The organism is Arcobacter pernae (genome assembly GCF_049472135.1).
In the GTDB taxonomy this organism is placed as follows: Bacteria; Campylobacterota; Campylobacteria; order Campylobacterales; family Arcobacteraceae; genus Arcobacter_B.
On record NZ_JBMOVV010000002.1, the window covers coordinates 173,014 to 230,684 of the forward strand.

Below are 57,671 nucleotides of genomic sequence, written 5' to 3' on the forward strand. Positions count from 1 at the left end.
CAGACTATTAGATGAATCAGAAGTAAGAAATCAAATAATTACACCGTTAAATAAAGAACAATTATTTTTCTCTAATGCACTATTAAATCATTTTTATAATGTATTAATTGTAGAAGCAAAAGCTGGTTCTGGAAAAACTCTATTAGCTTTAAGTGCTGCATTAAAACTTGTAAGACAAAAAAACTATCAAAGAATAATATACATAAGAAACTCAGTTGAATCATTGGATAAAGGTGAAGATGTAGGTTATTTACCTGGATTAGAAGAAAAATTCAAAATATATAATCACCCACTAATGGATAGTTTAGATTATATTATTAGAAGTGATTACAAAAAAAAGAAATCAAAGAAAAACACTGAAAATATTCCAGAACTTGATGAAAGTGAAGTAACAGCAAGAATAGAGCAGATGATTACAAATTATAGTATTGAAACTATGTGGGTAGGGGAAATGAGAGGTAGAACACTTTCTAATGCCTTTGTAATTATTGATGAAGCACAAAACATGTCTAATAAAACAATGCAAATGGTTTTATCAAGAATTGATAATTCATGTAAAGTTGTTGTGCTTGGTTCTAATAAACAAATAGATAACTTCTATGTTAATAAATATACTAACTCATTAACAACTCTATTAAAAGCTACAAGGCACGAAAACAATCTAGTTAATACATTTGCTATAAAATTAGAAAAAGTCCTTAGAGGGCCAATTACTGAATGGGCAGAGCAGATATTCTCAAATAGATAAAACTTGTAAAGTAAAGTGTAATAAATATCGTAAATTTATATGCTTTACTTTGATTCAGCAAATACAAATATTTTCAATTTTTCATACTAGTATTTATCTTTTTTAACTAAATACAATACGAATATTTATACTTTTTAAAATACATCTTAAAGCACTTAAAATAGTATGTTACTTATTGTTAATTGCTTCTTTTAGAAGATTTATATATTAAAATAAAAAATTAAGCACTTAATAATTTGTGTTATAATACATACTATAATATGTATAGGAGTTATAATGAACTTATTACAATACACATCAAAAGAGATGTTTTCATCAACTGAGCTTATCAGAAAAAGTAAAATGGTGTTTGATAAATTATCAGATGAAGAGATTGAAAAAGCTGTAATATTAAGAGATGGCAAACCAAGTTTTATTCTACTTGATTTTGATAAATATGAATCAATAATTGAAGAGTACCAATCTCTAATAGAAGAGAATAAAAAACTAAAACAACAAAAAAAAGCTAATGCAGAAACTAATAGTTCAGCTGAAATAAAAAGTATAAAAAAGAAAAAAGAAGATGAAATAAGTAGTGATGAGCTAGAAGAAGCCTTAGCTCAAATAGAACAATTGGATCTAGACTTAGACAAGAAAGAAGAGTCTAATAGAAAACAAGAAGCTTTAAAAGACTTTTGGGAATAGGGTATGCAAGAAATTGATGTATTAATTATTGGCTCTGGTGCTGCTGGTTTAAGTGCTGCATTAAAAGCAAAAGAGAATGGGCTTAATGTAGTTGTATTAAGTAAAACACTCCCAACACATTCTCAAACAGTACAAGCTCAAGGTGGAATAAATGCCGTTTTATATGAAGATGATGATACTATAGAACAACATATTGAAGATACATATTTAAGTTCTTATAAACTAGCAAAAAGAGATAATATTGAACTTATGTGTAAAAATGCTAAAGAAACGATTCTTTGGTTAGATTCAATAGGAGTTCCATTTAATAGAAATGAAAATAAACAAATAGCACAAAGAAAATTTGGTGGAACTAAGAAAATTAGAACTTGTTATAGTAGTGACTATACAGGTTTAAAAATCCTTCATGCTCTTTATGATCAATGTATCGATAAGGGAATAAAGTTCTATACTGAACATCAAGCACTTGAATTAATAGTTAAAGAAAACCACTGTTATGGGTGTATAGCATATGATATAGTTGATGGTAAAGTTAAAGAATTTTTATCAAAAACTACTATACTTGCAACAGGTGGATATGCAGGAATATATAAAAACTACACAACAAATTCGTTATCTACAACAGCAGATGGAATTAGTTTAGCCTTTAAAGCTGGAGCAAAATTATCTAATATTGAGTTTGTACAATTTCATCCAACAACGCTTATAGATACAAATATACTTATAAGTGAAAGTGCCAGAGGTGAGGGTGGATATTTACTTGATAAAAATAAAAAAAGATTTATAGATGAACTGTCTAGAAGAGATGAAGTAGCAAGAGAAATATATAAAAGAATTAAAAGAAATGAAGAAGTATATCTTGATTTAAGACATATTGATAAAGAAATTCTACATGAATTAATACCACAAGAAATAAAACTTGCATATGAATTTTCAAATATTAATCTTGAAGAAGAACTGCTTCCTATTACTCCTGCAGCTCATTACAGTATGGGTGGAATTAAAACAGATATTAATGCTAAAACATCTATAGAAAATCTTTTTGCTTGTGGAGAGTGTGCCCAAAGTGATATTCATGGAGCAAATAGATTAGGGGGAAATTCTTTATTAGAAATTGTTAGTTTTGGTAAGATTGCAGGAGAGCAAGCTAATAATACTATCAATAATATGGATATAAAATCAATAAATATTGAAGATAATATAAACAAAATAAATGAAGATATTAATAGTTTATTATCAAGAGATAAATCAACTTTAAATGTATATAACTTAAAAGATACCCTAGGAAATCTTCTATTTAGAAAAGCTGGTTTATTTAGAAATGAAGAAGATTTATTGTCTTTAAATGAAGATATTAAGTTAATTGAATCAACTTTAAATGAAGTTTCTATAGAAGATAAATCAAGAGTTTATAATAAAAATCTTGTTGAATATTTTGAATTCTCAAACTCATTATTAATTGGAAAAGCTATAGCTTTATCAGCATTAGAAAGAAAAGAGAGTAGAGGTTCTCACTTTAGAGAAGACTTTAATGAATTAAAAAAAGAGTTTGAAAAAAATTCTATATTAACATTAGAGAATAATCAAATCATTTGTATATTTGAGGATTTAAAATGAAACTAAAAATTAGTAGATTAAAAAGTAAAACTTCAGAACTAAACGTAGATGAGTTTGAAGTTAAAGAAACAAATTTACTTAAAGCACTTGAAGAGATAAAAAAGAATAAAGACTCAAGTTTAAGCTATAGATGTGGATGTAAAAGTGGAGTTTGCGGTTCTTGTACAGTTAGAGTTAATGGGGTAGAGAAACTTGCATGTAAAACAACTATTAATGACTCAGATTTAATTGAACCACTAAAAAATTCTAAAGTAATTAAAGATTTGGTTGTCGATGTTTCACATGAAACATTACTAATAAAAAAGACTCAAGCTGCAATGAAAGTAGGGTTAAACAAAGAAGTAAATCAAAAGGATATCTTAAAAATCGATATTCAAAGTAATTGTATATTATGCCAGGCTTGTTATAGTTCTTGTCCCGTTTATGATGTAAATAAAGAGTTTATAGGACCTTATGCTTTAACTAAAGCATATAGATATGAAGTAGATAACAGAAATGATAATCCAAACATAATAAGCAATGTACAAACAAATGGTATTTGGGACTGTACTTTATGTAGTGCTTGTACTTTTGTTTGCCCTCAAGGAATAGATCCTAAAATGGATATTATGCAATTACAAAACATTTCTGCGCAAAAAGGATATTCAAATCCTTATTTAAACAGTTTTGACAATAATATGGGATTTGATAGTAATGACTTTGGATTTAATCCAAATGGAGGTTTTTAGTTGAGAATTAAGAGCAGTAACTGCTCTTAATTTTTTTATTATAAATTGTCTTTTAAATATAAATAGTCAGACATCTTAGTCCATTCTCTAGCTTTTTTCATATAAGCATCTTGAGAATCTAATACCTCTTTTAATAAAGGACTTTTAGCTGACATTTCATCTCTTAACTCTTTGTTTGCTTTTTTCATAGCATCCATAATCTCTTTTGGAAAAGTTTTAACTTTGATATTTGGTTGTTCTACTTTCATTTTAGCCCAAGCATTTGCATTCATATCATAGTTTTGAATATACATATCATATGCACTAACTCTAATAGCTGTAGTTAAAATAAGTTGTAAATCTTTTGGTAATTTTTCGAACTTTTTCTTATTTACGATAACTTGTAATTCAGATGCTGGTTCATGCCAACCTGTGTAGTAGTAAGGAGCAATTTTATGAAATCCCATTTTAATATCCATTGATGGTCCAACCCACTCTAAAGCATCAATTGTATTTCTATCTAATGCAGTATATAACTCACCTGGTGCTATATTTGTAACTTGAATACCTAATTTTGCTAATACTTCACCTGCAAAACCTGGAATTCTCATTTTAAGACCTTGTAAATCTTCTAAAGTATTAATCTCTTTTCTAAAGAATCCACCCATTTGTACACCAGTGTTTCCACCAGGAAATGACAAGATATTATGTTTTGCATAAACCTTTTGCATTAATTCTAAACCACCACCATAGTAGAACCATGCATATTGTTCAGGTGCTGTTAATCCAAAAGGCATTGAAGTAAATGGTAAAGTATTGATATCTTTACCTTTCCAGTAGTATGATGCTGTATGACCCATATCATATTGACCACCTTTAACCATATCAAGAACACCTAAAGGTGCTTTATGTTTGTTTGCTGAATCAATTTTAATTATAAGTCTACCATTAGACATCTCTTTTGCTAGAGTAGAGATACTTTCTGCTGTATCAATTAATGGAGTAGCAGCTTTACCCCATGTAGTTGCCATCTTTAATTTATATGTTTTTTCTTTTGCCTGTGCAGACATTGACATTGCGATTAGTATAACTGAAGTTACACCTAACTTACCTATTAATTTTTTCATAAATACTCCTAAATATAAAATTTGTGAGGAATTATATATTTATAGCAGTATCATTTAGCTTATGTATATAAATTAAACATTTAAAATACAATCATCAATATTATAAGTTTTATTCCAATTAATTGTTTTAAACTCTGGTTCATCAAAAAACTCTTTTACATATCCAAAGCATAAGTATCCAATAAATTTATACTCATCTTTATTAACACCAAGAATTTTATTTACTTTTTTAGGCTTTAAAATAGATACCCATCCCATTCCAATATTTAAAGCTCTTGCAGTAAGCCACATATTTAAAATAGCACATACAACAGAGTATTCTCCTGTTCTTTTCATATAAGTTTGACCTAATACATTTGATTTAGGCTTTTTATAATATACAGCTATATTGATATTAGATTCTTTTATACCTTCAAGTTTTAATGAATTATATAAAGGTCTATCTTTAAATCTTGATTTACTTTTATCAAAAGAGTTTTTAAAATGATTATAGACTTTATCTCTTTTTTCATCATCTACTATGACAAATCTCCAAGGTTGTGAGTATCCAACAGATGGAGCATGCATAGCAGCTTTTAAAATCTTATTTAATTTCTTTTGGGATATTTTTTTTGAAGTAAAACTATTGCCTCTTACATCTCGTCTTGAGGCAATAATCTTTTCAAGAGCATCTAGCTCTTTTTTAGTAAATTTCATTAAACTGTAAAATCGTGTAAGTCTTTAAATAAAAAGGCTTCAACAATTTCATCAATACTTTTTTGAGTTGGAGCTATAAGAGCAATAATTCCTTCATCCATAAAAGGCCATACATACTCTTGATCGTTTATAACTACAACAGCATCTATCCACTCTAAAATATCTTCTCTTCTATCATAAAACTCAACATCACTAATCTTTCCTTCATCTAATCGAATAAAAGCCCAAGACTTATTCTCTTCCATAGATGCGATAGTACATTCATGTCTACTTTTATTGTTAACAGGTATTAATACTGTCATACTATCCTCTTTTAATTCTTTTGTAATTGTTTTCACAATAGATGGATTTTACTGTTTTTTCTCTTAAGATAAAAACTCTTTTTTATACCATAAAGAGAAAACAAATAAAGAGTAAAGATGCTGTTTAAATTTTCTTTGTTTAGATAGCTCATAAATATGCTTTACATACTCAACATTAAAAAGGTTTGTTTGTTCATTAACATAAAGTATAGTCTCTAAAATAGATTTACCATACTCTTGATTTAACCACTCATTAAAAGGAGAATTAAAACCTTTCTTAGTTCTATTTATAATTTGCTCAGGTATATACTTTGAAGCAATTTTCTTTAATAGATATTTATTTGTATTTCCAACTTTAATGTTTGAATCAACACTAAACATATAGTTTACTAAATTAAAATCCAAAAATGGCGTTCTAACCTCTAAAGAGTTTCTCATAGATATTCTATCAACTTTAGAAAGTAAACCTTCTCCTAGCCAAATTTTTAAGTCAATATAACTCATCCAATCAACTGGATCTTTTTTTGCTTTTTCATTTTTGAAAGTTGGAACTTTTTTAAAAAGTCTCTTTTTTTGAATATCTGTATAAATTTCTCCAAAAGAGTTATAAAGATTTTGTTTTTTAACTATCCTTCTTAAATACTCACTCTCTTTAGTATTATTTTGCAAGGCACCAATAATATCATCTAAAAACTCATTTTGCTCATTTGATAATGTTTTTTCAAAACTATAATATTTTAAAAACTTAGCATAATTATCATAACCTAAAAAAATCTCATCGCTTCCTTCTCCTGATAAAACAGTTTTTATTCCACTTTGATGAATCTTTTTAGTTAATATATTTAAAGGAATTGCAGCTGAATCACCATGTGGTTCTTCTAAAGCTTCTAAACTATCTTCGAAGTGTTCTATAAAATCTTTTTTAGATATTTCAACTGGATTGTGATTTGAGCCAATATGATCAGCTGTAATCTTTGCATAATCTAATTCACAATAGTTTTTGTACTCATTGTAACCAACAGAAAAAGTATTTATCTTTTTTCCAGAGATTTTTGTATAAAGTGCAGATACTAGCGAGCTATCGATTCCACCACTTAAAAGTGAAGCAACTTCTACATCAGATGTTAGTCTTGATTCAATAGAGTTAAATAAAAGCTCTTCAATCTTCTCTAATGCCTCATTTTCATCTTTTACAGCTTTATAAGTGTTAATCTTATAGAAACGCTTCTTTTTAAGCTCACAAGCTTTATTTGGCTCATAAACCATATATGTTGCAGCATCTAGTTTAAAAATGTCTTGAAAGAAAGTATCCTCACCAAAAGAGACAAAATATTGCATATATTTTGAAAGAGCTACTTTATTTAGTTTTGGTTTAGAATCAAGTAGATTTACCACAGACTTAATAGAAGAAGAAAAAATAAACTTATTATTTTTGAAGTAATAAAAGAATGGTTTTTTCCCATATCTATCCCTAGCACAAAAATATCTGTTCTTTTTTATATCATATAAAGTAAAAGCAAACATACCATTTAGCTTATTTAAAAAATCAAACTCATATTTTTGATACAGTCTTATTAAAACTTCACTATCGCTTTTTGTTTTACACTCTAATTGCTCATCTAGTATAAGTTGTTTATAGTTATAAATCTCACCATTAAAAACTAAAACAATATCATCAAAAACCATTGGTTGATTTGCTTCTTGGTCTAAATCAATTATTGCAAGTCTTGTATGACCAAACTCTTTATCTTCAATTTTTATTGAGTTTTGATAATCTGGTCCTCTGTTGTTTAACATCTTCAAAGAAGATGCAAAGTTTTCACTTACAAAATTTGTTCCTAAAATTCCACACATATTACAATCCAAAAAAACTATTTATAATTAAAATATAAAAGTACATTAAAAGCACAAAAAATAAAGAGCTAACTAAAACAGAAAAAGTTGTATCAATTGGTTTACAATTATATAAAGCCGATAAATTTACATTATTTACAGCAAGAGGTACAATTAGTTCTAAAAATATTATTGCTGAAACAAAAGGGTCAAGATTAAATAATAAAATAACATATAAACCAATTATAGGTAATAAGATATGCTTAAATAGTGTAATATTAAGTGATAATTTCCAATTTGCTGTTTTTATTCTAACTTGTGACATAAAAATACCAAAGATTACAAGTTGCATAACTATTGCAGCATAAGCACCCATTGTAAAGACTTTATCAAAGTTATCACTTAGAGTAAAACCAAAATAGTTAAATGCAAGAGCAGCAATTGCAAACCACATTGCAGGTATTTTAAATATCTCTTTTAAAGCATCAGTAAATTTAAACTTATCTCCTGCAAAGAAATAAACAGAAAATATATAAATAAAAAATATATTAGCAATATTTAAAATAGAAGTGTAAGGTACACTAGATTCACCAAATAAAGCAATTCCCAAAGGAATACCAAGATTTCCAGTATTACCAACTAATGAAGAAGCCATAAATATAGATTTATCTTGATAATCTTTTCTAAAAACTTTTAAAGAATAAAAATATGCTATAGCTAAAGTTATAAATACTGCAATAAAATAAATAAGAGGTGAGATAATAAACTCATCATTAATAGGAGCTCTTGTTAATCCCCAAAAAATAAGTATTGGTTGTAAAAAATACAAATTAAGTATTACAAAACTTCTTTCGTTTACTTCATTTTTAAAGACTCTTTTATATGTAAATCCAATAAGAATAAAGATGTAAATAGTTGCGACAGAGACTAATGCTTCGATAATGTATCCTAAATTAATTTTTCGAATTTTATCATAATGTAATATAATCTTAGCTATATTTTCTAAATGTATGAAAATTTAAAAAATAAAACTGTTTTATATATTGAAGATGACCAATTTATCAGAGAACAAACATCATCATTATTAGAAGTTGTATTTCAAAAAGTATTCACAGCCCAAAATGGAGAAGAGGGTCTAACTTTATACAATGAAAATTCAAATAATATTGATGCAATTGTAACTGATATTAATATGCCGATTTTAACTGGTATTCAAATGTGTCAGGAATTAAGAAGTTGTTCTAATTTTAATACACCAATTATTGGAGTATCTGCTTATTCAGATGATGATAATATGTTAAATGACTCTAAAGATTTGTTTACACTTTATCTTAGAAAACCAATAGAAATAAAAGATTTAATTAATTCTATAGAAGAGGTTATTATAGGATAAGATTATCCCATAATACCTTTTATCATAAAGAAGATTGCCGCACTTAACATAGCAGCAGCAGGAACAGTAATAATCCATGCAGCTATAATCTTCTTAACTGCATCTCTTTTTACATATTTAGTACTTTTAGCTTCTTTAACGTCTTTTTTCTCTTGTTTAACAATCTCTTGTTTTTCATCTATACCTTTGTATAGTTCTACAATTCTTACATAATCAGCTTTAGATTTCTTTTCAATAGTCTCTAACTCTTCTAACTCTTTAGTCATAGAGTCTAACTCTTTTTTGTGTTTTTTGAACTTTTTTCTTATTTGTTGTAATGCTCTTGATTCATTAGAATCTAAATACTCTCTTAAGAAACCAACACCAAATACACCACCAACAGCAATATGTGTTGAAGAAACAGGTAATCCTAATTGAGAAGCAATAATTACAGTAATAGCAGCCGCCATAGCAATAGAAAAGGCTCTCATTTGATCTAGTTCAGTAATCTCAGAACCAACTGTTTTAATAAGTTTTGGTCCAAATAATGCAAGACCAACAGCAATACCAAGAGCACCTACTGCCATAACCCATAAAGGAATATCAACTTTAGAGTTAATTCCATTACTCATAATTGCATCATTAATAGCAGCTAATGGTCCAATTGCATTTGCAACATCATTTGCACCGTGTGCGAAAGAAAGAAGTGCTGCTGCAAAAATTAGAGGAATTGTAAATAAAGAGTTTACACTATCTCTATCATTAGCTAATTTATCAGAAGCCTTAATTACTAAAGGTTTTATTACAAAGTAAACTACAACTGCAATAACTAATCCAATAATTGACGCAGTAATAAAATCTAATTTGATAAGTTTTTTAATACCTTTTAAAATTAAATAAGTAGAGAAAGCCCATGTCATAATAGCTACTAAATAAGGTACAACAGTTTTAGCTGCACTTATCATATCTTTTTTAAAGACTATCTTGGTTTTTATTATATACAAGAATCCTGCGGCAATCAAACCACCTAATACAGGAGAAATAACCCAAGAAGCAGCAATTTTTCCCATAGTTCCCCAAGAAACAATAGCAAAACCAGCAGCAGCAATACCAGCACCCATTACACCACCAACAATAGAGTGAGTAGTTGAAACAGGAGCTCCAACTGATGTAGCAAAGTTAAGCCATAAAGCAGCAGATAATAATGCAGCCGTCATAGCCCAAATAAATATCTGAGGATCAGAAATTAAAGCAGGATCAATAATCCCTTTTTTGATAGTTTTAACAACATCACCACCAGCAATAAATGCACCAGCAGCTTCAAAGATTGCAGCAATTACAATCGCCCACATTAATGTAAGTGCCTTTGAACCAACAGCAGGTCCAACATTATTTGCAACATCATTTGCACCAATATTCATTGCCATATAAGCACCAAATACTGCACCAATAATTAAGAATGTATTATTAGGTACATCACCATGTGAAGCATATGACCAAAGAAAAACTACTAGCATAAATAGCAGTGCTAGTGAGATTTTTGCAAAACTAGGTAGCGATTTTTCAGCTGCCTTATCAAATGAATTGATTGTCTTTATATCCAAGAGTAACCCTTTTTTGTAACCATTTTGTAGCTTAAGTTAATTATTATTTTAATAGATAATTCCTTACTTATCATTTAAGAAAACTTAAAGTTATTATGACTAAAATACCTAAATTAGAACATATCTCTATATTATATTCTTACTTTTTTTTAAAATTTCTTCAAAAATCTTATTTTTATTTGTTACATTATATTTGACAAAATAAATTTTTTTATATATAATAGTCATAAATTATAGAGAAAATACATAAATAACAAAGGAGATTACATGAAAGTAACAATTCTTTCTAAAAACGATCTACCAAATATTGAGAAGATTCAAAATGAATTCAACATCTTTAGAGTTGTAAAAGTAAAAACAAGAGAAAAGCTTGATATGATTGAGTTTTTTAATAAAGATGGGGTATTTAGAGGATTTGGTAAAGATACAAAAGCAGCTTACAAAAAAGCTAAGAAAGCTTTAAAAAATTATTATAATCAATAAAAGAAGAGATTAATCTCTTCTTCTATTTCTGCTTCCGCTTCCGCCTCTGCTAGGTCTGTTGTTTGATCTAGAGTCTCTTCTTCTATTATTAGAATCCCCTCCATCTCTTGAACTTCTGTTTCCACCTCTTGAGTTTCTGTTTCCACCTCTTGAGTTTCTGTTTCCACCTCTTGAGTTTCTATTTCCTCTTCTATCAGAACCACCATTGTTTTTCATTCTTTCAATTAATCTTTCGATATCATTTTCAGATTTACCAATGTTATTGTTACCTTTAACATAAGTTGATGCTGAAATCATTGAAGCTAATTTAAACGCAATAGTTGAAATATCAAACTCTTCTTTTAAATCTTCAACAAGTTGTAAAGCATGATCTTTTACATCTTGGTTTTTAATTTTTTCTTTTAAGTCCGTTACTTTCTTTTCTTTTACAGAAGAGATATTAGGAACTTGTTTTCCTTCAAGTTTTGAACCTGTAGTCTTTTCAATTTTTTGAAGCATTCTAAACTCATGTGGAGTTACAATAGAAACAGCAACTCCTTCTTTACCAGCTCTACCAGTTCTTCCGATTCTGTGTACATAAGACTCTGAATCAAATGGTAAATGATAATTAAATACGTGAGTTACATCACTAACATCTAAACCTCTAGCAGCAACATCTGTTGCAATTAAAATCTCTAATTTAGATGATTTAAAAGCTTTAATAGCTTCTTCTCTTTGTCTTTGCTCCATGTCACCATGAAGACCTTTAGCCATATATCCTTGAGAAATTAAGAATGTAGATAATCTATCAACTTCTTTCTTTGTTCTACAAAAGATTATTGATTTTTCAGGGTTTTTAAAATCATATAGTCTGATTAAAGCATCATCTCTTTCATGCTCATCAACTACATAATATGTTTGAGTAATTTTAGAGTTAGTTACTTCTTTTTTTGTAATTGTAATAAACTCTGGCTCAACTAAAATCGTTTTTGCTAGATTTTTAATTGCAGTTGGCATTGTTGCTGAGAAAAGAACTGTTTGTCTTGAAGCTGGCATAAAAGTAAAAATCTCTTTAATGTCATCTAAGAATCCCATATCTAACATCTCATCAGCTTCATCTAAAACTACATGAGATGGTTTAATATCAATTTTCTTGTCTCTTAATAAATCTAAAAATCTACCTGGTGTCGCAATAATTACACTTGCATTTGCAATGTGTTTTAATTGTCTTGTATATGATTGTCCACCATAAACAGTTGCTGTATTAATACCTAAAAATTTTCCAAACCTAAAAATTTCATCAGAAACTTGCATTGCAAGTTCTCTTGTTGGAACTATTATAACTGCTTCAACCGAACCATCACACTTCATCATATTTAATATTGGAAGACCAAAAGCTGCAGTTTTTCCAGTACCAGTTTGAGCTTGTCCTACAATATCCTTACCGTCTAAAACTACAGGAATTGCTTTTTCTTGAATAGGACTTGGCTCTTGAAATCCAGCACTGTCTATCGCCTTTTGTAAATCTTCTTTAAAATTAAATTCGTTAAATGTCATTCGTTACCTTAGTATAATTTGTAAAATTGATACACAGGTTTATATAATTGTCTTCTCAATAAATTTAACATAAACATTTGTACTAATGTGTTGTTTTTTGTGAGGAGGTGAGTTTATTAAAATATTCTTTTTTCTTTAAAAGAATTAATAGGTATATAAAATGTGTATAATTTAGCCGGATTATATCTAATTTTATATAAATTTAAGCTTTAGAAAAAAAATAGGCCAAAAGCCTATTTTTTATAAGTCTTCTAGACCTTTGTAACCTTCAAGGTATTTAGTGTCATAGTTGTTTGAGATAAAGTCTTCATTTTCCATCATTTTTTGGTGGAAAGGAATAGTTGTTTTAATTCCTTCTACTTCGAACTCATTTAAAGCTCTTTTCATAATGTTAATAGCTTTATTTCTATCTCTTCCCCAAACGATTAGTTTACCAATCATTGAGTCATAGTATGGTGGTACTACATAACCAGCATATACATGAGAGTCAACTCTTACATTTCTTCCACCAGGAACAAACCATTGTTTTACTTTTCCTGGACAAGGTAAGAATGAGTTTGGATCTTCAGCAGTAATTCTAACCTCAATTGCATGACCTCTGAATTTGATTTTTTCTTGAGGAGGTAACTCTTCACCTTCTGCAACTTTAATCATTAATTCAATAATATCAATTCCTGATACCATTTCTGATACAGGGTGTTCAACTTGAAGTCTAGTATTCATTTCCATGAAGTAAACATTTTGTTTGTCATCTGCTAAGAATTCAAATGTTCCTGCACCTTCATAGTTTAAGTATTTAGTAGCTTTTACTGCAACATCATGTAAATGTTTTCTTGTTTCATCATTTAATAAAATTGCTGGTGATTCTTCAATAACTTTTTGATGTCTTCTTTGTAAAGAACAATCTCTCTCACCAATGTGAATAGCATTACCATGAGAATCTCCAACAACTTGAACCTCAATATGTCTTGGGTTGTTAATAAATCTCTCAAGGTACATAGTACCATCACCAAATGCAGCTAATGCTTCAGAAGATGCAGCCATGAATAATTGGTCGAACTCAGACTCATCATTAATAAGTCTCATTCCTCTACCACCACCACCTGCAGCAGCTTTTGCCATAATTGGGTAACCAATCTCAGCAGCAATTCTTCTTCCATCTTCAACAGTATGAACAGCACCATCAGAACCAGGAACAACAGGAACACCTGCTCTTACCATCTCTTCTTTAGCTTTTGATTTATCAGCCATTTTTTCCATTACTTCAACAGAAGGACCAATAAATTTAATATTGTGAAGTCTACAGATTTCTACAAAGTCTTGATTTTCAGATAAGAAACCATAACCTGGGAAAATTGCATCACAACCTGTCATTTCAGCAGCTGTAATAATTGCTGGAATATTTAAGTATGAATCAGATGATTTAGCTCCACCAATACATACAGCTTCATCTGCATGCTTTAAGTATGAAGCATTTTTATCTCCAGCAGAGTAAACAGCAACAGACTTTTTACCCATCTCTCTAATAGTTCTAATAGCTCTTTGAACTATTTCACCTCTATTAGCGATTAATATTTTTTTAATTTCTGCCATAATTAGCTCTTATTATAATTTTTCAACAACAAAAATTGGCATGTCGTATTCTACAGGGTCACCATTACCTACTAAGATATCAACGATTTTACAATCGTACTCAGCTTCAACCTCATTCATAATTTTCATAGCTTCTAAGATACATAAAGTTTGACCTTTTTTAACAGTATCTCCAACTTTAACAAATGCTGGTGCTTCAGGAGATGGAGAAGCGTAGTAAGTTCCTACCATTGGTGATTTAATAGTTTCACCTGCAACTGCTGCAGCTGGTGTTTCAGAAGCAACTGGTGCTTGTGCAATAGCTGGTGCAGAAGCTTGTGCAACTGGTGCTGCTTGTACATAAGCTGGTTCATTTGAAGTAACAATAGTACCTGATTCAAAACCTTTTTGCATAGCAATTTCGAATTCACCTTCTTTTACTTTAAGTTTGTTAAGTTCACTCTTATCAAATACTCTTATTAATTCTTTTATTTCTTTAAAATCCATAATCAGCCTTTTTAATTCGTCAAATTTTTTAGATATATTATCAAAAATTAGATTATAAGTATATTTTTAACATATAATAAAAGCTTCCTTTAAGGAAAAAACTAGATTTTTTTCTAAATTTTATATTATTCAATTAAATTTGCTATAATTTCAAAAAATTCTATAGGAATAAAATGCTAAATGATCAAACATTTATAAATATAGCCCATGAAATTGCAAGTGCATCTAAATGTGTATCTAAGCAAGTTGGTGCAGTTATAGTTAAAGATGGAAGAATTCTATCAACTGGATACAATGGTACTCCTGCTGGTTACACAAACTGTAGTGAACACTGGAAGGGTGAATATACAAAAGATCATCATGATTGGTCTAAAACATATGAAATACATGCTGAAATGAATGCTATTATTTGGGCAGCAAGAAAAGGTATTTCAATTGAAGGTGCTACTATTTATGTAACTTTAGAGCCTTGTAGTGAATGTTCTAAAAACTTAATAGCAGCTGGAATAACAAGAATTGTTTATGATAGAGCATATGAACACACAAATTCAGAAGTTGTATCAAAATTTATAAAAGATAATAATGTAGTAATACAGAGGTTACAGAAAAATTAGTTTAAATAAAAAGTATAAAGTAGGAAGCAAATACAATAGCTCATTTTACAATCCTGTAATAAAAAGGTATGGAATAAGTCATCAAGCTGTTCACTGGCAATCAAAATATACTCAATATAAAAGATTTGAGATATTAACATCATTTATTATAGATGATATAAAACAAAGTAGTCTAGTTGATGCAGGTTGTGGTTTTGCAGAGTTTTATTTATATCTGAAAAAAAACTCTCTTACTCCAAAAGAGTACATAGGACTTGATATGGAAGAAGAGATGATAAATCTTGCAAAAAAAAGAACACCAAATTTAAATCTAAAAATCTCAAATATCTTACAAGACACCTTAGAAATCAAAGATTATTATATATGTAGTGGTGCTTTAAACATATTAACACAAGAAGAAACACTAATTTTTATAAGTAAATGTTTTAATAATTCAAAAAAAGGTTTTGTTTTTAATTTTTTAAAACAAGACACTTTAAATAGTGTACACTACAGCGATATACTGGAGTTTTGTAAAACACTACCATGTGAAATCAAAGTACAAAATGGTTACTTAGATAATGACATAAGTGTGTACTTAAAGAAATCACTTGACTAATTAGTTAAGTAAATCCAAAAATATCATACATATTTCATACGCAAAGTATAGAATTAGTTTATAACAACAAAGGAGTATGTATGAAAGTTGGTCTATTTATTCCATGTTTTATGAATGAACTTTACCCAGACATTTGTAAAGCAACATATAAAATATTAAAAAAACAAGGTTTAGAGATTGATTATCCAATGAGTCAAACTTGCTGTGGTCAACCTATGGCAAACTCTGGATGTTCAAAAAGTATTGAAACATTAGCAAAGCAATTTGTTAAGAACTTTAAAGAGTATGACTATATTGTAGCTCCTAGTGGTTCATGTGTTTCAATGGTAAAAGAACACTATGCACCATTTTTCAATAATGATTCAGATTACAATAAAGTGAAAGCTTCAATATATGAAGTATGTGAATTTTTACATGATGTAATAGGTGTTGAAAATCTTAATGTTGATGTATCATTCCCACATAAAGTTGGTCTTCATAACTCTTGTCATGGACATAGAGTACTAAAACTTGGAACAGCAAGTGAACTAAATGTTCCATATAACTCAAAACTAGAAAATATTTTAAATACTGTTAAAGATATTGAACTAGTAGAATTAAAAAGAAAAGATGAGTGTTGTGGATTTGGTGGAACATTTAGTGTTGCAGAAGAAGATGTTTCAGTTGCCATGGGTAAAGATAGAATCAAAGATCATCTAGACTCTGATGCAAAAGTAATGACAGGTGCAGATATGTCATGTCTTATGCATATGGATGGATTAATAAATAGAAACAACTATCCAATTAAAGTAATGCATATTACACAAATCTTAGCAGGAGAAGAACTATGAGTACACATCCAGAGAATGCGAAAAAGTTTGTAGCTAATGATGAAAGAATGCATTGGCATGATGAGGCTTTATGGTTTGTAAGAGCAAAAAGAGACTTAGCTTCTAAATCAATTCCTGAATGGGAAAAATTAAGAGAGTATGCAAGTCAAATCAAAACTCATACAATGGCTAACTTAGACAAATATCTTTTAGAGTTTGAAAAAAATGCTAATGCAAAAGGTATTACAGTTCACTGGGCATCTGATGCACAAGAGCACAATGAAATTGCATATAGACTTCTAAAAGAAAAAGGTGTAAAAAAGTTAGTAAAATCTAAATCAATGCTTACAGAAGAGTGTCACTTAAACCCTTTCTTAGAGCAAAGAGGGATTGAAGTAATTGATACAGATTTAGGTGAGAGAATTGTTCAATTAAGAAATGAACCACCTTCACATATTGTACTTCCTGCAATTCACTTAAAGAAAATGGATGTATCTGATACTTTCCATGAAAAATTAGGTACTGAAAAAGGAAATGATGATCCAACTTATCTAACAAGAGCAGCAAGAGCAAGTTTAAGAGAAGATTTCTTAACAGCAGATGCTGGTATGACAGGTGTAAACTTTGCAGTTGCAAATACAGGTGGTGTTGTTGTTTGTACAAATGAAGGAAATGCTGATATGGGTTCTTCAGTTCCTAAATTCCATATTGCTTCTATGGGAATGGAAAAAATCATTCCAAGACTTGAAGATTTATCTGTATTTACAAGACTGCTTGCAAGAAGTGCAACAGGGCAACCTATTACTTCTTATACTTCACACTTCCATGGTCCTGTTGAAGGTGGAGAAATGCATATTATTATTGTTGACAATAAAAGAAGTGAATTTTTAAGTTCAACAAAATATAAAAAAGCATTAAATTGTATTAGATGTGGTGCATGTATGAATACATGTCCTGTTTACAGAAGAAGTGGAGGGCACTCGTATGAGTATACAATTCCTGGACCTATTGGTTCTGTTTTAGGTTCGGTTAAAGAGCCAGAAAAACACAATAGTTTACCATTTGCTTGTACTTTATGTGGTTCATGTTCTCATGTTTGTCCTGCTAAAATCGACTTAGATTCTCAACTTTATGCTAGAAGACAAGATTTAAGCGAAATGAACTTAATTGATCCAAAGAAAAAAATGGCAATGAAAGTTACAGCATGGCTAATGAGTAAACCAACACTATTTAATTTAGCAGGAAAAGTTGCAAGAAAAGTAGTTCCAAAACTTCCTAACTCAATTTTATATAACAAATCAAATGTTTGGGGAAGACAAAGAGACTTACCAAAAATGCCAGAGAAAAGCTTTAAAGAGATGTTTGAACAAGGAGAATTAGATGACTAGTAAAGAAAAAATTCTAAGTAGTATTAGAAAAAACAATGTAGTTGAAAATGTTGAACTTCCAAACTCATATGAAAACTTTGGTATTACTTTTGAAGATAAATTTGAAAAGTTCTCAACAATGATTGAATCAGTTGGAGGTAAAGCTTTACTAATTGATAAAGCTGATTTAGAAAAAACAATAAAAGAACTTTATCCTGATGAAAAAATCATTGCTTCAAATGTAGAAGGATTCTCTTTAAAAAACTTTGAGCCAAATGATGAAGAAGATGCACATAACTTAAGAGATATAGATTTAGCAGTTGTAAGAGGAAACTTTGCAATTGCAGAAAATGGTGCTGTTTGGATGAAAAATGAGAATAATAGACATAGATGTTTATACTTTATTGCTCAAAATATTGTTACTGTTTTAGATGAAAAAGAGATTTTAAATAATATGCATGAAGCATATGACAAAATTAGTTTTGAACAGGCTGGTTATGGAGTGTTTATCTCTGGTCCATCAAAAACAGCTGATATTGAACAATCATTAGTAATTGGAGCACATGGACCAAAGTCAGGATATGTAATTTTTACAAAATCTTGATATAATGGCTAAATAGAAGGGTTTTTAATGATTAAATTTATACTATTTAGCTTACTAATAATAAATTTCTTATATGCAAATAATTCAAAAGAAGTGTTATTACTTCACTCATATCACAAAGGATATATTTGGAGTGATGACATTTCTAAAACTATTGAAAAAAAGCTTGATAAACACAATAATATTGAACTAACTACTGTTTATATGGATACAAAACATATCGCTGATCCAATATATTTAGATAAATTAGCAGCTTTATATAAAGAGCAATTTAAAACAAGAAATTTTGACTTAATTATTGCAAGTGATAATAATGCTTTTGATTTTGTAATAAGGTATCATAACTATCTTTTTAAAGAATTACCTGTACTTTTTTGTGGAATAAACAACTTTGATCAAGCCTTACTTGATGAAAACAATATGAAAAAATATATGACAGGTGTTGTTGAACAAGTAGATTTAGAAAAAAACTTTAAATTAATAAAAGATTTACATCCAAATATCAATAAACTTCTAATTATAAATGATAGATCGAAAACAGGTTTAGCTGTAAAAAGAGACCTAAGAAATATCATAAAAAAGTACAAAAAAGAGTTTAAAATTGAGTATGTAGATAAAATGGAAATCAAAACTCTAAAAGACAAAGTTTCAAAACTTGGAGAAAATGATGTCATTTTATTTGTACTTCTTTTTAAAGATACAACTGGGAAATACTTCACTTATAAACAAAGTTTTTTAGAGATAAAAGCTGCTAGTAATGTACCTATTTATGGTCTTTGGGACTTTTATTTAAACTATGGAATAGTTGGTGGGTTATTAACATCTGCTGTTGCACAAGGTGAATCAGTAGCAAAAATGGCAATGGATGTTTTAAATGGTAAAAATATAAAGGACATCCCTGTAATTGATAAATCACCAAATAGATATATGTTTGATTTCAATGAACTAAATAGATTTAATATTGACGTTGACAATCACTTAGATGATTATATTTTAATAAATGAACCAAATGCTGTTTATAGAAAATTTATAAAGTTTATAGTTTTAGCAATAGTTGTTATTATGGTACTTAGTATTATTGTTGTTATTTTAAGAGCAAATATTAAAAGAAGAAAAAAACTTGAACTTGCTTTATCAAACCAACTTGAATTTGATAAAGTTTTACTTGATACTATTCCTAATCCAATCTATTATAAAAATGTTGAAGGTAAATTTTTAGGATGTAATTTAAGTTTTGCAAACCTTGTAAACAAAGATAGAAATGAGATTATTGGGAAAAGTGCTTTTGATTTTTTCCCATATGAAGTTGCACTAAAAAATACAAATATCGACCAAGAACTAATGCAAACATTTAGTACTAGTACTTCAGAGTTTACATTTTATACACCATCAAGTCATATGAAGCACATAATTTTAAATAAAGCTGTTTATAAAAACATTGATGGAAGTGTTGGTGGAATCGTATGTATTATGGATGATATTACAGAAAGAGTACAACAAAAACAATTTTTAATTCAACAAAGTAAATTAGCTGAAATGGGTGATATGGTTGCAGCAATTGCTCATCAATGGAATGAGCCTCTAATAGAATTATCTGCACAAGTTCAAGATATTCAGACTTCTTATTTATTAAATGAATTAAAAGATGTTGATGTAAAAGATTTTGTAAATGACTCAATGGTTCAAATCAAATATATGTCAAAAACATTAAGTGACTTTAGAAACTTCCTAAAACCTTCTACAAAGAAGAAACTATTCTCAATTTCAAAAGCCTTAAATGAAATAAATGAGATTATTGGGAAACAAATCTTTTACTCAAATATCAATATGAAGTTCAACTATAAAAATGAGAATGAAGAGCTTTTAATTTATGGTTATGAAAACGAATTTAAACAAGTTTTATTAAATTTAATTAATAATGCAAAAAATAAAATTCTTGAAAGAAACAATGACCACAACAATAAAGGTAATATTGATATTAATATACAAAGAGATAAAAATTATAATATAATAGAAATATGTGATGATGGTGGAGCTATTGAAGATAAAATCATAAACTCTATTTTCCAACCTTACTTTACAACAAAAAAAGATGGTACGGGAATAGGTCTTTATATGGCAAAGGTAATTATTGAAGATAAAATGAGAGGTTCAATTACAGTAAGAAACGATCATGAAAATGTAATCTTTACTATAAAACTTCCTCACAAAAAGGTTTGAAAATGAAAATTTTACTTTTAGAAGATAATAAAAAATTAAATGAAACAATAAAAAAAAGATTAAAGCTAAAAGGTTATTCAGTAGAGGCTTATACAGATGGTGCTGAAGTTTATGAAAAAATCACAGATGGATACAGCTGTTTTATTTTGGATATTAATGTTCCAAATGTAGATGGGATTAAAATTCTTAAAAAAATTAGAGAGTTTTATGAAACTATACCTGTGATTATAATATCTGCAAGTGTTGAACTTGATGTAATAAAAGAGTCTTATGACTTTGGATGTAATGATTATTTAAAGAAACCTTTCTTTATTGATGAGTTAGAGATTAAAATTGAGAAGTTATGTAACATTCAAGATGAATACTTACATTTTGACAAAGATTGTTATTTTGATTATAAATCATCAACAGTTGTAATTGATGGGGAAGATTATAGACTAACAAAAAAAGAAAGACTACTAATGAATCTTTTTTTAACTAAAAAAAATCAGGTTTTGTCATATGAAAGTATTGAAAATTATGTATGGGAAGGAAGCTTCGCTTCTTTAGAATCTATAAGAAGTTTAATAAGAAGACTAAGAAAAGTTCTCCAAAGAGATTATATTCAAACAGTTGTAGATACGGGATATATCTTTAAAACTGAGACTAACTAAAGTCTCAATGAAGCATTCATTTTAGAGTATAAATCTTCATACTCTTTTTTTGAAAGCTTTTCTTTATAAGATAGAAAAAGAAGTTCTAAACTTTCATCTTCTTCTCTAAAAGGCACTTGATAGTGTTTAAACTCATTTACTACAAAATCTAACTTTTCATAAAACTTCAATCTTTTTTTACTAACTTCATCATTTAAAAGCTCTATTTCTAAAACTACCTTACTATTCTTTTCTAAAAAATCTTTTAAAATCTTTGAACCATAAGACTTACCTCTTTGATTAATATCAATGGCAAAATGCTCGATAAATACATACCTATCAAAAACCCAATAAAAAAGTATTGCCACTAATTTATTCTCATCAAAATATCCTAAAGTTTTGTAATTTATATTTTTTTCTATACATTTTTGTTCTTTTAAAATTCTCTTCTCATTTTGAGGAAAAGAGTAATCATAAAGAGCCCAAGCCTCATCAAAAAAAGCACTATTTTTTAAATTTTTACTAACTAAAAGCATTAAAAATCCTAATTTCATTTATACTAAATGTGAAGTTTATCAAAAGATTCTTAGTTTATAATTTAAAGAATTATATAAACACAAAATAAAAATTTTTCTACTGAATTCTACATAAAAATTACATTTTGACAGCAAAAATATCATATCATTATCATTTCTAAAGGTTAGAATTTAGACATAACAAATCAAAGGAGAGAATGATGATGTTAAAAAAGACAACAAAACTACTTTTAACTTCTGCATTAATTGCAGGTTTAAGTACAGCTGCTGTAGCAAAAGAAAAAGTTTATAAATGGAAACTTGCAACTACTTGGGGTTCAACATTAACACCATTTATTGATGCGCCACAAAACATGGCAAAAATGGTTGAAGAAATGTCTGACGGTAGACTACAAATTAGAGTTGATGCTTCAAATAAACATAAAGCAGCTCTAGGTATCTTAGATATGGTAAAAGGTGGTCAATATGATATGGGTCACTCTGCATCATACTACTGGAAAGGTAAAGATATCAATACAATGCCATTTAGTACAATGCCATTTGGTATGACTACACCTGAGCAATATGCATGGTTCTACCACGGTGGTGGAATGGAACTTATGAAAAAAGTTTACAAAAAACACAATGTATTATCTTTCCCTGGTGGATCAACTGGAAACCAAATGGGTGGATGGTTTAGAAAAGAAATTAATACTGTTGAAGACTTAAAAGGTCTTAAAATGAGAATTCCTGGATTTGCTGGTGAAGTAATGGCAAAATTAGGATTAACAGTTACTAATATCGCTCCAGGTGAATTATATACATCACTTGAAAGAGGTACTTTAGATGCATTAGAGTGGGTTGGACCTGGAATGGATATCAAAATGGGATTCAACAAAATTGCACCTTACTACTATACAGGATGGCATGAGCCAGGATTAGATTTACAATACCTTGTAAATGAAAGAAAATTCAAGAAGTTACCAAAAGATTTACAAGAAATCTTAATTACAGCTATGAGAGTTTCTGCTTATGATATGTATATTCAAAACTACCACATGAGTTCTGAAGCTTGGGCAAAAATTGAAAAAGATTTCCCTAACATCAAAATCAAAACTTTCCCTAAAGAAGTTATGGATGCTATGAAGAAAGCAAATGCTGAACTTAGAGCAGAAAAAACTAAAGATAACCCATTATTAAAAGAGATTTTAGATTCTCAAGAAGCTTACCAAAAGAAAGCTAGAGAGTGGACTAAAATGTCTGATTACTTATACTTAAAAGACAACTTATAAGATATATGTTATAACTCCTCTTTATGAGGGGTTATATTCTTCAAAATGAACTTAATTAATGGGTAATGTAAATATATATGGGAAGCTTATATTTATATGACCTATTCATGAATCAAAAGGATTTTTATGCTGTTAAAACTAGAAAAAGCATTTGATAAATTTGCTGATACTATAGGATATATTACTGCATTTACAATGGTGCTAATGATATTAAATGTATTCTATGATGTAATTATGAGATACTTTTTTAATACAGGAAGTATTGCTATGCAAGAGATGGAGTGGCACCTATTCTCTGTAATTATTCTTCTAGGTATTGCTTATACATTAAAAGAAGATGGCCATGTAAGAGTTGACTTAATCTATGATAGATTAACTGATAAGAAAAAAGCAATCATTAATATGGTTGGTGTAGTTACATTTATTTTACCAATTGCTTTACTAATTGGACTTGGTTCTATTGATTATGTAATTGAATCTTATACATCAAATGAACAAAGTGGTGATCCAGGTGGATTAACAAATAGATGGATTGTAAAATCACTTATTCCTTTATCATTTGCCTTATTAATTATCACATCTATTGGATTCTTTATTAAGAACCTAAATATTTATAAAGGTTTACACCAATTCAATGAAAGTGGTTTAAAAAGTGAAATTGATCACTTAAGACAAGATATTCAAGACCACAAACACAATATCGAAGAAGGAGATAAAAAATGATTGGTATTATAATGTTCTTTACTGCATTGTTTATGCTTCTTCTTGGATTTCCAGTAGCATTTACATTTGCAGCTGTTTCTGTAATATTCGGACTTATTGCAGGTATTTATGAAGTTATGTCTTACGCTGATGAGGGTGCAGAATTTATGCCATTAATTCTTGATGGTTTAGATGAAGGTATTGCAATGTTCGACTTTATGCCATTTAGAATTATGTCTATTATGCAAAACACAATTTTAATGGCTGTTCCTATGTTCATCTTCATGGGTATTGTTCTTCAAAAAACAGGTCTTGCTGAGAGATTACTAGAATCAATGGGATTCTTATTTGGAGAGCTTAGAGGTGGAGTTGCTATTTCAACTGTATTAGTTGGTGCATTACTTGCAGCTTCTACTGGTGTTGTTGGGGCTTCAGTTGTTGCAATGGGTGTTATTTCACTTCCTGTAATGATGAAATACAAATATAATGTTCCACTTGCCTGTGGTACTATTTGTGCATCTGGAACACTAGGTCAAATTATTCCTCCTTCAATTGTATTAATTATCTTAGGAGATGTATTCCAAGTTCCTGTTGGTGATTTATTTAAAGCTGCTGTATGGCCAGGTTTAGCATTAGTTGGTGCTTATATCCTATATATTTTAGTTATGGCATTTATAAATAAAGACATGGCACCTGCAATTCCAGCTGATCCTGCAAGAGGTTCAAAAGGTAAACAAGTTGTTAGAGCTTTAATTGATATTATTCCATCATTAACACTAATTTTATTAGTACTTGGTTCAATTTTTGCAGGTGTTGCAACACCAACTGAATCTGCAGCTGTTGGATGTTTAGGTGCAATTGGATTATCATTACTTTACAGAACATTTACAGTAGGTATGGTAAAAGAGGCTTCTTTAGAGTCTGTAAAAATTACATCTATGGTATTTGGTATCCTAATTGGTGCAACTGCATTCTCAATGGTATTCTCTTACACAGGTGGAGAAGAGATTGTTGAACACTTTATGTTAAGTTTACCAGGTGATGAGAAATGGGGATTCATTATCTTTACAATGATTGCAATCTTAATCTTAGGATTCTTTATTGATTTCGTTGAGATTTCATATATTATTGTTCCTATTTTAGTTCCAATTGCAATGAACTTAGATATTAACCCTGTTTGGTTTGCAATCTTAATTGCGATGAACTTACAAACATCATTCTTAACACCGCCATTTGGATTCTCGTTGTTCTACTTAAAAGGTGTTGCACCAGCAACAGTTAGAACAATTCAAATCTATAAAGGTGTTATTCCATTTATTTTAATACAAATAGTTGTATTACTATTAGTTGCATTCTATCCAGAGTTCTTTGGTATAAATCCAAATAACTAGGGCTTTAATTAAAAGTAAAAGGTTAACTCCTTTTACTTTTTTAAATAGGAGTTAACCTATGAAAAAAGAGTTAAAAAAACTAATCTCAAATATCATCTTAAAAGTAAGTGATAAAATGTTTGGATTTATTGATGATCCACAACAAAGAATCTATACAGTACCTCGCCTTGAATAATAGCTATCCTTTTTATTAAAAAAAACTATATAATACAAAACTACTAAAGGATACAAAATGTTAGAAGGTAAATACCAAGATTTTTATAACAAAATTAGCTTAGAAATTAAACAAGAGAATATTTTTACAGATAAGTTACATACATTAGCGTATGGAACAGACGCATCTTTTTATAGGTTAATTCCTAAAATTGTAATCAAAACTGATAATGCAGATGAAGTTCATAAAATTGTTACTTTAGCAAGTGATATGAATTTAAGTGTAACATTCAGAGCAGCAGGAACTTCTCTTTCTGGTCAAGCAATTTCTGATTCTATTTTAATCATTACATCAAGAAAATTCTCAGATTTTAAAATTGCTGATGATAAAAGTACTATCTCACTTCAACCAGCATTAACAGGTGCACAAACAAATAATCTATTAGCACCATATGGTAAAAAAATTGGTCCTGATCCAGCTTCTATTAATGCAGCTATGATTGGTGGTATTGCAGCAAATAATGCTTCTGGTATGTGTTGTGGTATTTCTCAAAACTCTTATAAAACACTAAAATCTATGAAATTAATTTTTGCTGATGGAGCAAGACTTGATACAGCTTGTAGTGAAAGCAAAGATGCCTTTAGAAAATCTCATGGAGAGTTTTTATCTGCACTTAAAGATATTGCAAATGAAACTAAAGCAGATGAAAAACTAACAGCTTTAATAAATAAAAAATTTAAAATAAAAAATACATGTGGATACTCTATAAATTCACTTGTTGATTTTGATGATGAGTTTGAAATTTTACAACACTTAATCATTGGTAGTGAAGGGACTTTAGCTTTTATAGAAGAAATTACTTACTATACAGTTGAAGACTTAAAAGATAAAGCAAGTGCTTTAATTTACTTCAAAGATGTAAAAGAAGCATGTAATGCAGTTACTAAACTAAAACTTGCAAGAGAAGCTAAAACTATTGTTGTTGATGCCGTTGAACTAATGGATAGAGCAGGTCTAGCTTCTATTGAAAATGACCCTGCAATGCCAGAATTCATAAAAGATTTTGATAAAGATGTAACTGCTTTATTAATTGAAACAAGAGCTATAAATGATAAAGAGCTTGATATTCAAATTTCTCAACTTGAAGAGTTACTTGAAGAGTTTGAAGTTGTAAGAGATATTTACTTCACGAAAGATATTGAAGAGTATACACTTTACTGGAAAATAAGAAAAGGTTTATTTCCTGCTGTAGGAGCTGTAAGAAAAGTAGGAACAACAGTTATTATTGAAGATGTTGCTTATCCTATTGAGTGTTTGGCAGAAGCTACTTTAGAGCTTCAAGCACTATTTAAAAAGCATGGGTATAAAGAAGCATTAATCTTTGGACATGCACTAGAGGGGAACTTCCACTTTGTATTTACTCAAGATTTCTCAGATGAAAGAGAAGTTAAAAGATATGATGAGTTTATGAATGATGTAGTTGATTCTGTTGCAGTTAAATACCAAGGTAGTTTAAAAGCTGAACATGGTACTGGTAGAAATATGGCTGCATTTATTGAAGTAGAGTGGGGTAAAACTGCTTATTCGATGATGAAAAGAATCAAAGAATTATTTGACCCTAAAGGTTTATTAAACCCTGGTGTTATTATCAATGATGATGCTCAAGCACACCTTAAAAACCTAAAAGCAATGCCTGCAACAAATGAGATTGTTGATAAATGTATTGAGTGTGGTTTCTGTGAACCTACATGTCCATCAAATGATTTAACTTTAACTCCAAGACAAAGAATAGTAATAAATAGAGAAATATCTGCTCTTGAAAGAGAAGGTAAGTTTGAAGAGGCAAAAGAGTATAAAGATTTATATCAATATGATGGAATTGAAACATGTGCAACATGTAGTTTATGTTCAACAGCATGTCCTGTTAAAATTGATACAGGAAGTTTAACAAAACACTTAAGAGCTGAGCAAAATAGTGCAAGAGCAAATGGAGTTGCTAACTTTGTAGCTAATAATTTCTCTACTACACTTACTGGAATGAAAGTTGGACTTCATGGTGCAAATCTAATACACAAACTTGTAGGAACTGCGAGTATGGAAAGTATTACAGATACTATTCGAGACTGGACAAAAGGTAAAAGTGCGAAATGGTCTACATCAATGCCAAAAGCAATTACAATTGATACAAAATTTGAACAAAAATCAAGAGATAAAAAAGTGGTTTATTTCCCTTCTTGTATAAATAGAACAATGGGTAGAAGTTCTGTATCAAAAGAAAAGAAAGAGCTATTTGATGTAACTGTTGAGCTACTTCAAAAAGCACAATATGAAATCATTTTCCCAGAAGACTTAGGTAATTTATGTTGTGGTATGCCATTTAGTTCAAAAGGCTTTAATGATGCGTCTAAACAAAAATCACAACAATTAGAAAAAGCCTTATTAAAAGCAAGTAAAGATGGAGAGTACCCAGTTCTTTGTGATACAAGTCCATGTACTAAAAAAATGATGGAAAGCTTTGATAGTAATCTTGATATTTATGAACCAATTGAATTTGCTTTAGAGTTCTTAACAAATGATTTAGAATTTACACCTATTGATGAGCCTATTACAATTCATACCACTTGTAGTTCAAGAAAAATGGGATTAGAAACAAAATTTAAAAAACTTGCAACTTTATGTTCTACAGAAGTAATTATTCCTGCTGATGTACAATGTTGTGGATTTGCAGGAGATAGAGGGTTTAATTTCCCTGAACTTAATAAATCTGCATTAAGAAACTTAAAAACACAAACAGCAGGTGCTAAAATGGCATTTTCTACTTCTAAAACTTGTGAGATTGGTTTAAGTGATGAGTCAGGATTAGACTATAATTCAATCTTTTACCTAATAAACAAAGTAACAACTGCTAAAAATTTATAATCTTTTTTTAGTCAAAACAGATATTTACCATTTTTTTGGTAAAATGTCTGTTTTATTAAAAAGGATTTTTGATGTATAAACTTTTATTATCCCTTCTAGTGGGCTATTCGCTTAGTTTTGCTGGTATCATAAATGGTATTGCAATCACAGTAAACGGTGAGCCTATAACTCTATATGACATTGATAAAACAATGGTTCAAAAGAATCTATCAAAAAATCAAGCTGTAAACTCGCTGATTGATGAACTATTATTTGAACAACTTGTAAAAAAGCATAATATCTCTGCTGATGTATTTGATGTAAATAATTATATTGAAAAATTAGCTGCTTCAAATGGTATGGATGTTTACTCTTTTAAATCAATTGTAAGACAACAATATAGTGATTACGAAGTTTTTGAAGAAGAAGCTAAAAAAGCTGTAATTAGACAAAAACTAATAGAAAAACTAGTTAAAGGTCAATTAAAAATTGCAAATGAAGAAGATTTAAAAATCTACTATGATAACAATCAAGCGCAATTTACAACTGCAAAAACAATAGAAGTTATTCAATATTCATCAAAAAATAGAAATGCTTTAATTAGTACTATTAAAAATCCTTTACTAGTATCAAAAGAGGTAGTAAGAAACTCAATTAGTTTAGAGAGTTCAAAACTTAACCCTCAAATGCAATTTCTTTTAGATAAAACTAAAACAAAAAGCTTTACACCAATCTTTACAGCAAATAGAGCTTATAACACTTTATATGTTGCACAGAAAAAAGGTACAACAGTTTTAGATTTTGAAGTTGTAAAAGGTAAAATCTTTAATGATATTATGAAAATCAGAGAAAAAAAATATTTAAAAGACTATTTTGAAAAAGAAAGATTAACAGCAAATATTAAAATAGTAAGATAAAACAGGAAAAAATAAAAAGGATAAAAACTTATGTCAGATATGTTTGAAGTAATTATTGGTTTAGAAGTACACGCTCAGTTAAATACAAAAAGTAAACTATTTTGTTCATGTGCAACAAGTTTTGGAGAAGAACCAAATACTAATGTATGTCCAACATGTTTAGGATTACCAGGGGCTTTACCTGTACTAAATAAAGAAGCAGTTCATAAAGCTATTATGTTAGGTACTGCTTTAAAATCACAAATAAATAAAAAATCTATTTTCAATAGAAAAAATTACTTCTATCCAGATTTACCAAATGGATACCAAATCTCACAATTTGAAGTTCCTGTAGTTGGACTTGGTGAATTAGTTATTGATTTTGAAGATGGTACAAGTAAAAAAATTGGTGTTACAAGAGCTCACTTAGAGAATGATGCAGGTAAAAGTATTCATGCAGGTAATTCATCTCAAGTTGACTTAAACAGAGCAGGAACACCACTTTTAGAAATCGTATCAGAACCTGATATGAGAAGTGCTGAAGAAGCTATTTTATATCTTAAAAAACTTCACTCAATTGTAAGATACTTAGGTATTAGTGACGCAAATATGCAAGAAGGTTCATTTAGAGCAGATGTTAACGTATCTATTAGACCAAAAGGTGATGATAAGCTATACACAAGATGTGAAATCAAAAATATGAACTCATTTAAATTCATCGAAAAAGCAATCAAATATGAAGTAAACAGACATATTGAAGCTTGGGAAGATGGTGTACATGATACAGAAATCGTTCAAGAAACAAGACTATTTGACCCAGAAAAAGGTGAAACTAGATCTATGAGAGGGAAAGAAGATGCTGCTGATTACAGATACTTCCCAGACCCAGATTTATTACCTGTAATTATTACAGATGAAATGATGGAAAAATATTCTGAGATTCCAGAACTTCCAGATGAGAAAAAAGCTAGATTTGTTAACGAATTTGGTATCAAAGAGTATGATGCATCTGTTATTACAGCAAACTTAGAGACTGCAAACTTCTTTGATGAGATGATGAATGAAGGAATTTCTGGTAAAAATGCCGCTACATGGTTAACAGTTGAGTTACCAGCAAGATTTACAGAAGGAATGAGTTTAGAAAACTCTCCAGTTCAAGCTAAAAAATTAGCAGAAATTGTAAAAGCAATTGAAGATGGGACAATCTCAGGTAAAGCAGCAAAAGAAGTACTTGATTTCTTAATGGAAAAACCAGAAGTTGAAGTAGATGCAGTTATTGATGAACTTGGATTAAAACAAGTATCTGATGATGGAGCTATTTTAGAGATTATTGATGGTATCTTAGCTGCAAATGAAGATAAAGTAAATGAATACAAAAGCGGTAAAGAAAAACTATTTGGATTCTTTGTAGGTCAAACTATGAAAGCATCTAAAGGTAGTGCAAACCCAGCTAAAGTAAATGAGTTACTAAAACAAAGATTATCATAAGAAAGGCATAGATGAGTAAAAATTCAATAGCAGTAATTGGTGCAGGTAAATGGGGTCAAGCCTTACACTATGCACTATCTCAAAATCAAAAGTGTTTAATCACATCAAGAACAAAAAGAGAGATTGAGAATTTTGTTGATTTAGATACTGCTTTGGATTGTAATTATCTTGTGATAGCGATTCCTGCCCAAGAAATAAGAGCTTGGTTAAAAAATAACTTCAAATTTAAAGGTCAAAAGATTCTTGTTGCTTCAAAGGGTATAGAGGCAAGTTCGGGAGAGTTTTTAAATGAGATTTATGCAGATTTTGTGCCTGAAGAGAATATTGGTTTTATCTCAGGGCCATCTTTTGCAGCAGAAGTTATAAAAGGTTTACCTTGTGCTTTAGTTTTAAATTCATCATCAAAAGAGCTTTATGATGAGTTTGAACCTTTCTTCCCTAACTTTATAAAAACTTATTACAGTGATGATGTAATAGGTGCTGAAGTTGCGGGAGCATACAAAAATGTACTTGCAATTGCTAGTGGTATTTGTGAGGGATTAAATCTTGGGAAAAATGCTCAAGCCTCATTAATCTCAAGAGGTTTAGTAGAAATGCAAAGATTTGGTAAACATTTTGGAGCTAAAAAATCATCTTTTGTTGGTTTAAGTGGAGCAGGGGATCTATTTTTAACTGCTAGTTCTACTATGAGTAGAAACTTTAGAGTAGGACTTGGTCTTGCTTCAAATAAAAGTTTAGAGACTATTTTAGAAGAACTTGGTGAAGTAGCTGAGGGTGTTAAAACAAGTGAAGCTATTTACAACCTATCTGAAACACATGAAATATATACTCCTATAGCAAAGGAAGTAAAACTAGTACTTGATGGGAAAAATCCCCTAGATAGTTTAAAAGACTTATTAAGTAATTAATAGTTTTTTAACACTTCTTTACTAAAATATGCCTAATCAAAAAAGAAAAACGGCAATTATGAACTTACAACTTTTTATAATATCTCTTTTATCTATTAGTACTATTCATTACTATTTATTTAGTATGGAAATACCCAAAAATAAAACTCTTCTCATTCAAGATGAAGTCATAAAAGAACATAAAGTAAATCTTCAAATGGCTCAGATAAAAAAAATTGAGAAAATAGAAAAAAAGCCTGAAACTAAGCCACAGTTGAAAAAAGAAGTTGTAAAAAAAATAGAAAAAAAAGAGATTAAAAAGCCTATCATAGAAAAGAAAATCATAAAAAAAGAGAAATCCAAAGAGAAAACTCAAAAAAAAGAGACTAAAAAAGTAGAGAAAATACAAAAGCCCCAAAAAGTCTCAGAAGAAATAAAGACTATAAAAGAAGTTAAAAAGGCACCATTAAAAACTATTGAAGATACACAAAAGATAAAAAAAGAACAAAATAGTCTAAAAAGTCAGTATCTAAATGCCTTAAGAGCAAAAATAGATGAAAACAAACACTACCCTAAAATCTCAAAGAGATTAAATGAACAAGGTATTTCTACAATCTCTTTTAGAGTTCTAAAAAATGGTACTTTTATAAATATAAAAATTCATACATCAAGTGGCAAGAAAAGATTGGATAAAGCTGCTTTAGAAGCTATTATAAGTACTAACTCATTTATGCCATTTAATAAAAAAATAAAAGCCTCATATATGGATATAATTATTCCTATTGAGTTTAAATTACAATAAGGACAGACATGCAATACTCATTAATTGAATATATACACTTAGGTGGATATGTTATGTATATTTTAGTATTTCTAAATATAGTAGGACTTACTATTTTACTTTGGAAATTTATTCAGCTTCAAATTGAAAAAAGAAAAGCACAAAAAATAGTAACAAATATATTTAATGAAGTTCAAAAAGAGCACTCAACATCTTTTAAATTTTTAGAAGATGAGATATATAACAAAGCCTCAAAATACTTACTTTCATGTGAAAGTGGTATGAATACAATTAAAATTATTGCAACTATTTCTCCCATCTTAGGACTTTTAGGAACAGTAATTGGTGTTTTACAATCATTTGAAACAATAGCTGCAACTGGTTTTTCAAGTGGAGCTAACTCTTTTGCCTCAGGTATTTCACTTGCACTTATTACAACTGTAGGAGGTCTTATCGTTGCACTTCCACATTATATAGGATACAACTATCTACAAGGTGCTTTTACTAAGCTAGAGGCTAAATATGAGTCTTTAATAGTGCATAGGATAACTCGTGAGAAGATTAGTTAAAAAAAGAGAACTAATTTCAATGGATTTAACACCACTTATTGATGTGGTGTTTCTACTTCTAATCTTTTTTATCGTTGCAAGTGAGTTTAAGAAGAATGAGACTGTTTTAAACCTATCTTTACCTTCATCACAAAGTAGTACTCAAATGGTTAAGAAAGAAGAGATTGTAATCGAAATTTCAAAAGATAGTCTTGCTTATAATACAAAAGAAATAGACTTTCAAGAATTAGAAGAGAGTTTAAAACAAGTAGATAAAAAAAGAGCTTTAATAGTTAGAATAGATAAAGAAGTAAAATATGAAAGAGTTGTAAAACTACTTGACTTACTAAATAAACTCTCATTATCAAACCTTCTACTAGTTACAAAAGAAGATAAAAAGTAAAGTTCCTTTACAATAAGTGCATGCAAACAATTCCTTTAATAAACTTATTGTATTTAACTTTACCATTATTTGTAGTTTGGTACTTTTATAAATCTTGGGTAGGTAATCAAACAGAGATTATATACGCAACCATTAGAATGGTTGTACAATTACTAGCAATAGGATATATACTATTAATTTTATTTGAGAATAAAGATTTATATATAGGATTTTTAGTAATTTCTTTTATGTTAATAGTTTCAACTTGGATTTGTATTAGAAATATAAAGAACAAAACAAAAAATGAATATCTATATATATTTATTTCATGTACAATTTCTAGTTTAGTTCATTTAATCTTAATACTATACTTTGTATTAGAATTAGTAAATATTTACGAACCACAGTATGTAATACCACTTGCTGGTATGGTCTTTGCAAATAACATGAATGGCCTATCTTTAGCTATTGAGAGATTTGAAAGTGATTACAATAGAACAAATGATTTTGAAGTATCAAGAAGAGATGCTTTCAAAGCTTCAATGATACCTCAAATCAACTCACTATTAGCAGTAGGATTAGTATCATTACCTGGAATGATGACAGGTCAAATCCTATCAGGAGTTGACCCATTGATTGCTGTTAGATATCAAATTATGATAATGTCAATGATATTATCAGGAACAGGACTTAGTATAATTATGTACTTTATTCTTAAGAAAAAAGCCTTATCTTAAGATTTAAATTTTTCCTTATGTATCTCACCCCATAAGTACATCTGTTTTAAAATAGGTTTTAAACTCTCTCCATATTTGGTTAATGAGTATTCAACCTTTGGAGGAACTACGGGATAGACTTCCCTATGAACTATTCCATCCTCTTCTAGTTCTCTTAATTTTTGTATTAACATCTTTTGTGTTGTTCTTGGAAGAAGTTTTTGTAATTCATTAAATCTTTTTTTCTCACTTCTTAAGTACCACAAAATTAAGATTTTCCATTTTCCTGCAAGTACATCAAGTGCAGTTTCTACTGGGCATTTATCAATACTTTGTTCTATGTTTTCATCTATTTTTTTAGTCATTTTAATACTCCATAGTATCTTTTTAGTAAGTACCTATCTTTTTTGTTAGTTCTTGCTCTTTAGATGTATTTTAGCTAAACTTTTAAAAATATCAAAACTAAGGATTAAAATGAAAGCATTAGTTGTAGAAAAAATAGCAGATAAAGAGTTTAACACTGAAGTTAGAGAAATATCAATGCCTAAATGTGCAGATAATGAAGTAATAATAAAAGTTAACTATTCATCACTAAACTATAAAGACGCATTAAGCTCAATTGGAAATCCAGGTGTTACAAGAAACTTCCCACATGTTACAGGAATTGACTTAGCTGGTGAAATTTATGAGTCAAAATCACCGATTTTCAAAGCAGGGGAGAGAGTATTAGTTACTGGTTATGATTTAGGAATGAACACAGATGGTGGACATGCTCAATATGTAAAAGTACCTGCTTCTTGGGTAGCTAGAACTCCTGATTCAATTACAGATAAAGAGATTATGACATTTGGAACAGCAGGATTAACAGCTGCACTTTCAATCAATGAGCTAATTGACAATGGAATAAAAGCAGAGACAGGACCTATCTTAGTAACAGGTGCAACAGGTGGAGTTGGATCTATTGCTGTATCTATTTTAAGTAAGATTGGTTATAAAGTTGTAGCTATTTCTGGAAAATCAGAAAAAGTTGATTACTTAAAAAGAATAGGTGCTAGTGAAGTTATTTTAAGAGATAATTTCAATGAAGAAAGCTCAAAAAGACCTCTTTTAGGTGAGAAATATGCAGGTGTTGTTGATACTGTGGGTGGAGATGTTTTAGCAAATGCTTTAAAGCTTATCAAATATGATGGTGTTGCCACTTGTTGTGGACTTACATCTTCCCATGAATTAAATACGAATGTATTCCCATTTATTTTAAGAGGTGTTAGACTTATTGGTATAGACTCAGTTGAGTGTAAATTAGAAAAAAAACAAGCCGCATGGGAAAAACTAGCGAGCAAGTGGAAAATTGAAAATCTAAAAAATATTACAAATGAGATTTCACTTGAAGAAGTTAAAAGTGCTTATGAACAATTACTTGCAGGTAAAGCTGTAGGAAGATATGTTGTTAAAATAAATGATTAAAAGAGTTAATAGCTAATTTTGATATAATATCCTTATTAAATTAAAATATAGGGATATGTAATGCAACAATTTTTAGAAGAGGCTAAAAAAACTAGCCGAACTATTGCAAACCTTAGTACTAAAACAAAAAATAGAGTACTAAACGAAATGGCTGATGCATTAATGGCACATTGTGATTATATTATTGACCACAATAGAAAAGATATGCATGAAGGAAATATGAATGACTTAAGTGAAGCCTTACTTGACAGACTTCTTCTTACAGGAGAAAGAGTTCAAGGAATGGCTGATGCAATTAGACAAATTGCTTCACAAAAAGAACCAGTAGGAAGACTACTTGATGGATGGGTTACAGAAGATGGCCTTAATATCCAAAAAGTATCTGTTCCTATTGGAGTAATTGGTATTATTTATGAAAGTAGACCAAATGTAACTTCTGATACTGCTGCACTTTGTTTTAAAAGTGGAAATGTTTGTGTATTAAAAGGTGGAAAAGAGGCACAGTACTCAAATAAAGCCATTGCAAATGTTTTAAGACAAGTTTTATCAAAAAACAAACTACCAGAACAAGCAATTTCTTTACTTCCAGACTCAACAAGAGAGGGTGTAGCCAACCTAATCAAACAAGATAAGTATGTAGATTTAATTGTACCAAGAGGTGGAGAAGCTCTAATTAGATATGTAAGCGAAAATGCTACAGTACCAGTTATCAAACATGATAAAGGTTTATGTCATATTTATATTGATAGAGATGCTGCACACAATAAAATTATAGATATTGCTTTAAATGCAAAAGTTCAAAGACCTGGTGTTTGTAATGCCATGGAAACACTATTAGTTCATCAAGAAATTGCCCCTTATATTTTACCTGGACTTTATGATGCATTTATGGAACATGGAACACAACTTAAAGGTTGTAAAGAGACTTTAAAACATTTAGATATTCAATGTGCAACTCATGAAGATTATGATACAGAGTATTTAGCAAATATTTTAAATATTAAAATAGTTCAAAATGTAGATGAAGCTATCGCACACATCTCAAAATATGGTTCAGGTCACTCTGAGTCAATTTTAAGTGAAAACTATACTGCTGTAAATAAATTCTTAGACAATGTAGATGCTGCTTGTGTATATGCAAATGCAAGTACGAGATTTACAGATGGTGGAGCTTTTGGACTTGGAGCAGAAGTTGGTATTTCAACGAATAAACTTCACTCAAGAGGACCAATGGGAATAAATGATTTAACAACATTTAAATATAAAATCTATGGAAAAGGGCAAACAAGATAATGTCAAAAAAAGTATATTGTATTGCATCATTTAAAGCAAAAGAAGGGAAAGAGCAAGAACTTATTGAAGTTTTACAAGGCTTAGAACCACAAACTACAAGAGAAGATGGATGTATTCAATACATAGTTACAAAACATTTTGAACATCCAAATGCTATGGGAAAATCTTTTCCTATAGTTTTTAATGAAATCTGGGCATCAAGTGAAGATTTTGAGCTTCACTGCCAAAAACCATATATTACAGAATTTTTTGAAACACACTGCGTAAACCCTGATGGTTTAGTAGAAGATTTCAATGTTTGTGTATACACTGACGAAGTAAACTAATTACAAATTGATTACAAACCTTTCTTAAAAAAAAAGATATAATCATATCTTTTTGAAAGGTTGTAATGAAAAATTACATTGATATATTCATAAAGTTTTTTACACTAGGGCTTTTTAGTTTTGGTGGTCCTATGGCGCATATAGGATATTTTAGAAAAACATTTGTTGAAAAACTAAACTGGCTTGATGATAATTCATATTCAAAAATCTTAGCTTTAAGTCAATTTCTTCCAGGACCTAGTTCCTCACAAGTTGGCTTTGCAATAGGACTTAAAAGAGGTGGTTTAATAGGTGCTATCACAGCTTTTGTTGCCTTTACTTTTCCCTCATTTATCCTTTTGTATTTTATAGCTACTTTTAATTTATCTTCTAGTCAAAATAGTAGTATCGAAGCTTTAATTATAGGCTTGAAACTATTTGCTGTTGTAGTTGTAAGTGATGCTATAATCTCTATGTTTAAAAGCTTTTGTAAAGACAAAATTACCTTAGCAATTTTTTCTGTAAGTTCAATCTTTCTTATTTCATTATCTTTTGTTTATATACAAATTTTAGTGCTATTATTAGCAGCTTTAATAGGATACTTTTTTGCAAAAGAAGAGTTTATTGAAGAAAAAGTTGAAACTATAAAAAATAAAAAGCTTCCTCTCATCATGTTTTTTGCACTTTTATTTATTCTTCCTATCTTTAGTTCAACTAGCATAGAACTTCAAATTATTAGCTCATTTTATGAAGCAGGTAGTTTAGTATTTGGAGGAGGGCATGTTGTACTTCCTTTACTTCAAGAAACACTAAAAGACTTAGTATCAAAAGATGACTTTTTACTTTCTTACTCTTTAGCACAAGCAGTTCCTGGACCTATGTTTACAATTGCTTCTTATTTAGGTTCAGCTATTTTAAAAGAGTCTGCACTTTTAGGAGCACTTTTAGCTACTTTAGCTATTTTCCTTCCAGGATTTTTATTGATTCTTGCGTTTTATGAAAGTTTTGAATCTTTAAGTAAAAAGTGTAGTATAAAAAAAGCACTTATTGGAATAAATGCAGCTGTAGTAGCCTTATTATTTGCCGTTTTAATAAATAGTGTAATACCTAGTGCTATTTACTCTATTTTTGATTTTTTGCTGGTTTTAATTGCCATATTCTTAATGAGAATGTATTCTATTTCAATCTTTTATTATATTTTAGCATTTATTGCTATAGGTTTTTTCAAGACTTTTTTTAGCTTCTAAGTAGTTCTTACTTAGAAGTTAAAATCTCATAATTTATATATTCTGCCATTAATTTTATCTCTTCTTTTGTGTATTTGTTCATCTGAAAATTCATGGCTAAAAACTTCTTCTTTTTATTTTTATATGCAAGTAAAGAATTATAAATTTCATTTTCATTCATATCCTTTACTAACCTTTTAGCATTTGTAGAGATTTCCCAATTTTTACCATGACAATTTTTACACTCTTTTACAAGTAAAAGACCCTTTGAGATAAACTCATCACTTGGCTTAAGCTTTTTTGCAACCCTATCATAACACTCAAGCCTATCTTGGTTCTCATTTAAAACTGAACATCTCTCAATCTCATCTTTTAAACTCATTGAAAAAACAGATGTTACTAAAGCAATATATACAATTATAATTTTCATTTTTTACCTTTGTGATAATGCAAGTTTTATTCCAAGTCCTACTAATACAAAAGAAGTTAAGATGTTCATATATTTTACAATATTTGGGTTTTCTAAAAGCCTTTTACTAAGTAGATTTCCAGCTATTCCAATACTTGAAAAAACTATAATAGTTAAAGCCATAAAAATAGCTCCTAAGATAATCATTTGCATTGGTACATTTCCTGCTTGTGTATTTACAAATTGTGGAAGAAAAGCCAAAAAGAAAATAGATACTTTTGGATTTAAGATATTCATCACAAAACCCTTAACATAAAGCTTTTTAAGCTCTTTTGTAGAGTTTTGAGCACTTAAATCAAGTTTTTCATTTCTATATTTAAAAGCTTGATATGCAATATAAAGTAAATAAGCAGCACCTGCAAACTTTACTATATTAAAAGCAAGTTCTGAAGTTTGAAAAATCACAGATATACCAAAAGCTGCTGCTGATGTATGGATAATAAGACCTGTAGCTAAACCTAAAGTAGTAACAATCGCAGCTTTCTTACTTTTTGTCATACCTTGTGTTAAAACATAGATATTATCAGGCCCTGGGGCTAAACACAATAAAAATGAAGCAATTATAAACATATAAAGCTCTGTTAATTCAATCATAAAATACCTTTATAAAATTATATTTTATTGTATCAAAAAAATAGAAAAAAGATTTTTATACCACCAAGTGAACACCAAGTAGTTATAAAATCTTTTAAAAGGAGTTTTATATGAAATATACACAAAAGAGGTATCTTACTTATTCAATTATCAGTTTAGTAGTTTTTTTAATGCCATTTATTACAATCAATGGTAACCACTTATTACTACTATCATTTGAAAAAATGCAGTTTCATTTTATGGGATTTGCTTTTAATGTAAATGAGCTTTATATAATGCCATTTTTATTAATGCTTTTATTTATTGGTATCTTTGCTATTACATCAATGTTTGGTAGATTATGGTGTGGCTGGGGCTGTCCTCAAACTATCTTTAGAGTTATTTATAGAGACCTAATAGAGACAAAACTTTTAGGGCTTAGAAGACACAAAAATAAACAAAAAGATATTGACTACTCAAAAAAATCTAATCAAATAAAAAAATATGTAGCCATATTAATCTGGGGATTTTTATCGCTTGTTGCAGCTTCAAACTTCTTATGGTATTTCGTACCACCTGAAGAGTTCTTTGCAAAACTTCAAGATCCACTAAACCATACACTTTTAATAATGTTTATTTTAAGTATTGCACTATTTTTAATCTATGATGTTGTTTTTATGAAAGAGAACTTCTGTGTTTATGTATGTCCATACTCTAGAATTCAATCTGTTCTTTATGATGATGACACAAAGCAAGTTGTTTATGATATAAACAGAGGTGGAGAGATTTATAAAGATAATGTAAAATCAATCTTCAAAATGAAAGAACTAGAGAAAAATGATGAGTGTACTACTTGTGAAGCCTGTGTTAAAGTATGTCCTACGCATATTGATATTAGAAAAGGTTTACAAGTTGAGTGTATCAACTGTTTAGAGTGTAGTGATGCTTGTGATACAGTTATGGGGAAAATGGGTAAAGAGTCGCTTATTCATTGGGGAAGTACAAATGAAGTTATAAAAAAGAAAAAAGTATCAATCTTCTCAAAAAGAAATATTGCTTATTTTGTATCACTGGCTTTATGTGTGATACTTACAGCATCGTTTGCATCAACAAAAGAGTATTTCTTAGTAAACATAAATAAAACAACTAAACTTTATAGTATTAAAGAGGAAAATAAAGTTTCAAATAACTATATCTTGACATTCCATAACACAAGTGATAAGCCCTATACTTTTGCTTTAGAAGTTGAAAATAAAGATTTTTATATCAAAAGATTTAAGCCATTTAAACTAAAAGCTAATGGTAGAGTTAAAAAAGTAGTGATTTTAGAGACTAAAAAGAGACTTTTCTTATCAGATAGAAAAGATACGGCTTTAAATATAAAACTTAATATCCTAACAAAAGAGAACAAAGAGGCTAAACTTGAAAAAGAGTTATCTTTTATCTATCCTAGAAATTCACTTTTCAAAGAAAAGAATTAATTAGCTTTTTCCAAAAGGAGGGTAAATAAAGCTCCCTCTTTTTGATTTACTACTTCAATTTTTCCTTCAAAACTATCTTCTATTATTTGTTTTACCAAATAAAGACCTATACCTAAACCTTCATTTTTTGTTGTGTAATAAGGCTCGAAGATTTTGTTTATATTTTTTATTCCACCTGCATTATCAGCTATTTTTATTACTACCTCAGCACTTGATGAGTCTAAGTCTAGATTTATTATTGGTTTTTCTATATTTATAAGCTCATCCTTTGAGTTTGTCAATAAAGATAAGATAACCTGCGAGAGTTCATTTAAAATACCATGAACTTCAATATTCTCGTTTGTATTTATATTAAAATTCAACTGGATATTATGCTTTTTTAAATCTGGTTCTATTATAGTTACAGCTTTTTGTATTGCCTCTTTTACTAAGAAATTCTTTTTCTCTTTTGATGGTGTATAAAACTGCCTAAAATCCTCTATTGTTTTAGATAAATACTGTAACTGTTCATTTGCTTGTTGTGTTTTTTTATAAAAAAACTCCTCATCTAACCTATTGTTTTCATATCTTTTTTTTAGATTCATCAAGATATACGAGATATTATTTAAAGGCTGTCTAAACTGATGGGTAATATTTTGAAGCATTTGACCTGTTTTAGCAAGTTTTGACTGCTGAAATAGCATCTCTTCATAGTTTTTACTTTGTTGTTTTAAACTGTTGTATCTATAAGCTACTGACATAGTAAATAAAACTGCTTCTATTGCAAAAGCTACTATTACTAAGTCCATATAACCGTTTGTTGTGTAGAAACCTTTAAAGTCCCAAATAAAAAGTATCAAACAAAAAACAGACCAACCTAAAACATAAACTAAAGTTGGTTTAAATCCTTGCTTTAGATTAAAAATCACAGAGATAAATAAAACAGCATAAATAATAGTATAAGGCAAATACTCAAAAAGCATATAGTGATAAAAAGCTGTAAGTATTACTACGTTTAACAAAAAAGTATTTAGTATTAACTCTTTATAGTTTGTAATCTTTGGTATAAACTTACCCTCATAGAAATTTACAGCAAAAACCAAGGCACTTAAACTAGCAATAACTAAAGCTAACTCTTGTACAAAAAAACTAATATCAAATAGTGAACTATATGCCACTATATATAAAAGAGAAGCTATTTGCATCAAACAATAACTTATATAAAATATCTCTTTAGAGTATACATACCTAATAAAAGTATATACTATTGTCATCAATACAATACCAAAGGTAATACCATAAGTTAATACAAGGGCTAAATCATACATCTATTTTATAACCCACTCCCCATTGATTTGAGATAAGCTCTTTTGGGATTTTGTTTTTTAGATTTTTAACTAATGTCTTTAGAGCATCCTTACTCATAACATCATCTCTCCAAACATAGTTTTCAATCTCACTATGGGTTACAAATCTATTTTTGTTTTTTAAAAGTAGTGATAAAAAATCAAGCTCTTTAGTTCTAAGCTTTACTAACTCTTCATCTTTAAATAAAGTTAGATTAAACATATCAAAACTAAACTGCTCATCTAACTTGATGATATTTGAGCTATCTTCTTTTAAAGCATTTACACAAAGACTTATTGCTTCATCAAACTTTTTATCATCTACAGGCTTTACTAGATACTTTACAAGCTGTAACTCAATAGCCTTAAACAAATAGTCTTTATCACAAAAAGCAGAGATTACTATAACTTGTACTTTCTTATCTTTTTGTCTTATTCTTTGAACAAACTCTAAGCCATTTAGTTTTGGCATTTGTATATCTGTGATTATAATATGAGGTTGCTCTTTTTCATAAAGTTTTAAAGCATCTAAAGCATTACTTGCTTCATATACAAAGTCAAAATAGTTTTCTAAATACTCTACACCATTTTGTCTTGCTATATCATCATCTTCAACAAATAAAACTTTTATATTTTTAGTATCAATATTTTGCATATTTGTATTATATCTTAATTTCTTTATGATAAAATCCCACCATGAGAGAATATAAAACGCAATCAAAAGAGATTATTTTAACAACAACTATAGATACCCCTTTAGGGCAAATGTTTGCAGCAGCTACAAAAAAAGGTTTAGTGATGTTATGTTACTTTACACCTTTTAATATTGAAGCTAGAATTGATACTTTAAAGAAGAGTTTTAATGTTGATGTTATTCCATCAAACTGTGAGTACTTTGATATGTTAAGAGTGCAACTTGATGAATACTTCAATAAAAAAAGAACCACTTTTGAATTACCTATGCAGTTAGTTGGTTCTACTTTCCAAATACAAGTATGGAAAGAGCTTCTAAAAATACCTTATGGAAAAACTGCAACTTTTGAGAAAATAGCCTCACAAATAGAAGGTTTAAAGTCAAAAAAAGCCTTAGAGAGTCCTTGTGCTCAAAATATGCTAAATATTATTGTTCCTTGTCATAGAGTTATGAAAGAAGAGGGTGTTTCAAATATTTATGCAGGTGGAGATGAAAAAAAAGAGTTTCTACTTAATTTAGAAAATAAAAAATCTTAAGTATAATACAAAAAATTATTAAGAAGTGAAGAATTGATAGATAAAAATATTTTTAGACAGTATGACATTAGAGGAGTTGTAAATACACAACTTACTAAAGAAAACACAAAACTTATAGCTTACCATTTAGGAAAACAAATCCAGAAAAAAAGCTGTGAAAATGCCTATGTGGTTGTAGGGTATGATGTAAGAAAACACTCAAAAATGCTTTTCAAAGCCCTTATTAGTGGACTAAATGCTTCAGGATGTAGAGTCTTAAACTGTGGCTTAGTAGCAACTGGTGTTAACTATTTTGCTTCTTTCCAAAGTTTTAAAATAAAAAAGCAAAACATTACACCAAATGCTTCTATTATGATTACAGGAAGCCATAATGCAAAAAAATATAATGGCTTTAAAATAACAGTAAACAATGAACCTTTTTTTGCAGATGACTTAATAAAGGTTTATAAACAAATCAAAAAAAAACCTGATATAAAAATCAAAAAAGATTTAACTTATGAAAAAATCAATGCAAGAAAACTATATATAGATTACATGGTTAAACAGTTTTCACACTTGCAAGGCTTTAAAGAGAAGTTTGCAATAGATTGTGGAAATGGCGTTGCTAATACTGTTATTTGTAAAATACTTGATAAGCTTGATTTAAAGTATAAAGCTTTAAATACAATACCTGATGGAAACTTTCCAAATCACCATCCAGACCCATCAAAAGAGAAAAATCTTGCTAGTTTAAAAAAACTTCTAAAAGATGATATAAATCTTGGTTTTGCATATGATGGAGATGCTGATAGAATTGCTGTATTAACACAAAAACACAATATAAAAGGTGATACTTTAGCCTATCTTTTCTCACAAACTATGAAAAATCCTGTGATTATCGGAGAGGTTACATACTCTCAAAATATCTTTGATGAGATAAATAATCATGGTAAAACAGTTATGGATAAAACAGGTTATTCAAACTTAAGATTAAAACTAAAAGAGTTAAATGCTGACCTAGCAGCAGAAGTATCTGGACATATTTTCTTTAATGACAGATATTATGGATATGATGATGCTATATATGCCACACTTAGAGTACTAGAACTTGTTTACAAAGGTGTAAACCTTGATAAGCAAATAGCTAAACTTCCAAGTGTTTACACAAGTCCTAATATAGAAATGTTTATAAATGAAGATATTAAATTTACTTTAATAAAAAAACTAAAACAAGAGATTAAAAAGCCTCAAAGGGGATTTCCTGTAATAAAAGAGGTAATAAAAGTAGATGGTATTAGAATAGTATTTGAGTATGGTTGGGCACTTGTTAGAGCTTCAAACACAGAACCAAAACTTGTAACAAAATACGAAGCTACTTCTCATGCTACAGCTATTTCTTATCAAACAGCTGTAGAAAACTTAATAAAAAAGGTATTAGATGAACTTAATAGCACTTCAAGTTAAAACAAGTGAAAATTTTCAAAAGAATTTAGAACATTTAAAAAGCTTGATTTTAGAGTGTGAAGAAAACTCTATTATTTTAGCTCCCGAAATAGCTCTTAGTGGTTTTTGTTATGACCGTATGCAAGAAGCCTCACAATTTAGTATAAAAGCCATAGAAGAGATAAAAGAACTTGCTGTTAACAAAACTATATCTTTGACTTTTATCACTAAAAAAGACGATAAGTTTTTTAATACTTTACATGTGTTTCATAATCAAAAGATTTTACATACTCAATCAAAAGTACAACTATTTCCTTTGGGAAATGAATTGGAGCATTTTGAAGCAGGAGATAAAGAAGATATTAAAATCCTTGATATAAACGGTTTAAAAGTAGCCACTTTGATTTGCTTTGAGCTTAGATTCCCACAACTTTGGGAAAAAGTAAAAGGTGCTGATATTATTTTAAATCCTGCTATGTGGGGACTTAAAAGAAAAGACCACTATGAAACTATCTCAAAATCTCTAGCACTTGTAAATCAATGTTTTGTAATAGCAAGTAATAGTGCAGATGATAATATGGCAAAAGGAAGTGCTATTATCTCACCTTTTGGGAATGTAGTAAAAGATGATGATAAAGAGATTATCAAAGTAAATGCCGATTTAAGTGAAATAAAAAAAGTTAGAAAATATATAAATATAGGATTAGATGAAAATGAGTAATGTAAAATCAATTATCTTTGTTTGCCTTGGAAATATTTGTAGATCTCCAATAGCTCAAGGAGTAGGGCAAAGATATGCAAAACAAAATAACTTAGATTTAAATGTACAAAGTGCAGGAACAGGTGATTGGCACATAGGTGAGCCTCCTTGTGAAAACTCTATAAAAGTTTGTAAACAAAATAACCTTGATATTTCAAAACAAAGAGCACAACAAGTAACTATAGAAGATTTAAAAAATTATGATTTAGTTGTAGGATTAGATGACTCAAATATAGCTAATCTTAAAAAATTAGGTGCTAAAGATGTATTAAAACTAGGAGATTTTGGATTTGATGGTCAAGATGTACCTGATCCATACTTCTTTGAAGGCTTTGAAGGTTTTGATAAAGTTTATGAAATGATTGAAATTTGTGTAGAAAATCTTATTAAACAGAAAGTATCAAATTAGAAAAACTAATTTGATACTTCAAAACACTTAGCAAAAAATCCTAACATTACATTATATAACTCTATTTGATTTCCTACTCTTGCAAAACCATGACCTTCATCATATTTTACTAAATATGGAACTTCTAAACCTTTAGCTCTCAAAGCTTTTACTATTTGATCTGACTCATTTATATTTACTCTTGGATCATGTGCTCCTTGAACTACTAAAACATTTTTAGTAATTTTTTCTGCATTTAAAGCAGGAGAAACTTCTTTTATGATTTTTAACTCTTCTTTATCATTTGGGTTATACCACTCTTGAAAAACTTGCTTTTTATATGGTTCCCAGTAAGGTGGAAAAGAGTTGAAAAATGTCAATAGATTAGAAACACCAACATAATCAACTCCACATTTGTATAAATCAGGTGTTTTAATTAGACTTCCTAAAGTAGCTAAACCACCATAACTTGCTCCGTATATTGCAATATTTTTATCATCAATCAAATTAAGTTTTTTTACATGAGAGACAGCATCTTCTAAATCATTTAACATAGCCCTCCCAATTTGCTTATGTCCTGCGATTTCAAAAGCTCGACCAAATCCACCAGAACCTCTATAGTTAACTTGAAGTGTTGCATATCCTCTTGATGCAAATAATTGAACCTCACTATTAAAAGTCCATATATCTCTCACACCATAAGGTCCACCATGTGGATTTACAATTAGTGCTGGTTTTTTAATATCATTTGGTAAAGTTAAATAAGCCTGAATCTCTAAACCATCTCTAGCTTTAAACTCAAAAGAGATAGTCTTTGCCATTTTATCTTCTTCTAAAAATAGCTTTAAATGAGCAAGCTTTCTAAAAGCATTTTTTTCTAAATCATAAAGAAAATATGCTCCTACTAATCTGTCACTATTTACAAAAAGTAAATACCTTTTCTCATCTTCACTTATATCCTCAACTCTAAACTGGTAAGTACTAAACTGCTTTTGAAATTTTTTATGAAGTTCTTTATAAACTGAAGAAATAGGCTGTATAGTATATTTATCTGAGTAATATGTAAAGTAGTCAATTTCATAGTTTCTAAGTTTTGAACCTGTTACTCCTTCTAAATCATATTTCTCATTTCTAAATACTTCTCTAATCAAATTCTCATTTTTTAAATCATATAAAATCAATGTTGAAGTATTATATTTCTCATTTCTAACTAGAATATATGCATCATCAGGATACGGTGTAGAATAATCTAAAATAATAAAATTAAATGAGTTTTTCCAATTAGTATTACTTATTTTCTTAAACTCTTTTTTCTTATTTTCCTTATAATATAAGACATTGTCTATTCCATTTACTAATTTTACGAAAGCTATTAAAACTCCATTTTTATCAAAATAGTAAGAAACAATTGGATTTTTCATATCCTCATTTGAATAAAGTAGTTCATACTCGCCTGTATTGATATTAATTTTATATGGTTCGGCAATTTGCTTATTATTTTTATTCATTAAAATAATAATATGGTTCTTGTCTTTTTCCAAAGGATCTAATAAACTAACTTTTACATTCTCAAAAGGCGTTAAAGCCTTTTGTTTTTTAGTATTTATATTAACTGAGAATATTTGATAGTTTTCATTTCCATTTATATCACTTGCAAAAATAATTGAAGAGTCATTGGCCCATAAATAAGATGCTATTAACCTTTTAGTATCTTCTGCTAAAAGTGTTTGTCTTTGATTTTTATCTATATTTAGAATTTCTAAATACTTATGTCCATCTTTCATTATAAAGTAAGATAAATATTTGCCATTAGGAGATAATCTTAAATCACTTTTTTTTGGATTTGAAAAAAAATCTTTTAAATCATACTCGAAGTTTCTAGTTTCAAAACTTGCAATTTTTTGAAGCTCTTCTTCTGAAGAGACTAAACTTTTATCATGATTTATTTCATTTGAATAAGCAAAAATTGATAGTAGAAAAATAATTATACACTTATTATACATAATAACCACCTTTTTTATTTATGGTTTACTCTACTTAAGTGAGAATTAAAAAAGACTTAATTTATTAGAATTATTAATTTTTTGTGTATTTTATAAAAGTTTAAATGTAGTAGTTTGTAGTTTTTACTAAAAAGATAGATTTCTTAATCTATCTTCATAGCTTCTTTGATTTCTTCAAAAGGGATACCATTTTTTTTAGCCATTTGGGCCATATTTACAATTCTTACTATATGATTTGGTATACTTTTGTATGTTGTAAAAGTTGTAGCTTTTACACCTATATTTTCTGCAAAACTCTTCTGTGAAGAGAAACCTATTTCTTTTATTGTTTTCTTAAATTCTCTTTTTTCCAATTTCTATAACTCGTTAAAATTTTTTCGGAATTATATTCTTAAAAGCTAAATACTAGATTAAATTAAGGCATAAAACTAGTAATTTATAGCAAGAATTTGACAAATAATTCGATTTTATATATAATGCGCGCCAAATTTAAGTGAAAATAAAGGAGAACCTTAATGAATTTGAAAATAATTCTGTTTGTTTCACTGCTATTTACAAATATCTTCGCAACAAATTTTAATGCATCTAAACTAACAAAAGAAGATATAAGAATGTTAAAAATGATTAAAGAACAAGGTGCAAAATATGGGTTAAGCTACTCATTAATGGCTATTGCTATTAAAGAGTCATCTCTAGGTAAATACCTTGTAAATGTTAATAGTAAAGACTTTGGTTTATACCAAGCTAATATCAAAACTGTTATTAGTAGAGAAAAAGTAAAAGATACTTCATGGAATAGAAATAGATATGCTATGAAATTAATCTCTGATTTTGATTTTGCTACAAAAAATGCAATTGCAGAATTAAAATACTGGAAAAAAGTTCATAACAATAATTGGAGAAGAGTATGGAGTAGTTATAACGGTGGATGGAGTTATAACTCAAAAAGAGCTAGAAAATACTCTAGAGAAATCGCTTCAATTATTAGACAATTAAGAGCTGCTAACGTTTAATAATAAACTAAATATGACTTTTATTAGTTATATTTAGTCTACTTCAATCTCATTATCCTCAACTTTCTGAGAATATACTGTTTGTTTACCTGATGACAAAATTCTTGCTTGGTCAACCCATTGATATTTTTTAACACAACCTGGAAGTTGTAAAAACTCTTCAACCCAATCAGCATTTTTACTTGTCCACTTTGCAATTTGATCAAAATGGAAAATACCAATATGATTTAAATCCTCTTCAATCTTAGAGTTAATACCTTTTATCTTTTTAAGATTATCTTTTCCTGATTGTCTTGGTCTTGCTAAAATTAATGGTTTATTATCAACACTTGAATTCTTTTTGAAAATAGGATTAATGTTTGATCTTCTTGCATTTGGTTTTAAACTTGCACCATCATCTAAACTTTCTGTATTATCAACAGGTGGAGTATAAGAATCTTTAGTAGCTCTACCTAAAAAGAAGCCTATTAAAAGACCTATAAATGCTGCTATACATAAATTTACTACAATTAACGAAGCTATCTCAAACATCAATTCTCTCCTATAATATTTATTTCTACTCTTCTGTTTATCTCAGATAAACCATTTTTATCATCTTTTGCTATTGGGAACTTCTCACCATAACCAACTGCTTTTAAATTCTCTTCTTTAACACCTAGCTTTATTAACTCTTTTTTAACGCTATTTGCTCTATCTTGAGAAATTCTTAGGTTTAAAGAAGCTCTTCCTCTTGAGTCTGTATGTCCTGCGATTTCTATTTTTAGCATTTCATACTCTTTTAGAATATCTGCAACTTTTTGTACACTTGAAAAAGACTCTTCTGTAATATCTACACTTCTTCTTTTGAATACAATTTTATTCTCTTTTAAAATTGTATTTATCTGTTCTTGTATTTCAGTTGCACTTAGTTTTGGCTCTTGCTCAATAGTTTCTTCTTCTACTACCTCTTCAGTTGTTTGTAAATCTTCTGAAGTTTCAATAGCGCTATTTTCTACTTTTTCATCAGCTTCAATACTAGAAGAAGTCTCAGTGATGTTTGTTTGTTCATCAAGAGCTTCATTATTTGAAGTTAACTCTTCTTGAACTTTTTGCTCATCTATTTCTTGATTTTCTATCTCTTCAGAAGAAGACTCTTCTTTTATTGTTGGATTATCTTTTAATATGTCATCTTTGATTTTTAATGCTTTTGTTTTTATATCTTCAATATATTTGATAATAGACTCTGTATCAAAATCAATAAATTTCTCATTTGAAATAGCTTCTTGACTACTTGTTTGAACTTTACTGTAATCAAAACTTGCTACAGTATAAATTATTAGAGCAATTAGCATAATAAATAATGAAAAGATTTTAGTTCCAAATGACATATTTTACTCCCTAAAAAAGGTAGATTATTTAAAAGCTATATTATATATAAACTTTATAAAAAATAACTGTAATAGTGAGTTTTATAAATATAAATTCTAACTTATATATATAAAATAGTTCAAATTATTTATCTAATTATAAAAATATCAGATATTAGTTATAATATTAGATGATTAAAAGAAAAGGATTTAAATGCAGCATATTATAAATTCAGCCCAAACTTGCCTTGATTGCAAGAAACCAAAATGCCAAAAAGGATGTCCAGTAGGAACTCCAATTGCTGAAATGATTAGACTCTTTTTAGCCGGAGATATAAAAGAAGCTGGAAAGAAAGTATTTGATAATAATCCTTTATCAATAATATGTTCTCTTGTTTGTCCTCATGAAAAACATTGTGAAGGTCATTGTGTACTAAATAAAAAACACTCCCCTGTAAATGTAGGAGGAATTGAAAACTATATTTCTACATACTATATGAACTATAAAGAGTTTGAAAAACCTGAACAACTTGGAAGAAACATAGCTATTATTGGTTCAGGACCTGCTGGTATTAGTTTAGCAATGATTATGGCATTAAAAGGTTATGGCGTTACTATGTATGAAGCAAATGACAAAATAGGGGGAGTTCTTAGATTTGGTATTCCTGATTTTAGACTTGATAAAACTATTCTAGATAAAGTTGAAGAAAAACTTCTAAAACTAGGTATTAAAATCAGAAAAAATATCATGATAGGAAAAAATATAACTATTGATGATTTATTTAGAGATGAGTTTGATGCGGTATTTATAGGTACTGGTGTTTGGAGACCTAAAAAACTTGGAATAAAAGGTGAGAGTTTAGGAAATGTACATTTTGCTATTGATTATTTAAAAACTCCAAAAGCTTATGACTTAGGAAAAAAAGTTGTAGTTGTTGGCGCTGGAAATGTTGCTATGGATGTTGCAAGAACTGTTATTAGAAACGGGGCAAGAGAAGTTCAAATAATGTATAGAAAAGATGAACAAAATATGCCTGCAGAAAGAATTGAAATAGAACATGCAAAAATCGATGGTGTAAAATTCAATCTATTTAAATCTCCTTTAGAATTTACAGAGGATGGAATAAAATATGAAACAACAAATCCACAAGAAGAGAAAACTCAAGGGTTTGAGCAAGCAGATTCAGTTTTAGTTGCTATTTCTCAGACAGCAAGAGATTTAATCGTAAAAAACAATGCAGGTCTTCATCTAGGAGAAAATGGTCTTTTAGAAAGTGATGAAAATGGTTGTACTACAAGAAAAGGTGTTTTTGCCTCAGGAGATGTAGTAACAGGAGCTAGAACTGTTGTTGAAGCGGTGGCTTTCTCAAAAAGAGTAGCTATTGCTATTGAAGAGTATATTTCTACTCTACCACCTAAGAATAAGGCTTCTTAAGCCTTGTTTTTTTCACTTAAATACTCAAAGATTGAGTTTTGTGTTTGAATATATCTATTTAACTCTTCTTGACCTACTAAATTCTCAATCTCTTCTTGAATATTTTGAATATAGTTGTTTGCTATTGTGATTAAATTTTCACTTTTTAAAGTAAGTAAAACAGTTTTCTCTTTTTTATTTTTCTCTTGAGAAAATGTAATAAACTCTAATTCTTCAAGTTTTTTAAGATTTTTATGCATTGCTTGTCTTGTATATCCAAGCTTTTTTGCTAAATTTGAAATTGATATATTTTCATACTCTTTTATATAAGGAAATATAGTTATCAAAGAGCTTGAAAGCCCTGTAAATCCATCTTTTTCTAACTCTTTTAAAATTAGTTCATTAAATACTTTGCTTGTTTCTAATGATAAAAAACATAGTGACATTTTGTAAACCTAGTTGACATATTAATATTTTTCATGTAAAATTACACTCATATATTTTAAAGGAGTATAACATGAAATACCTTATGCAAATTGACTTTCCACATGAAGGTCCTTTTAGAGAAGAGTTAACTGCTGCTATGAGTGATTTAGCAAAAGATATTGCAAATGAAAATGGTTTGATTTTTAAATTATGGACAGAGAATAAAGATAAAAAAGAAGCTGGAGGAATTTATCTTTTTGATAACTTAGATGATGCAAAAAGATACTTAGCAAAACACACAGCAAGACTTGAAGCTTTTGGATATACTGATATTAAAAGTAAAATTTTTGAAGTGAATGAAGAGTTAAGTAAACTAAGTAAATCTTCATTTTTATAAGCTTTTTTAGGTGCATAAATACTATTTTTTTATATCAAGTTTAAAACATGCACCTTTAAAACTCTGATTATTATAATAAAACTCTTCATTTTCAACACTAATAGAACCTTTAGCTTTTTCTATAATAAGCTTACTCATATATAAACCAATACCTGTTCCATTTTTATCTTTTTTTGTACTAAATTTATAATCAAATACTTCTGAGATTATACTCTCATCTATTCCACCTGCATTATCAATAATCTCTATACTAATAAACTCTTTATTCTCTTTTGTTTGAATTTTTATAAGCTTTGGTTCACTTTCAAGATTTTCAAGTTCATCAATTGCATTTGAAAAGATATTGATTATTACTTGTATTAGTTCATTTTCTCTTCCTAAAACAACATAATCTTTAAATTCATTAACTACTTTAATCTCTTTATTTTTAAACCTTGAAGCAAGTAGAACTTGTACTTTTTCAAACATCTCTTTTAAACTAAACTCTTTTTTTATATCGTCTTTATGAAACTGCCTAAAGACTTCAATTGTTGTAGCTAAATGTTGTGTTGCATTAGAAATATTATCTAAAGAGTGTTCTAAAGTTTCATCATCTAAATCATCAAATCTTTTCCTAAACTTTATACCTGAAACAGATGTAGTTATTGAAGATAAAGGCTGTCTCCACTGATGAGCAATACTTTCTAACATTTCTCCTAAAGAAGCAAGCTTTGACTGCTCTATTAAAAGAAGATCTTGTTTAGTAAGTTTTTTTATTTGCTCTTTTACTTCCTCTTCTAAAACCCTATTATAATTAGAAAGATATTTAAAGACATAGTATGAAAGCCCTAAAACCAATAAAATAAAAAATAAAGCAATAAATGAAGAAATTAAAATACTTTTTGAAAATTCATTCTCAAGAATTGAAGTTTCTTGATTTAATAACTCTAAAGATTCATCTAAAGCTAAAGCATAAATATCTTTAGCCTCTTTATACTCTTTGGAAAAAAGCAACTGTTTTGCTTCATCATAGTTTTCATCTCGAGCCATCTTTAAGGCTTTTTCTTCAAGCTCTACTAATTTAATATTAGCCCCATCAACTTCTTCTAATTTCTGTCTTACAATAGGCATACTCTCTTTAATTTGAGAGATTGCACTATCTAGCTTTTCTACATAATTATAATACCTATCATTCCAATATAAAGTATCTTGATATAAAGCCATTCTTGAAGACATTGTTAAAACCTCATCATAATATCTTACTTCATGGGATAAAGAGATAACATTCTCAAGATTTTTATGTTCCTTTATATTACTATTAATATTAATTATTGAGAAAATAGAAACTAAAAAAGATAACAATGATAAAATAGTAAAAATAAATATTCGTTTTTTATAAAATTTTTGCAATACCATAACATAACCTAGTTTTTGTATATTTATTCTACTATAAACAAACTAATTTTATGAGTTTTTATATATAGGCATTGTAGTTTTTTTAAGCATATTTCTAAACATAAAACTTGGTAATACTTTTTTCAAAAACATCAATAATTTAGCATCTTGTCCAACAAGATTTGTAATATTGCTATGACTGGTAGCACATCTAAATATTTCATCTGCTACATAACTTGGATTACCAAATTTAAAAGGTTTTGGAGGTGTTGTCATTATTTTATTTAAATGCTCTTCATATGCTTTTCTATAAGTATTTAACTCTTCTTTCTTATTTCCTGATAAAATTTTTGTTGCTTTTGAAAAACCTGTTTTAAAAGCTCCTGGTGCAATTGTTTTAACATCAATTTCAAACTCTTTTAACTCATAAGCTAAAGATTGAGACAATCCCTCGATTGCAAATTTTGTTGAGCTATATAAAGAAAACATTGGCATAGCAATATTCCCACCTAAAGAAGATACATTTATAATTTTTCCAGATTTATTTTTTCTCATATAAGGAACAATCTCTTTAATCAAATTTATAGCACCGATAACATTTGTATTAAATTGTGTCATTATCTCTTCATTGCTTGCTTCTTCTAAAAAACCTGCTACTCCATATCCTGCGTTATTAATAAGTACATCAATATTACTGTATTTATTAATTGCCATATTTACACTCTCTTTTATCATCATCTCATCAGTAACATCTAGTTTTAAAACTAATATATTTTCATACTCTCTTAATATCTTATCATCTTCAGGATTCCTCATTGTAGCAATAACATTCCAACCTTTTAAAGCAAATTTAATTGCTGTTTCTTGACCAAAACCAGAACTTGTTCCTGTAATAAATACTGTTTTCATTTTATTCCCTTTTAATTTTATAGTTTGATAATTATCGAACTATATGTATCTTTGAAAATAGATTTCCTATTTTATAGACTTAATAGTTTGACAGTTATCGAATTATAATACAATCATTAAATTTTGTCAATATAAAATCTTCTTGATATAAATCAATGCTTTTTGTTTTTATTACTCATATAATCCACAAAATTTTTACAAAGAAGAAAAGAAAAAAGGATTAAAAATGAGTATGTTTTGTTATCAATGTGAAATGAGTCAAAAAGGTGGATGTGGTAGTACAGGTGCTACTGTTGGAACTTGTGGTAAAGATGAGAACCTAGCAAGACTACAAGATATTATGATATTTGGACTAAAAGGTCTTAGCGCATATAGAGAGCACTTAAATAGTTTTAAACCAGAACTTACAAAAGAGATTGATGATGTTATGTCTGAGACACTTTACTTTACACTTACAAACGTAAACTTCAACTTTCAAGATCATATTAACCAACTTATGAAAGTTGGCTCTGCTGGTGTTAAAGTAATGAACTTACTAGGTGAAGCACACACAAATAAATTTGGTATTCCAACACCAGTTGTTGTACCTCAAAACAAAGTAGAAGGTAAAGCTATTTTAGTATCAGGACATGATTTAGACTTTTTTGAGAAACTACTTATTGCTACAGAAGACAAAGGTATCAATATATATACTCACTCAGAGATGTTACCAGCTCATGGCTACCCAGAGTTTAGAAAGTTCAAACACCTAAAAGGAAATGTTGGTAAAGCATGGTTTGACCAAGCAAAACTTATGGAAAAATTCCCTGGAACATTTGTAGTAAACACAAACTGTATCGTTCCACCAAAGAAAAACTGTACATACCTTGATAGAGTATTTACACATAATATCGTAGGAATTGAAGGTTCAACACCTATTGAAAACTATGATTTTACTGAGTTAATTGAGAAAACTTTATCTTGTGAAGCAGCAAATGGAGTTGACTTAAATGAAGATACAACTTTAACAACAGGTCATAACTACAAAACTGTTCTTACTTTAGCTCCTCAAATTTTAAAAGCTTTAGAAGAAGGAAAAATCAAACAATTCTTTGTAGTTGCAGGATGTGATGCTCCTGGAAAACCAGGTGAGTATTATAGAGAGCTAACACAGCAACTTCCAAAAGATACAGTAATCTTAACTTCATCATGTGGTAAGTTTAGATTCAATGATATTGATTTTGGAGAGATTGAAGGGACTGGAATTCCAAGATACTTAGACTTAGGACAATGTAATGACTCTTATGGTGCTGTTGAAATTGCAAAAGCTTTAAGTGATGCACTTGATACACCAATCAATGATTTACCTGTATCAATCGTATTATCATGGATGGAGCAAAAAGCTGTGATTATTTTACTTGCTTTATTCTCTCTAGGTGTAAAAGATATTTATTTAGGGCCAAAACCACCTCAGTTTGTAAATGAAGATATTTTCAACTTCTTATCTGAAAACTTCAATCTTACACTTACAACTAATGCAAAAGATGATTTGAAAAAACTTCTTATTGCATAAATAAAAGAGCTTAGGCTCTTTTATTCTCCCACCATAATGAGGTTTTCGTATATTCAAGTAAAGATATAGCCTCTCCCATTTTAGGAAATCTTATATCAACTTTTTCTTCTTTAGCTAATCTATTTATTCTTTCAAAAGGCTCAAACCAAGAATGTAAAGACAAATCAAATGTTCCATTATGAATAGGAAATAAAACCTTTCCTTTTAAATCCCCATGAGCTTTCATACCATCTTCAGGTAACATATGAACATCTTGCCAATATTTACTATAAGCCCCAACTTCAAGAAAAGTCATATCAAAGGGTCCATAGTTAAAACCAATCTCTTTAAACCCTTCAAAATATCCACTGTCTGCCCCAAAAAACACTTTTACTTTAGAAGACTTAATAACCCAAGAAGACCATAAAGTTTTATCTTTATCAAAAAGTCCTCTACCGGAGAAATGTTGTGCAGGAGTACAAATAAACTCTAAATTCTTCAATTTTGCACTTTGCCACCAATCAAGTTCGACAATCTTTCTTCTACTTACTCCAAATCTTTGTAAATGATTACCCACATCTAAAGTTGTATAAAAAGTCTCTACTTTATGGCTTAATTTTTTAATACTTTGTTTATCTAAGTGATCATAATGGTCATGGGAAATAATTACAGCTTTTATATCTGGTAACTCTTCAATATTTATAGGGTTTTCATGAAACCTTTTAGGCCCCATAAAACTAAAAGGAGATGCTCTTTTTGAAAAAACAGGATCAGTTAAAATAAACTCGTTTTCAATTTTAAAAAGTAAAGTAGAGTGCCCAAACCTAACAACACTATAATCAGCCATATCTAATAAATCTTGCTTTGATAGATAGTTTACTGGTATAAAGTCACTATTTTTTGGTTTAGACTCTTTTGATTTTTCTTTTATCATTGCTTTTAGAATTTTTAAAATATTTTTTAATCCCATTTTATTTTCAATATACATATTTTTATATTTTGTTTTCATCATATTCCTTTTATAATTCGATAACTATCAA

At 28.9% G+C, this 57,671-nt stretch carries 60 protein-coding genes (1 of these 60 running past the window's edge); 37 read left to right on the plus strand and 23 right to left on the minus strand.

Annotated elements, in window-relative coordinates:
* The 4 genes from ACH5BF_RS03370 to ACH5BF_RS03385 form a co-directional block, all read left to right on the plus strand.
* A protein-coding gene (locus tag ACH5BF_RS03370) for a PhoH family protein (RefSeq protein WP_423272721.1) crosses the window boundary here: on the plus strand, window positions 1-748 show its 3' portion. It extends 653 nt beyond the left edge of the window; 748 of the gene's 1,401 nt are visible here — the last part of the coding sequence; the start codon falls outside the window, past its left edge; its stop codon occupies window positions 746-748.
* A 276-nt stretch (window positions 749-1,024) separates the two neighbouring features.
* On the plus strand, window positions 1,025-1,432 hold the full coding sequence (locus ACH5BF_RS03375; protein WP_423272723.1) for a hypothetical protein: 408 nt from the start codon (window positions 1,025-1,027) through the stop codon (window positions 1,430-1,432).
* Window positions 1,433-1,435: 3 nt separating this feature from the next.
* On the plus strand, window positions 1,436-3,049 hold the full coding sequence (locus ACH5BF_RS03380; RefSeq protein ID WP_423272725.1) for an FAD-dependent oxidoreductase: 1,614 nt from the start codon (window positions 1,436-1,438) through the stop codon (window positions 3,047-3,049).
* Complete coding sequence (locus ACH5BF_RS03385) at window positions 3,046-3,777, plus strand: succinate dehydrogenase/fumarate reductase iron-sulfur subunit (RefSeq protein ID WP_423272727.1); 732 nt, start codon at window positions 3,046-3,048, stop codon at window positions 3,775-3,777. Before ACH5BF_RS03380 ends, ACH5BF_RS03385 begins: the two co-directional genes overlap by 4 nt.
* Window positions 3,778-3,815: 38 nt before the next feature.
* On the opposite strand, the gene ACH5BF_RS03390 is transcribed toward ACH5BF_RS03385, so the two are convergent.
* The 5 genes from ACH5BF_RS03390 to ACH5BF_RS03410 form a co-directional block, all read right to left on the minus strand.
* Window positions 3,816-4,883 (minus strand): TRAP transporter substrate-binding protein, encoded by a 1,068-nt coding sequence (locus ACH5BF_RS03390; protein WP_423272729.1) that lies wholly within the window; start codon window positions 4,881-4,883, stop codon window positions 3,816-3,818.
* Between the two features lie 72 nt (window positions 4,884-4,955).
* Window positions 4,956-5,579, minus strand: coding sequence for a 5,6-dimethylbenzimidazole synthase (gene bluB / locus ACH5BF_RS03395; protein ID WP_423272731.1), 624 nt, complete (start codon window positions 5,577-5,579; stop codon window positions 4,956-4,958).
* Entirely contained in the window at window positions 5,579-5,881 is a 303-nt protein-coding gene (locus ACH5BF_RS03400; protein WP_423272733.1) for a hypothetical protein, read from the minus strand. Before ACH5BF_RS03400 ends, bluB begins: the two co-directional genes overlap by 1 nt.
* 63 nt (window positions 5,882-5,944) lie before the next feature.
* Complete coding sequence (asnB, locus tag ACH5BF_RS03405) at window positions 5,945-7,735, minus strand: asparagine synthase (glutamine-hydrolyzing) (protein ID WP_423272735.1); 1,791 nt, start codon at window positions 7,733-7,735, stop codon at window positions 5,945-5,947.
* Between the two features lies 1 nt (window position 7,736).
* Window positions 7,737-8,711, minus strand: a complete 975-nt coding sequence (locus tag ACH5BF_RS03410) for an AEC family transporter (RefSeq protein WP_423272902.1) — start codon at window positions 8,709-8,711, stop codon at window positions 7,737-7,739.
* 9 nt (window positions 8,712-8,720) lie between these two features.
* Between ACH5BF_RS03410 and ACH5BF_RS03415 the strand changes: the two genes are divergently transcribed.
* Window positions 8,721-9,107 (plus strand): response regulator, encoded by a 387-nt coding sequence (locus ACH5BF_RS03415; protein WP_423272737.1) that lies wholly within the window; start codon window positions 8,721-8,723, stop codon window positions 9,105-9,107.
* A gap of 2 nt (window positions 9,108-9,109) precedes the next feature.
* Here the strand turns inward: ACH5BF_RS03415 and ACH5BF_RS03420 are convergent, their stop codons facing one another.
* A complete protein-coding gene (locus ACH5BF_RS03420; protein ID WP_423272739.1) occupies window positions 9,110-10,690 on the minus strand; it encodes an inorganic phosphate transporter in 1,581 nt (526 codons plus the stop codon).
* A 267-nt stretch (window positions 10,691-10,957) separates the two neighbouring features.
* On the opposite strand from ACH5BF_RS03420, the gene ACH5BF_RS03425 reads away from it, so the two are divergent.
* Window positions 10,958-11,173 (plus strand): hypothetical protein, encoded by a 216-nt coding sequence (locus tag ACH5BF_RS03425; protein WP_423272741.1) that lies wholly within the window; start codon window positions 10,958-10,960, stop codon window positions 11,171-11,173.
* Window positions 11,174-11,182: 9 nt separating this feature from the next.
* Here ACH5BF_RS03425 and ACH5BF_RS03430 read toward each other — a convergent pair whose 3' ends face one another.
* The 3 genes from ACH5BF_RS03430 to accB all read right to left on the minus strand — a co-directional run bounded on the left by ACH5BF_RS03430 (window position 11,183) and on the right by accB (window position 14,788).
* Window positions 11,183-12,709, minus strand: coding sequence for a DEAD/DEAH box helicase (locus ACH5BF_RS03430; protein WP_423272744.1), 1,527 nt, complete (start codon window positions 12,707-12,709; stop codon window positions 11,183-11,185).
* 240 nt (window positions 12,710-12,949) lie between these two features.
* Entirely contained in the window at window positions 12,950-14,302 is a 1,353-nt protein-coding gene (locus tag ACH5BF_RS03435; protein ID WP_423272746.1) for an acetyl-CoA carboxylase biotin carboxylase subunit, read from the minus strand.
* Window positions 14,303-14,314: 12 nt separating this feature from the next.
* A complete protein-coding gene (accB, locus tag ACH5BF_RS03440; protein WP_423272748.1) occupies window positions 14,315-14,788 on the minus strand; it encodes an acetyl-CoA carboxylase biotin carboxyl carrier protein in 474 nt (157 codons plus the stop codon).
* Between the two features lie 173 nt (window positions 14,789-14,961).
* Here accB and ACH5BF_RS03445 point away from each other — a divergent pair, with 173 nt between their 5' ends.
* From ACH5BF_RS03445 to ACH5BF_RS03475, 7 genes are all read left to right on the plus strand, one after another.
* A complete protein-coding gene (locus tag ACH5BF_RS03445; protein ID WP_423272750.1) occupies window positions 14,962-15,402 on the plus strand; it encodes a deoxycytidylate deaminase in 441 nt (146 codons plus the stop codon).
* A 157-nt stretch (window positions 15,403-15,559) separates the two neighbouring features.
* Window positions 15,560-16,000, plus strand: a complete 441-nt coding sequence (locus ACH5BF_RS03450) for a class I SAM-dependent methyltransferase (RefSeq protein ID WP_423272903.1) — start codon at window positions 15,560-15,562, stop codon at window positions 15,998-16,000.
* 80 nt (window positions 16,001-16,080) lie between these two features.
* A complete protein-coding gene (locus ACH5BF_RS03455) occupies window positions 16,081-16,830 on the plus strand; it encodes a (Fe-S)-binding protein (protein ID WP_423272752.1) in 750 nt (249 codons plus the stop codon).
* Window positions 16,827-18,197: a lactate utilization protein B gene (locus ACH5BF_RS03460; RefSeq protein ID WP_423272753.1), complete on the plus strand. Its 1,371-nt coding sequence runs from the start codon at window positions 16,827-16,829 to the stop codon at window positions 18,195-18,197. Before ACH5BF_RS03455 ends, ACH5BF_RS03460 begins: the two co-directional genes overlap by 4 nt.
* On the plus strand, window positions 18,190-18,780 hold the full coding sequence (locus ACH5BF_RS03465; RefSeq protein ID WP_423272754.1) for a LutC/YkgG family protein: 591 nt from the start codon (window positions 18,190-18,192) through the stop codon (window positions 18,778-18,780). Before ACH5BF_RS03460 ends, ACH5BF_RS03465 begins: the two co-directional genes overlap by 8 nt.
* A 27-nt stretch (window positions 18,781-18,807) precedes the next feature.
* The gene (locus tag ACH5BF_RS03470; protein WP_423272755.1) at window positions 18,808-21,000 is read left to right on the plus strand and encodes a sensor histidine kinase; all 2,193 of its coding nucleotides are present in this window, start codon (window positions 18,808-18,810) and stop codon (window positions 20,998-21,000) included.
* A 2-nt stretch (window positions 21,001-21,002) separates the two neighbouring features.
* A complete protein-coding gene (locus tag ACH5BF_RS03475) occupies window positions 21,003-21,653 on the plus strand; it encodes a response regulator transcription factor (RefSeq protein ID WP_423272756.1) in 651 nt (216 codons plus the stop codon).
* Here ACH5BF_RS03475 and ACH5BF_RS03480 read toward each other — a convergent pair.
* Window positions 21,650-22,168 (minus strand): GNAT family N-acetyltransferase, encoded by a 519-nt coding sequence (locus ACH5BF_RS03480; protein ID WP_423272757.1) that lies wholly within the window; start codon window positions 22,166-22,168, stop codon window positions 21,650-21,652. The genes ACH5BF_RS03475 and ACH5BF_RS03480 overlap by 4 nt on opposite strands.
* 203 nt (window positions 22,169-22,371) lie before the next feature.
* On the opposite strand from ACH5BF_RS03480, the gene ACH5BF_RS03485 reads away from it, so the two are divergent.
* The 11 genes from ACH5BF_RS03485 to ACH5BF_RS03535 all read left to right on the plus strand — a co-directional run bounded on the left by ACH5BF_RS03485 (window position 22,372) and on the right by ACH5BF_RS03535 (window position 34,303).
* On the plus strand, window positions 22,372-23,439 hold the full coding sequence (locus ACH5BF_RS03485) for a TRAP transporter substrate-binding protein (protein ID WP_423272758.1): 1,068 nt from the start codon (window positions 22,372-22,374) through the stop codon (window positions 23,437-23,439).
* Between the two features lie 126 nt (window positions 23,440-23,565).
* Window positions 23,566-24,162: a TRAP transporter small permease subunit gene (locus ACH5BF_RS03490; protein WP_423272759.1), complete on the plus strand. Its 597-nt coding sequence runs from the start codon at window positions 23,566-23,568 to the stop codon at window positions 24,160-24,162.
* Window positions 24,159-25,532: a TRAP transporter large permease gene (locus tag ACH5BF_RS03495; RefSeq protein WP_423272760.1), complete on the plus strand. Its 1,374-nt coding sequence runs from the start codon at window positions 24,159-24,161 to the stop codon at window positions 25,530-25,532. The genes ACH5BF_RS03490 and ACH5BF_RS03495 overlap by 4 nt, the downstream gene beginning before the upstream one ends.
* A 232-nt stretch (window positions 25,533-25,764) precedes the next feature.
* Window positions 25,765-28,605, plus strand: coding sequence for an FAD-binding and (Fe-S)-binding domain-containing protein (locus ACH5BF_RS03500; RefSeq protein ID WP_423272761.1), 2,841 nt, complete (start codon window positions 25,765-25,767; stop codon window positions 28,603-28,605).
* A 71-nt stretch (window positions 28,606-28,676) separates the two neighbouring features.
* A complete protein-coding gene (locus ACH5BF_RS03505; RefSeq protein ID WP_423272762.1) occupies window positions 28,677-29,501 on the plus strand; it encodes a SurA N-terminal domain-containing protein in 825 nt (274 codons plus the stop codon).
* 39 nt (window positions 29,502-29,540) lie between these two features.
* Window positions 29,541-30,968 carry an Asp-tRNA(Asn)/Glu-tRNA(Gln) amidotransferase subunit GatB gene (gatB, locus tag ACH5BF_RS03510; RefSeq protein WP_423272904.1) on the plus strand — a complete coding sequence of 476 codons (1,428 nt, stop codon included), beginning with the start codon at window positions 29,541-29,543 and terminating at the stop codon, window positions 30,966-30,968.
* 11 nt (window positions 30,969-30,979) lie between these two features.
* The gene (locus tag ACH5BF_RS03515) at window positions 30,980-31,876 is read left to right on the plus strand and encodes an NAD(P)H-dependent glycerol-3-phosphate dehydrogenase (RefSeq protein WP_423272764.1); all 897 of its coding nucleotides are present in this window, start codon (window positions 30,980-30,982) and stop codon (window positions 31,874-31,876) included.
* A 58-nt stretch (window positions 31,877-31,934) separates the two neighbouring features.
* On the plus strand, window positions 31,935-32,657 hold the full coding sequence (locus tag ACH5BF_RS03520; RefSeq protein ID WP_423272765.1) for an energy transducer TonB: 723 nt from the start codon (window positions 31,935-31,937) through the stop codon (window positions 32,655-32,657).
* An 8-nt stretch (window positions 32,658-32,665) separates the two neighbouring features.
* Window positions 32,666-33,205 (plus strand): MotA/TolQ/ExbB proton channel family protein, encoded by a 540-nt coding sequence (locus tag ACH5BF_RS03525; protein ID WP_423272767.1) that lies wholly within the window; start codon window positions 32,666-32,668, stop codon window positions 33,203-33,205.
* A complete protein-coding gene (locus ACH5BF_RS03530) occupies window positions 33,189-33,587 on the plus strand; it encodes an ExbD/TolR family protein (protein WP_423272769.1) in 399 nt (132 codons plus the stop codon). Before ACH5BF_RS03525 ends, ACH5BF_RS03530 begins: the two co-directional genes overlap by 17 nt.
* Window positions 33,588-33,607: 20 nt before the next feature.
* Complete coding sequence (locus ACH5BF_RS03535) at window positions 33,608-34,303, plus strand: ABC transporter permease (RefSeq protein ID WP_423272770.1); 696 nt, start codon at window positions 33,608-33,610, stop codon at window positions 34,301-34,303.
* On the opposite strand, the gene ACH5BF_RS03540 is transcribed toward ACH5BF_RS03535, so the two are convergent.
* Entirely contained in the window at window positions 34,300-34,647 is a 348-nt protein-coding gene (locus tag ACH5BF_RS03540) for a winged helix-turn-helix transcriptional regulator (RefSeq protein ID WP_423272771.1), read from the minus strand. The genes ACH5BF_RS03535 and ACH5BF_RS03540 overlap by 4 nt on opposite strands.
* Before the next feature lie 109 nt (window positions 34,648-34,756).
* Between ACH5BF_RS03540 and ACH5BF_RS03545 the strand changes: the two genes are divergently transcribed.
* The 4 genes from ACH5BF_RS03545 (at window position 34,757) to chrA (ending at window position 38,591) form a co-directional block, all read left to right on the plus strand.
* A complete protein-coding gene (locus ACH5BF_RS03545) occupies window positions 34,757-35,746 on the plus strand; it encodes a YhdH/YhfP family quinone oxidoreductase (protein ID WP_423272772.1) in 990 nt (329 codons plus the stop codon).
* Window positions 35,747-35,806: 60 nt separating this feature from the next.
* Window positions 35,807-37,039 (plus strand): glutamate-5-semialdehyde dehydrogenase, encoded by a 1,233-nt coding sequence (locus tag ACH5BF_RS03550; RefSeq protein ID WP_423272773.1) that lies wholly within the window; start codon window positions 35,807-35,809, stop codon window positions 37,037-37,039.
* Entirely contained in the window at window positions 37,039-37,365 is a 327-nt protein-coding gene (locus tag ACH5BF_RS03555; protein ID WP_423272774.1) for a putative quinol monooxygenase, read from the plus strand. The genes ACH5BF_RS03550 and ACH5BF_RS03555 overlap by 1 nt, the downstream gene beginning before the upstream one ends.
* A gap of 65 nt (window positions 37,366-37,430) precedes the next feature.
* On the plus strand, window positions 37,431-38,591 hold the full coding sequence (chrA, locus tag ACH5BF_RS03560; protein WP_423272775.1) for a chromate efflux transporter: 1,161 nt from the start codon (window positions 37,431-37,433) through the stop codon (window positions 38,589-38,591).
* 7 nt (window positions 38,592-38,598) lie between these two features.
* On the opposite strand, the gene ACH5BF_RS03565 is transcribed toward chrA, so the two are convergent.
* Together ACH5BF_RS03565 and ACH5BF_RS03570 are read right to left on the minus strand one after the other, a co-directional pair.
* Window positions 38,599-39,000, minus strand: a complete 402-nt coding sequence (locus ACH5BF_RS03565; protein ID WP_423272776.1) for a c-type cytochrome — start codon at window positions 38,998-39,000, stop codon at window positions 38,599-38,601.
* A gap of 3 nt (window positions 39,001-39,003) precedes the next feature.
* Window positions 39,004-39,633, minus strand: coding sequence for a LysE family translocator (locus ACH5BF_RS03570; RefSeq protein ID WP_423272777.1), 630 nt, complete (start codon window positions 39,631-39,633; stop codon window positions 39,004-39,006).
* A 110-nt stretch (window positions 39,634-39,743) separates the two neighbouring features.
* Here ACH5BF_RS03570 and ccoG point away from each other — a divergent pair, with 110 nt between their 5' ends.
* Window positions 39,744-41,093: a cytochrome c oxidase accessory protein CcoG gene (gene ccoG, locus ACH5BF_RS03575; protein WP_423272778.1), complete on the plus strand. Its 1,350-nt coding sequence runs from the start codon at window positions 39,744-39,746 to the stop codon at window positions 41,091-41,093.
* Here the strand turns inward: ccoG and ACH5BF_RS03580 are convergent.
* Together ACH5BF_RS03580 and ACH5BF_RS03585 are read right to left on the minus strand one after the other, a co-directional pair.
* On the minus strand, window positions 41,090-42,400 hold the full coding sequence (locus tag ACH5BF_RS03580) for an ATP-binding protein (RefSeq protein ID WP_423272779.1): 1,311 nt from the start codon (window positions 42,398-42,400) through the stop codon (window positions 41,090-41,092). The two genes, ccoG and ACH5BF_RS03580, sit on opposite strands and share 4 nt — an antisense overlap.
* Complete coding sequence (locus tag ACH5BF_RS03585) at window positions 42,393-43,073, minus strand: response regulator transcription factor (protein WP_423272780.1); 681 nt, start codon at window positions 43,071-43,073, stop codon at window positions 42,393-42,395. The genes ACH5BF_RS03580 and ACH5BF_RS03585 overlap by 8 nt, the downstream gene beginning before the upstream one ends.
* A 41-nt stretch (window positions 43,074-43,114) precedes the next feature.
* Between ACH5BF_RS03585 and ACH5BF_RS03590 the strand changes: the two genes are divergently transcribed.
* Genes ACH5BF_RS03590 through ACH5BF_RS03605 form a run of 4 tightly spaced genes read left to right on the plus strand, consistent with a single transcriptional unit; the run spans window position 43,115 to window position 46,239 of the window.
* Window positions 43,115-43,648 (plus strand): methylated-DNA--[protein]-cysteine S-methyltransferase, encoded by a 534-nt coding sequence (locus ACH5BF_RS03590; RefSeq protein WP_423272781.1) that lies wholly within the window; start codon window positions 43,115-43,117, stop codon window positions 43,646-43,648.
* 33 nt (window positions 43,649-43,681) lie between these two features.
* Window positions 43,682-45,091 carry a phosphomannomutase/phosphoglucomutase gene (locus ACH5BF_RS03595; protein WP_423272782.1) on the plus strand — a complete coding sequence of 470 codons (1,410 nt, stop codon included), beginning with the start codon at window positions 43,682-43,684 and terminating at the stop codon, window positions 45,089-45,091.
* Window positions 45,066-45,791 carry a carbon-nitrogen hydrolase family protein gene (locus tag ACH5BF_RS03600; protein WP_423272783.1) on the plus strand — a complete coding sequence of 242 codons (726 nt, stop codon included), beginning with the start codon at window positions 45,066-45,068 and terminating at the stop codon, window positions 45,789-45,791. The genes ACH5BF_RS03595 and ACH5BF_RS03600 overlap by 26 nt, the downstream gene beginning before the upstream one ends.
* Complete coding sequence (locus tag ACH5BF_RS03605; RefSeq protein WP_423272785.1) at window positions 45,784-46,239, plus strand: low molecular weight protein-tyrosine-phosphatase; 456 nt, start codon at window positions 45,784-45,786, stop codon at window positions 46,237-46,239. Before ACH5BF_RS03600 ends, ACH5BF_RS03605 begins: the two co-directional genes overlap by 8 nt.
* Before the next feature lie 5 nt (window positions 46,240-46,244).
* Here ACH5BF_RS03605 and ACH5BF_RS03610 read toward each other — a convergent pair whose 3' ends face one another.
* Window positions 46,245-48,221, minus strand: a complete 1,977-nt coding sequence (locus tag ACH5BF_RS03610) for a S9 family peptidase (protein ID WP_423272786.1) — start codon at window positions 48,219-48,221, stop codon at window positions 46,245-46,247.
* Window positions 48,222-48,364: 143 nt separating this feature from the next.
* Window positions 48,365-48,574: a hypothetical protein gene (locus ACH5BF_RS03615; RefSeq protein WP_423272787.1), complete on the minus strand. Its 210-nt coding sequence runs from the start codon at window positions 48,572-48,574 to the stop codon at window positions 48,365-48,367.
* A gap of 162 nt (window positions 48,575-48,736) precedes the next feature.
* On the opposite strand from ACH5BF_RS03615, the gene ACH5BF_RS03620 reads away from it, so the two are divergent.
* Complete coding sequence (locus tag ACH5BF_RS03620; RefSeq protein WP_423272788.1) at window positions 48,737-49,234, plus strand: transglycosylase SLT domain-containing protein; 498 nt, start codon at window positions 48,737-48,739, stop codon at window positions 49,232-49,234.
* Between the two features lie 33 nt (window positions 49,235-49,267).
* Here ACH5BF_RS03620 and ACH5BF_RS03625 read toward each other — a convergent pair whose 3' ends face one another.
* Together ACH5BF_RS03625 and ACH5BF_RS03630 are read right to left on the minus strand one after the other, a co-directional pair.
* Entirely contained in the window at window positions 49,268-49,765 is a 498-nt protein-coding gene (locus ACH5BF_RS03625; RefSeq protein WP_423272789.1) for a helix-hairpin-helix domain-containing protein, read from the minus strand.
* On the minus strand, window positions 49,765-50,601 hold the full coding sequence (locus tag ACH5BF_RS03630) for an OmpA family protein (RefSeq protein ID WP_423272790.1): 837 nt from the start codon (window positions 50,599-50,601) through the stop codon (window positions 49,765-49,767). Before ACH5BF_RS03630 ends, ACH5BF_RS03625 begins: the two co-directional genes overlap by 1 nt.
* 193 nt (window positions 50,602-50,794) lie before the next feature.
* Here ACH5BF_RS03630 and ACH5BF_RS03635 point away from each other — a divergent pair, with 193 nt between their 5' ends.
* Window positions 50,795-52,015, plus strand: a complete 1,221-nt coding sequence (locus tag ACH5BF_RS03635; RefSeq protein ID WP_423272791.1) for an NAD(P)-dependent oxidoreductase — start codon at window positions 50,795-50,797, stop codon at window positions 52,013-52,015.
* Here ACH5BF_RS03635 and ACH5BF_RS03640 read toward each other — a convergent pair.
* Window positions 52,012-52,440, minus strand: coding sequence for a MarR family transcriptional regulator (locus tag ACH5BF_RS03640; RefSeq protein WP_423272792.1), 429 nt, complete (start codon window positions 52,438-52,440; stop codon window positions 52,012-52,014). The genes ACH5BF_RS03635 and ACH5BF_RS03640 overlap by 4 nt on opposite strands.
* 71 nt (window positions 52,441-52,511) lie before the next feature.
* On the opposite strand from ACH5BF_RS03640, the gene ACH5BF_RS03645 reads away from it, so the two are divergent.
* Window positions 52,512-52,817 (plus strand): monooxygenase, encoded by a 306-nt coding sequence (locus ACH5BF_RS03645; RefSeq protein WP_423272793.1) that lies wholly within the window; start codon window positions 52,512-52,514, stop codon window positions 52,815-52,817.
* A gap of 21 nt (window positions 52,818-52,838) precedes the next feature.
* Here ACH5BF_RS03645 and ACH5BF_RS03650 read toward each other — a convergent pair whose 3' ends face one another.
* Complete coding sequence (locus ACH5BF_RS03650) at window positions 52,839-54,212, minus strand: sensor histidine kinase (protein ID WP_423272794.1); 1,374 nt, start codon at window positions 54,210-54,212, stop codon at window positions 52,839-52,841.
* Between the two features lie 48 nt (window positions 54,213-54,260).
* Window positions 54,261-55,100: an SDR family oxidoreductase gene (locus tag ACH5BF_RS03655; protein ID WP_423272795.1), complete on the minus strand. Its 840-nt coding sequence runs from the start codon at window positions 55,098-55,100 to the stop codon at window positions 54,261-54,263.
* 226 nt (window positions 55,101-55,326) lie between these two features.
* Here ACH5BF_RS03655 and hcp point away from each other — a divergent pair, with 226 nt between their 5' ends.
* A complete protein-coding gene (gene hcp, locus ACH5BF_RS03660; RefSeq protein WP_423272796.1) occupies window positions 55,327-56,652 on the plus strand; it encodes a hydroxylamine reductase in 1,326 nt (441 codons plus the stop codon).
* A gap of 10 nt (window positions 56,653-56,662) precedes the next feature.
* On the opposite strand, the gene ACH5BF_RS03665 is transcribed toward hcp, so the two are convergent.
* The gene (locus ACH5BF_RS03665; RefSeq protein WP_423272798.1) at window positions 56,663-57,640 is read right to left on the minus strand and encodes an MBL fold metallo-hydrolase; all 978 of its coding nucleotides are present in this window, start codon (window positions 57,638-57,640) and stop codon (window positions 56,663-56,665) included.
* Window positions 57,641-57,671: the final 31 nt, after the last annotated feature.

Coding starts and splice junctions, on each gene's coding strand:
- ACH5BF_RS03630 (WP_423272790.1), bottom strand. CDS start 50,601: ATGTCATTTGGAACTAAAATCTTTTCATTATTTATTATGCTAATTGCT.
- ACH5BF_RS03425 (WP_423272741.1), top strand. CDS start 10,958: ATGAAAGTAACAATTCTTTCTAAAAACGATCTACCAAATATTGAGAAG.
- accB (WP_423272748.1), bottom strand. CDS start 14,788: ATGGATTTTAAAGAAATAAAAGAATTAATAAGAGTATTTGATAAGAGT.
- bluB (WP_423272731.1), bottom strand. CDS start 5,579: ATGAAATTTACTAAAAAAGAGCTAGATGCTCTTGAAAAGATTATTGCC.
- ACH5BF_RS03495 (WP_423272760.1), top strand. CDS start 24,159: ATGATTGGTATTATAATGTTCTTTACTGCATTGTTTATGCTTCTTCTT.
- ACH5BF_RS03650 (WP_423272794.1), bottom strand. CDS start 54,212: ATGGTATTGCAAAAATTTTATAAAAAACGAATATTTATTTTTACTATT.
- ACH5BF_RS03460 (WP_423272753.1), top strand. CDS start 16,827: ATGAGTACACATCCAGAGAATGCGAAAAAGTTTGTAGCTAATGATGAA.
- ACH5BF_RS03625 (WP_423272789.1), bottom strand. CDS start 49,765: ATGTTTGAGATAGCTTCGTTAATTGTAGTAAATTTATGTATAGCAGCA.
- ACH5BF_RS03640 (WP_423272792.1), bottom strand. CDS start 52,440: ATGTCACTATGTTTTTTATCATTAGAAACAAGCAAAGTATTTAATGAA.
- gatB (WP_423272904.1), top strand. CDS start 29,541: ATGTTTGAAGTAATTATTGGTTTAGAAGTACACGCTCAGTTAAATACA.
- ACH5BF_RS03590 (WP_423272781.1), top strand. CDS start 43,115: ATGAGAGAATATAAAACGCAATCAAAAGAGATTATTTTAACAACAACT.
- ACH5BF_RS03585 (WP_423272780.1), bottom strand. CDS start 43,073: ATGCAAAATATTGATACTAAAAATATAAAAGTTTTATTTGTTGAAGAT.
- ACH5BF_RS03600 (WP_423272783.1), top strand. CDS start 45,066: ATGAACTTAATAGCACTTCAAGTTAAAACAAGTGAAAATTTTCAAAAG.
- hcp (WP_423272796.1), top strand. CDS start 55,327: ATGAGTATGTTTTGTTATCAATGTGAAATGAGTCAAAAAGGTGGATGT.
- ACH5BF_RS03620 (WP_423272788.1), top strand. CDS start 48,737: ATGAATTTGAAAATAATTCTGTTTGTTTCACTGCTATTTACAAATATC.
- ACH5BF_RS03500 (WP_423272761.1), top strand. CDS start 25,765: ATGTTAGAAGGTAAATACCAAGATTTTTATAACAAAATTAGCTTAGAA.
- ccoG (WP_423272778.1), top strand. CDS start 39,744: ATGAAATATACACAAAAGAGGTATCTTACTTATTCAATTATCAGTTTA.
- ACH5BF_RS03390 (WP_423272729.1), bottom strand. CDS start 4,883: ATGAAAAAATTAATAGGTAAGTTAGGTGTAACTTCAGTTATACTAATC.
- ACH5BF_RS03470 (WP_423272755.1), top strand. CDS start 18,808: ATGATTAAATTTATACTATTTAGCTTACTAATAATAAATTTCTTATAT.
- ACH5BF_RS03430 (WP_423272744.1), bottom strand. CDS start 12,709: ATGACATTTAACGAATTTAATTTTAAAGAAGATTTACAAAAGGCGATA.
- ACH5BF_RS03645 (WP_423272793.1), top strand. CDS start 52,512: ATGAAATACCTTATGCAAATTGACTTTCCACATGAAGGTCCTTTTAGA.
- ACH5BF_RS03375 (WP_423272723.1), top strand. CDS start 1,025: ATGAACTTATTACAATACACATCAAAAGAGATGTTTTCATCAACTGAG.
- ACH5BF_RS03535 (WP_423272770.1), top strand. CDS start 33,608: ATGCAAACAATTCCTTTAATAAACTTATTGTATTTAACTTTACCATTA.
- ACH5BF_RS03635 (WP_423272791.1), top strand. CDS start 50,795: ATGCAGCATATTATAAATTCAGCCCAAACTTGCCTTGATTGCAAGAAA.
- ACH5BF_RS03380 (WP_423272725.1), top strand. CDS start 1,436: ATGCAAGAAATTGATGTATTAATTATTGGCTCTGGTGCTGCTGGTTTA.
- ACH5BF_RS03485 (WP_423272758.1), top strand. CDS start 22,372: ATGTTAAAAAAGACAACAAAACTACTTTTAACTTCTGCATTAATTGCA.
- ACH5BF_RS03545 (WP_423272772.1), top strand. CDS start 34,757: ATGAAAGCATTAGTTGTAGAAAAAATAGCAGATAAAGAGTTTAACACT.
- ACH5BF_RS03605 (WP_423272785.1), top strand. CDS start 45,784: ATGAGTAATGTAAAATCAATTATCTTTGTTTGCCTTGGAAATATTTGT.
- ACH5BF_RS03475 (WP_423272756.1), top strand. CDS start 21,003: ATGAAAATTTTACTTTTAGAAGATAATAAAAAATTAAATGAAACAATA.
- ACH5BF_RS03610 (WP_423272786.1), bottom strand. CDS start 48,221: ATGTATAATAAGTGTATAATTATTTTTCTACTATCAATTTTTGCTTAT.
- ACH5BF_RS03520 (WP_423272765.1), top strand. CDS start 31,935: ATGAACTTACAACTTTTTATAATATCTCTTTTATCTATTAGTACTATT.
- ACH5BF_RS03445 (WP_423272750.1), top strand. CDS start 14,962: ATGCTAAATGATCAAACATTTATAAATATAGCCCATGAAATTGCAAGT.
- ACH5BF_RS03580 (WP_423272779.1), bottom strand. CDS start 42,400: ATGTATGATTTAGCCCTTGTATTAACTTATGGTATTACCTTTGGTATT.
- ACH5BF_RS03550 (WP_423272773.1), top strand. CDS start 35,807: ATGCAACAATTTTTAGAAGAGGCTAAAAAAACTAGCCGAACTATTGCA.
- ACH5BF_RS03480 (WP_423272757.1), bottom strand. CDS start 22,168: ATGCTTTTAGTTAGTAAAAATTTAAAAAATAGTGCTTTTTTTGATGAG.
- ACH5BF_RS03555 (WP_423272774.1), top strand. CDS start 37,039: ATGTCAAAAAAAGTATATTGTATTGCATCATTTAAAGCAAAAGAAGGG.
- ACH5BF_RS03400 (WP_423272733.1), bottom strand. CDS start 5,881: ATGACAGTATTAATACCTGTTAACAATAAAAGTAGACATGAATGTACT.
- asnB (WP_423272735.1), bottom strand. CDS start 7,735: ATGTGTGGAATTTTAGGAACAAATTTTGTAAGTGAAAACTTTGCATCT.
- ACH5BF_RS03540 (WP_423272771.1), bottom strand. CDS start 34,647: ATGACTAAAAAAATAGATGAAAACATAGAACAAAGTATTGATAAATGC.
- ACH5BF_RS03570 (WP_423272777.1), bottom strand. CDS start 39,633: ATGATTGAATTAACAGAGCTTTATATGTTTATAATTGCTTCATTTTTA.
- ACH5BF_RS03515 (WP_423272764.1), top strand. CDS start 30,980: ATGAGTAAAAATTCAATAGCAGTAATTGGTGCAGGTAAATGGGGTCAA.
- chrA (WP_423272775.1), top strand. CDS start 37,431: ATGAAAAATTACATTGATATATTCATAAAGTTTTTTACACTAGGGCTT.
- ACH5BF_RS03435 (WP_423272746.1), bottom strand. CDS start 14,302: ATGGCAGAAATTAAAAAAATATTAATCGCTAATAGAGGTGAAATAGTT.
- ACH5BF_RS03565 (WP_423272776.1), bottom strand. CDS start 39,000: ATGAAAATTATAATTGTATATATTGCTTTAGTAACATCTGTTTTTTCA.
- ACH5BF_RS03505 (WP_423272762.1), top strand. CDS start 28,677: ATGTATAAACTTTTATTATCCCTTCTAGTGGGCTATTCGCTTAGTTTT.
- ACH5BF_RS03455 (WP_423272752.1), top strand. CDS start 16,081: ATGAAAGTTGGTCTATTTATTCCATGTTTTATGAATGAACTTTACCCA.
- ACH5BF_RS03465 (WP_423272754.1), top strand. CDS start 18,190: ATGACTAGTAAAGAAAAAATTCTAAGTAGTATTAGAAAAAACAATGTA.
- ACH5BF_RS03415 (WP_423272737.1), top strand. CDS start 8,721: ATGTATGAAAATTTAAAAAATAAAACTGTTTTATATATTGAAGATGAC.
- ACH5BF_RS03655 (WP_423272795.1), bottom strand. CDS start 55,100: ATGAAAACAGTATTTATTACAGGAACAAGTTCTGGTTTTGGTCAAGAA.
- ACH5BF_RS03665 (WP_423272798.1), bottom strand. CDS start 57,640: ATGAAAACAAAATATAAAAATATGTATATTGAAAATAAAATGGGATTA.
- ACH5BF_RS03490 (WP_423272759.1), top strand. CDS start 23,566: ATGCTGTTAAAACTAGAAAAAGCATTTGATAAATTTGCTGATACTATA.
- ACH5BF_RS03385 (WP_423272727.1), top strand. CDS start 3,046: ATGAAACTAAAAATTAGTAGATTAAAAAGTAAAACTTCAGAACTAAAC.
- ACH5BF_RS03525 (WP_423272767.1), top strand. CDS start 32,666: ATGCAATACTCATTAATTGAATATATACACTTAGGTGGATATGTTATG.